The sequence below is a fragment of the Paracidobacterium acidisoli genome (assembly GCF_003428625.2).
GTDB classification, from domain to species: domain Bacteria; phylum Acidobacteriota; class Terriglobia; order Terriglobales; family Acidobacteriaceae; genus Paracidobacterium; species Paracidobacterium acidisoli.
In genome coordinates this window covers 113,449-171,119 of sequence record NZ_QVQT02000004.1, presented here as the reverse complement: position 1 = coordinate 171,119, position 57,671 = coordinate 113,449, and the positions used below count along the sequence as shown (strand labels likewise).

Annotated in this window: 46 protein-coding genes and 1 tRNA gene (2 of these 47 only partly in view); 32 read left to right on the top strand and 15 right to left on the bottom strand. The window is 61.0% G+C overall.

Annotated features, from left to right (window positions below; genetic code table 11):
* The 9 genes from D0Y96_RS11805 to D0Y96_RS11765 form a co-directional block, all read left to right on the top strand.
* On the top strand, nt 1–828 hold the 3' portion of the coding sequence (locus D0Y96_RS11805; RefSeq protein ID WP_117300108.1) for a DUF4432 family protein. It extends 114 nt beyond the left edge of the window; 828 of the gene's 942 nt are visible here — the last part of the coding sequence; its start codon lies beyond the left edge, outside the window; it ends in the stop codon at nt 826–828.
* A 55-nt stretch (nt 829–883) separates the two neighbouring features.
* Nucleotides 884–2,074: a galactokinase gene (gene galK / locus D0Y96_RS11800; RefSeq protein WP_117300106.1), complete on the top strand. Its 1,191-nt coding sequence runs from the start codon at nt 884–886 to the stop codon at nt 2,072–2,074.
* A 201-nt stretch (nt 2,075–2,275) separates the two neighbouring features.
* Nucleotides 2,276–4,054: an alpha-glucan family phosphorylase gene (glgP, locus tag D0Y96_RS11795; protein ID WP_117300104.1), complete on the top strand. Its 1,779-nt coding sequence runs from the start codon at nt 2,276–2,278 to the stop codon at nt 4,052–4,054.
* Nucleotides 4,055–4,269: 215 nt separating this feature from the next.
* On the top strand, nt 4,270–5,721 hold the full coding sequence (locus tag D0Y96_RS11790) for a UbiA family prenyltransferase (RefSeq protein ID WP_117301002.1): 1,452 nt from the start codon (nt 4,270–4,272) through the stop codon (nt 5,719–5,721).
* A gap of 80 nt (nt 5,722–5,801) precedes the next feature.
* The gene (locus tag D0Y96_RS11785) at nt 5,802–7,082 is read left to right on the top strand and encodes an FAD-binding oxidoreductase (RefSeq protein WP_350449046.1); all 1,281 of its coding nucleotides are present in this window, start codon (nt 5,802–5,804) and stop codon (nt 7,080–7,082) included.
* Nucleotides 7,075–7,833 (top strand): SDR family oxidoreductase, encoded by a 759-nt coding sequence (locus D0Y96_RS11780; RefSeq protein WP_117300100.1) that lies wholly within the window; start codon nt 7,075–7,077, stop codon nt 7,831–7,833. Before D0Y96_RS11785 ends, D0Y96_RS11780 begins: the two co-directional genes overlap by 8 nt.
* Before the next feature lie 416 nt (nt 7,834–8,249).
* Complete coding sequence (locus D0Y96_RS11775; protein WP_117300098.1) at nt 8,250–11,534, top strand: efflux RND transporter permease subunit; 3,285 nt, start codon at nt 8,250–8,252, stop codon at nt 11,532–11,534.
* 4 nt (nt 11,535–11,538) lie between these two features.
* The gene (locus D0Y96_RS11770) at nt 11,539–12,807 is read left to right on the top strand and encodes an efflux RND transporter periplasmic adaptor subunit (protein ID WP_117300096.1); all 1,269 of its coding nucleotides are present in this window, start codon (nt 11,539–11,541) and stop codon (nt 12,805–12,807) included.
* 2 nt (nt 12,808–12,809) lie between these two features.
* Nucleotides 12,810–14,303, top strand: coding sequence for an efflux transporter outer membrane subunit (locus tag D0Y96_RS11765; protein ID WP_117300093.1), 1,494 nt, complete (start codon nt 12,810–12,812; stop codon nt 14,301–14,303).
* Nucleotides 14,304–14,351: 48 nt separating this feature from the next.
* Here the strand turns inward: D0Y96_RS11765 and D0Y96_RS11760 are convergent, their stop codons facing one another.
* Nucleotides 14,352–15,788 carry a hypothetical protein gene (locus tag D0Y96_RS11760; RefSeq protein ID WP_117300091.1) on the bottom strand — a complete coding sequence of 479 codons (1,437 nt, stop codon included), beginning with the start codon at nt 15,786–15,788 and terminating at the stop codon, nt 14,352–14,354.
* A 73-nt stretch (nt 15,789–15,861) separates the two neighbouring features.
* On the opposite strand from D0Y96_RS11760, the gene bcp reads away from it, so the two are divergent.
* The 3 genes from bcp (at nt 15,862) to D0Y96_RS11745 (ending at nt 17,610) form a co-directional block, all read left to right on the top strand.
* Nucleotides 15,862–16,329 carry a thioredoxin-dependent thiol peroxidase gene (gene bcp, locus D0Y96_RS11755; protein WP_117300090.1) on the top strand — a complete coding sequence of 156 codons (468 nt, stop codon included), beginning with the start codon at nt 15,862–15,864 and terminating at the stop codon, nt 16,327–16,329.
* Between the two features lie 16 nt (nt 16,330–16,345).
* Nucleotides 16,346–16,948 (top strand): DNA-3-methyladenine glycosylase, encoded by a 603-nt coding sequence (locus D0Y96_RS11750; protein WP_117300088.1) that lies wholly within the window; start codon nt 16,346–16,348, stop codon nt 16,946–16,948.
* Nucleotides 16,949–17,220: 272 nt separating this feature from the next.
* On the top strand, nt 17,221–17,610 hold the full coding sequence (locus D0Y96_RS11745; protein WP_158562363.1) for a c-type cytochrome: 390 nt from the start codon (nt 17,221–17,223) through the stop codon (nt 17,608–17,610).
* Nucleotides 17,611–17,660: 50 nt separating this feature from the next.
* Here the strand turns inward: D0Y96_RS11745 and D0Y96_RS11740 are convergent, their stop codons facing one another.
* Nucleotides 17,661–18,308, bottom strand: coding sequence for a deoxynucleoside kinase (locus tag D0Y96_RS11740; protein ID WP_117300084.1), 648 nt, complete (start codon nt 18,306–18,308; stop codon nt 17,661–17,663).
* A 158-nt stretch (nt 18,309–18,466) separates the two neighbouring features.
* On the opposite strand from D0Y96_RS11740, the gene D0Y96_RS11735 reads away from it, so the two are divergent.
* Together D0Y96_RS11735 and D0Y96_RS11730 are read left to right on the top strand one after the other, a co-directional pair.
* Complete coding sequence (locus D0Y96_RS11735) at nt 18,467–19,225, top strand: polysaccharide deacetylase family protein (RefSeq protein ID WP_117300082.1); 759 nt, start codon at nt 18,467–18,469, stop codon at nt 19,223–19,225.
* Between the two features lie 130 nt (nt 19,226–19,355).
* Nucleotides 19,356–19,757: a DUF2541 family protein gene (locus D0Y96_RS11730; RefSeq protein WP_147325035.1), complete on the top strand. Its 402-nt coding sequence runs from the start codon at nt 19,356–19,358 to the stop codon at nt 19,755–19,757.
* A 57-nt stretch (nt 19,758–19,814) separates the two neighbouring features.
* On the opposite strand, the gene hemL is transcribed toward D0Y96_RS11730, so the two are convergent.
* Entirely contained in the window at nt 19,815–21,119 is a 1,305-nt protein-coding gene (hemL, locus tag D0Y96_RS11725) for a glutamate-1-semialdehyde 2,1-aminomutase (RefSeq protein ID WP_117300078.1), read from the bottom strand.
* 119 nt (nt 21,120–21,238) lie between these two features.
* Between hemL and D0Y96_RS11720 the strand changes: the two genes are divergently transcribed.
* From D0Y96_RS11720 to D0Y96_RS11710, 3 genes are all read left to right on the top strand, one after another.
* Nucleotides 21,239–22,957, top strand: a complete 1,719-nt coding sequence (locus D0Y96_RS11720) for a DUF885 domain-containing protein (RefSeq protein ID WP_117300076.1) — start codon at nt 21,239–21,241, stop codon at nt 22,955–22,957.
* 187 nt (nt 22,958–23,144) lie between these two features.
* A complete protein-coding gene (gene galU / locus D0Y96_RS11715) occupies nt 23,145–24,020 on the top strand; it encodes a UTP--glucose-1-phosphate uridylyltransferase GalU (RefSeq protein ID WP_117300074.1) in 876 nt (291 codons plus the stop codon).
* 12 nt (nt 24,021–24,032) lie between these two features.
* Nucleotides 24,033–24,602, top strand: a complete 570-nt coding sequence (locus tag D0Y96_RS11710) for a TMEM175 family protein (RefSeq protein WP_117300072.1) — start codon at nt 24,033–24,035, stop codon at nt 24,600–24,602.
* 35 nt (nt 24,603–24,637) lie between these two features.
* Here the strand turns inward: D0Y96_RS11710 and ruvB are convergent, their stop codons facing one another.
* Together ruvB and D0Y96_RS11700 are read right to left on the bottom strand one after the other, a co-directional pair.
* Nucleotides 24,638–25,672, bottom strand: a complete 1,035-nt coding sequence (gene ruvB / locus D0Y96_RS11705) for a Holliday junction branch migration DNA helicase RuvB (protein ID WP_117300070.1) — start codon at nt 25,670–25,672, stop codon at nt 24,638–24,640.
* Nucleotides 25,673–25,824: 152 nt separating this feature from the next.
* Complete coding sequence (locus tag D0Y96_RS11700; RefSeq protein ID WP_252263724.1) at nt 25,825–28,317, bottom strand: Orn/Lys/Arg family decarboxylase; 2,493 nt, start codon at nt 28,315–28,317, stop codon at nt 25,825–25,827.
* A gap of 157 nt (nt 28,318–28,474) precedes the next feature.
* Here D0Y96_RS11700 and D0Y96_RS11695 point away from each other — a divergent pair, with 157 nt between their 5' ends.
* The gene (locus tag D0Y96_RS11695; protein WP_117300066.1) at nt 28,475–29,863 is read left to right on the top strand and encodes a glycoside hydrolase family 47 protein; all 1,389 of its coding nucleotides are present in this window, start codon (nt 28,475–28,477) and stop codon (nt 29,861–29,863) included.
* A gap of 227 nt (nt 29,864–30,090) precedes the next feature.
* The gene (locus D0Y96_RS11690) at nt 30,091–30,597 is read left to right on the top strand and encodes a phage tail protein (protein WP_117301000.1); all 507 of its coding nucleotides are present in this window, start codon (nt 30,091–30,093) and stop codon (nt 30,595–30,597) included.
* Nucleotides 30,598–30,651: 54 nt separating this feature from the next.
* Here the strand turns inward: D0Y96_RS11690 and D0Y96_RS11685 are convergent, their stop codons facing one another.
* The 3 genes from D0Y96_RS11685 to D0Y96_RS11675 are packed head-to-tail and all read right to left on the bottom strand — an operon-like array spanning nt 30,652 to nt 33,204.
* A complete protein-coding gene (locus D0Y96_RS11685; protein ID WP_158562362.1) occupies nt 30,652–30,816 on the bottom strand; it encodes a hypothetical protein in 165 nt (54 codons plus the stop codon).
* A 3-nt stretch (nt 30,817–30,819) separates the two neighbouring features.
* Complete coding sequence (locus tag D0Y96_RS11680; RefSeq protein ID WP_117300064.1) at nt 30,820–31,992, bottom strand: ArnT family glycosyltransferase; 1,173 nt, start codon at nt 31,990–31,992, stop codon at nt 30,820–30,822.
* A gap of 51 nt (nt 31,993–32,043) precedes the next feature.
* Complete coding sequence (locus D0Y96_RS11675; RefSeq protein WP_117300062.1) at nt 32,044–33,204, bottom strand: Fic family protein; 1,161 nt, start codon at nt 33,202–33,204, stop codon at nt 32,044–32,046.
* Between the two features lie 249 nt (nt 33,205–33,453).
* Here D0Y96_RS11675 and gyrA point away from each other — a divergent pair, with 249 nt between their 5' ends.
* From gyrA to dnaJ, 5 genes are all read left to right on the top strand, one after another.
* Nucleotides 33,454–36,111 (top strand): DNA gyrase subunit A, encoded by a 2,658-nt coding sequence (gene gyrA / locus D0Y96_RS11670; protein ID WP_117300060.1) that lies wholly within the window; start codon nt 33,454–33,456, stop codon nt 36,109–36,111.
* Between the two features lie 172 nt (nt 36,112–36,283).
* Entirely contained in the window at nt 36,284–38,431 is a 2,148-nt protein-coding gene (locus tag D0Y96_RS11665) for a tetratricopeptide repeat protein (protein ID WP_158562361.1), read from the top strand.
* Nucleotides 38,432–38,567: 136 nt separating this feature from the next.
* A complete protein-coding gene (hrcA, locus tag D0Y96_RS11660) occupies nt 38,568–39,632 on the top strand; it encodes a heat-inducible transcriptional repressor HrcA (RefSeq protein ID WP_117300056.1) in 1,065 nt (354 codons plus the stop codon).
* 92 nt (nt 39,633–39,724) lie between these two features.
* Nucleotides 39,725–40,339 (top strand): nucleotide exchange factor GrpE, encoded by a 615-nt coding sequence (locus D0Y96_RS11655; protein WP_252263723.1) that lies wholly within the window; start codon nt 39,725–39,727, stop codon nt 40,337–40,339.
* Nucleotides 40,336–41,481 carry a molecular chaperone DnaJ gene (gene dnaJ, locus D0Y96_RS11650; protein WP_117300054.1) on the top strand — a complete coding sequence of 382 codons (1,146 nt, stop codon included), beginning with the start codon at nt 40,336–40,338 and terminating at the stop codon, nt 41,479–41,481. The genes D0Y96_RS11655 and dnaJ overlap by 4 nt, the downstream gene beginning before the upstream one ends.
* Nucleotides 41,482–41,592: 111 nt before the next feature.
* Here the strand turns inward: dnaJ and D0Y96_RS11645 are convergent, their stop codons facing one another.
* Complete coding sequence (locus D0Y96_RS11645) at nt 41,593–42,351, bottom strand: 16S rRNA (uracil(1498)-N(3))-methyltransferase (RefSeq protein WP_350449044.1); 759 nt, start codon at nt 42,349–42,351, stop codon at nt 41,593–41,595.
* Nucleotides 42,352–42,904: 553 nt separating this feature from the next.
* On the bottom strand, nt 42,905–43,669 hold the full coding sequence (locus D0Y96_RS11640) for a CPBP family intramembrane glutamic endopeptidase (protein WP_158562360.1): 765 nt from the start codon (nt 43,667–43,669) through the stop codon (nt 42,905–42,907).
* Nucleotides 43,670–43,764: 95 nt separating this feature from the next.
* Here D0Y96_RS11640 and D0Y96_RS11635 point away from each other — a divergent pair, with 95 nt between their 5' ends.
* Both D0Y96_RS11635 and D0Y96_RS11630 read left to right on the top strand, forming a co-directional pair.
* A complete protein-coding gene (locus tag D0Y96_RS11635; protein ID WP_117300050.1) occupies nt 43,765–44,949 on the top strand; it encodes an acetyl-CoA C-acetyltransferase in 1,185 nt (394 codons plus the stop codon).
* A 130-nt stretch (nt 44,950–45,079) separates the two neighbouring features.
* Nucleotides 45,080–45,844 carry a class I SAM-dependent methyltransferase gene (locus tag D0Y96_RS11630; protein WP_147325034.1) on the top strand — a complete coding sequence of 255 codons (765 nt, stop codon included), beginning with the start codon at nt 45,080–45,082 and terminating at the stop codon, nt 45,842–45,844.
* On the opposite strand, the gene D0Y96_RS11625 is transcribed toward D0Y96_RS11630, so the two are convergent.
* Together D0Y96_RS11625 and D0Y96_RS11620 are read right to left on the bottom strand one after the other, a co-directional pair.
* Entirely contained in the window at nt 45,831–47,213 is a 1,383-nt protein-coding gene (locus D0Y96_RS11625) for an L-serine ammonia-lyase (RefSeq protein WP_117300046.1), read from the bottom strand. The two genes, D0Y96_RS11630 and D0Y96_RS11625, sit on opposite strands and share 14 nt — an antisense overlap.
* Nucleotides 47,214–47,302: 89 nt before the next feature.
* A complete protein-coding gene (locus D0Y96_RS11620) occupies nt 47,303–48,313 on the bottom strand; it encodes a HEAT repeat domain-containing protein (protein ID WP_117300044.1) in 1,011 nt (336 codons plus the stop codon).
* A 161-nt stretch (nt 48,314–48,474) separates the two neighbouring features.
* Here D0Y96_RS11620 and D0Y96_RS11615 point away from each other — a divergent pair, with 161 nt between their 5' ends.
* The 4 genes from D0Y96_RS11615 (at nt 48,475) to D0Y96_RS11600 (ending at nt 52,819) form a co-directional block, all read left to right on the top strand.
* On the top strand, nt 48,475–50,034 hold the full coding sequence (locus D0Y96_RS11615) for a YifB family Mg chelatase-like AAA ATPase (RefSeq protein ID WP_117300042.1): 1,560 nt from the start codon (nt 48,475–48,477) through the stop codon (nt 50,032–50,034).
* Nucleotides 50,035–50,710: 676 nt separating this feature from the next.
* A complete protein-coding gene (locus D0Y96_RS11610) occupies nt 50,711–50,932 on the top strand; it encodes a DNA-directed RNA polymerase subunit omega (RefSeq protein ID WP_117300041.1) in 222 nt (73 codons plus the stop codon).
* Between the two features lie 119 nt (nt 50,933–51,051).
* Nucleotides 51,052–52,302, top strand: a complete 1,251-nt coding sequence (rho, locus tag D0Y96_RS11605) for a transcription termination factor Rho (protein ID WP_117300039.1) — start codon at nt 51,052–51,054, stop codon at nt 52,300–52,302.
* Between the two features lie 139 nt (nt 52,303–52,441).
* Nucleotides 52,442–52,819, top strand: coding sequence for a VOC family protein (locus D0Y96_RS11600; RefSeq protein WP_117300037.1), 378 nt, complete (start codon nt 52,442–52,444; stop codon nt 52,817–52,819).
* 4 nt (nt 52,820–52,823) lie between these two features.
* On the opposite strand, the gene D0Y96_RS11595 is transcribed toward D0Y96_RS11600, so the two are convergent.
* Entirely contained in the window at nt 52,824–53,876 is a 1,053-nt protein-coding gene (locus D0Y96_RS11595) for a hypothetical protein (protein WP_117300035.1), read from the bottom strand.
* Between the two features lie 230 nt (nt 53,877–54,106).
* Here D0Y96_RS11595 and D0Y96_RS11590 point away from each other — a divergent pair.
* Both D0Y96_RS11590 and D0Y96_RS11585 read left to right on the top strand, forming a co-directional pair.
* Nucleotides 54,107–54,183, top strand: a tRNA-Arg gene (locus D0Y96_RS11590).
* 204 nt (nt 54,184–54,387) lie between these two features.
* Nucleotides 54,388–57,186: a glycosyl hydrolase family 28-related protein gene (locus D0Y96_RS11585; protein WP_199480259.1), complete on the top strand. Its 2,799-nt coding sequence runs from the start codon at nt 54,388–54,390 to the stop codon at nt 57,184–57,186.
* Between the two features lie 7 nt (nt 57,187–57,193).
* On the opposite strand, the gene D0Y96_RS11580 is transcribed toward D0Y96_RS11585, so the two are convergent.
* Nucleotides 57,194–57,460, bottom strand: coding sequence for a hypothetical protein (locus D0Y96_RS11580; RefSeq protein WP_117300031.1), 267 nt, complete (start codon nt 57,458–57,460; stop codon nt 57,194–57,196).
* 2 nt (nt 57,461–57,462) lie between these two features.
* Nucleotides 57,463–57,671 carry the 3' end of an aminomethyl-transferring glycine dehydrogenase subunit GcvPB gene (gene gcvPB / locus D0Y96_RS11575; RefSeq protein WP_117300993.1) on the bottom strand. 1,339 nt of this gene lie beyond the right edge of the window, so only the last 209 of its 1,548 coding nucleotides appear in the window; its start codon lies off the right edge, out of view; the stop codon is at nt 57,463–57,465.

The following is a 57,671-nucleotide window of genomic DNA, read 5'->3' as shown; positions in this document are numbered from 1 at the left end:
CCGCTGCTTCCTTATGCGGCGCGCACCATGACGATGGGGTTCGAGGAAAGCGATGCCAGCGGCTTTGACGAGTGTCTGCCGTCGGTTTCGGCCTGCGAGGTGGAGACGCCGGGCGGAAGGGTAGCCATTCCGGATCATGGAGATTTCTGGCGGATTCCCTGGGCCTGGGAGAAAAACGGGGACGAATTGCGGCTTTGGGCGACGGGACGGAGCCTTCCGCTGCATTTCGAGAGGCTGCTGCGACTGGAAGACGATATACTCCACATCCATTACAGCGTGCGGAATGAGGGTGATTTTGCAGTGGAATATGCATGGTCCGCGCATCCTCTGTTTGCAGTGGATGAGGGAGACCGCATTTTGCTGCCCCCGTCGGTGAAGAAAGCAATCGTGGAGAATTCAGGCGGGAACCGGCTGGGCGCGCAGGGCGTAATGCATGACTGGCCACGTACACAACTGCGGGATGGTGCGCCCGTCGATCTGAGCCTTGCCGGAAGCATGGCCGATGGGGTGGGAGACAAGCTGTTTGCCACTGCTCCGGCGGAGGGATGGGCGGCGCTGGAACGTATGCGGCATGGAGTGCGTGTCGAGGTGCGATTCGATGCGGCACAGCTGCCGGTGCTGGGTTTGTGGCTGTGTTACGGCGGATGGCCGGAGGGCAGGGTGAACCGGCAGTATTGCGTTGCGATCGAGCCGTGTACGGCCGCCGCTGATTCACTGGCGGCAGCGGCGAAAAAGGGCCAGGCGAGGAAGCTGCTTCCGGGCGAGTCCGAGGAATGGGAGATGCAGATTTGTATCAGCGATGTATCGCGGACTTCGCGGCAGGTGTAGCTTCAAAGCAGATTCATTTCATTCAGGACGGGATTTCGTGCCAGCAGACGGATCGATGACAGCCCCGGGTGTAAGCGGTATCAGAAATCTCCACGCCGGGCGTTTCGCGAAGGAGCCGGAGGTGTTCACTGCTCCGGGGCGCGTAAACCTGATTGGCGAACACACGGATTATGCGGACGGATTCGTGATGCCGGCAGCGATCGATTTTGCCACGCTGGCGGCGGTGAGTGAGCGGGAGGATCACCGCATTCTCATCTGGTCGGAGAATTTTCAGGAGCAGGTGAAGCAGGATGTGGGGACGCTGCCGGAGCGGGGACGCCACCACTGGAGCGATTATCCGCTGGGAGTGGTGGAGATCCTGCGGCGGGAGGGCATAGCGGGCCGGGAATCCAGCCGGGGGTTCAGCATGACGCTGAACGGCAATGTGCCGCTGGGGGCAGGCCTGAGCTCTTCGGCGTCGCTCGAAGTCGCGTCGATGCTGGCTGTGCTGCATGTGGCGAAGGCGAGCCTGGCTCCGCAGGTGATGGCTCAGCTCTGCCAGAGGGTGGAGAACCAGTATGTGGGCGCGTCGACGGGGATTATGGACCCGTTCATCGCCTGCTGCGGGGCCGAGGATCATGCGCTGCTGCTCGACTGCCGGTCGCTGGAATACCGGCTGGCACCGATTCCGCGCCATCTGAGCCTGGTGATCGCCAACACGATGGTGAAGCATTCGCATGCGGGCGGGGAGTACAACACGCGGCGTGCCGAGGTAGAGGAGGGTACGGCGATTCTGCGGGAGCACCGGCCGGAGATTCGCCTGCTGCGCGATGCGACGATGGAAGATCTGGAGCGGTGGGGCGGGGAGATGCCGGAGAGCGTGCTGAAGCGCTGCCGCCATATCGTAACGGAGAATCTGCGGACCGTGGCCGCGGCCGATGCGCTGGAGTCGGGTGATCTGAAGAAGCTGGGACAGTTGATGGCAGAGGCCCACGCCAGCTATCGCGATGATTTCGAGGCGAGCTGTCCGGAGGCCGATGTGATGGTGGAGCTTGCGGGCAGACAGCAGGGATGCGTGGGAGCGCGGCTGACGGGCGGAGGATTTGGCGGCTGCACGGTCAATCTGGTCGAAACCACTCAATCGGCGATATTTGCCGAACGGCTGCACGAGGGATACCGCGAGGCGACGGGCATCGACGCGGAGATTTACCGCTGCCATGCGTCGGCCGCGGCGCACCGGGTGTGGCCGGAAGACAAGAGCTGCTAAGGGCTTTCGGCGATGCAAAGGCGATCCTGAGAATCCGGAAGGGTTCCTGTTTACAACGCGGGATCAAAGTTTCCACAGTCAGCGCAACCGAATTCCGCTCCGGATGTAAGAATCAGAGAAGCAGGCAGCTGGCGAAGCCCGGCAATTCTGCGTGTTGATCGAGCCTGCGGCACGAACACAAACGCCGGAGATGGATTTCGAATGCGATTTGAACATCGTTCGCAGTTTTCTTCCCAGGACGCTTCCGGGAATGCAGCTTTTGTCGCTTATTTTTCCATGGAAATTGCCGTTACGCCGGAGATGCCGACCTACAGCGGCGGTCTGGGCGTTCTGGCGGGAGACACGCTGCGTGCGGCAGCCGATATGGGCCTGCGGCTGGGTGCAGTGACGCTGGCCCATCGCAAGGGATATTTCCAGCAGCATCTGGATGCGAATGGAGTGCAGAGTGAAGAGACGCAGCCGTGGAATCCGGAGAAGACGCTGCATGGCGAAGAGCCAATCATCACGATCACCATCGAAGGGCGTCCGGTTGCCATTCGGGCGTGGCGATATGACCTGCAGGGAGTGACCGGCCACACCATTCCGGTCTATTTTCTGGACACGGATATGGAGCAGAACGATCCGGCGGATCGCGGGCTGACGGATTTTCTGTACGGCGGGGACACAAACTATCGTCTGCGCCAGGAAGCGGTTCTGGGTATCGGTGGCGCGCACATGCTTTATGCCCTGGGCTATGAGCCTGCCGTCTGCCATATGAATGAGGGCCACGCCGCGCTGCTGACGGTAGCGCTTCTGGAGCGGCGGATGGGCATTGCCGGTCTGGATGCGGCGACGGAGAGCGATCACGAGGCGGTGCGGCAGAGCTGCGTCTTTACCACGCATACACCGGTGCCGGCAGGCCACGACCGGTTCTCGACCGAGCAGGCGGAGCATATTCTTGGGCATGAACGGCTGGCTGTTCTGGAGAGATTCGGCTGTCTGCACGATGGACTGCTGAACATGACCTACGTCGCGCTGCGATTTTCCCGCTTCGTGAACGGGGTGGCGATGCAGCACGGGAAGGTATCGCGGGAGATGTTTCCCGAGTACACGATCGATGCGATTACCAATGGCGTGCATGCGGCAACCTGGACCTCACCGGCGGTGCTGGAGCTTTTCGATAAACACCTGCCGCGCTGGCGCCAGGACAATGTGACGCTGCGCTATGCGATCGATATTCCGGAGAACGAGATTGTCGAGGCGCATGCGGCCTCGAAGCGAGTGCTGATGGAGGCGGTGAGACAGCGGACCGGCGTCGAGCTGAATGCGGAGATTTTTACCATCGGATTTGCGCGGCGAGCGGCCACCTACAAGCGCGCGGATCTGCTCTTTACCGATGCGGAGCGGCTGGCGCGGATCGCGCGGGAAAAGGGCGGTCTGCAGATTCTGTACAGCGGCAAGGCGCACCCCGCAGATGAGCCGGGCAAGGCAAAGATTCGCCATGTGATCGAGCTGGCGCATGCGCTGAGCAACGAAACGCTGAAGATCGTCTATCTCGAAAATTATGAGTGGGCGCTGGGGGCGCTGCTGACGGGCGGTGTGGATCTGTGGCTGAATACGCCGAAGCGGCCTTATGAGGCCTCGGGTACGAGCGGCATGAAGGCGGCACTGAACGGGGTTCCGAGCCTGAGCGTGCTCGACGGATGGTGGATCGAGGGCTGGATCGAAGGCGTAACGGGCTGGGCGATCTACGACCACGATCTCGATACGGAAGAGGCGGCTTCGCTCTATGACCACCTGGAGAAGATTATTCTTCCGATTTACCACGAGCAGCCGGAACAATGGCAGCGCATTATGCGCTCAACGATCGCGCTGAACGGGTCGTTCTTCAACACGCAGCGCATGCTCGAGCAGTACATTATCGACGCGTACTATCCGGAGCAGGCGGTGAAGCAGGCCAGTGAGGCGCCGGAGGCGGTCCTGGCGGGTGACCGGCGGTAAGAATTTTGTATCGGTCATAAGCACATTTTGATCAGGAATTGCGGTGCTGCGAGTCACGCTGTGTTCAAACTCGCAGCGGGCTGCGATGGTATACTCCGGCTTAGTAACGCTGCTCCATCATCGGATGTGAAGCCCGGAATTTCTTTGCTGAACTGAATGTCTTTTGGCCCCACCTGGCGGCCTATCTGCGTACAGGAGACCGAGCTTTGGACCAGGTGCAACTCAGCAGTCTGACGCCGACCGCTTCGCAAAGACCTTTATGCGTCGATCTGGACGGTACGCTGGTAAAAAGCGACACGCTGCTTGATTCCATTCTGCTGCTGGTGCGCAGCCGCCCGCTTGCCGCGCTGCAGCTGCCGCTGTGGCTCCGTTTTGGAAAGGCAGGCTTCAAGGCGCGCATCACCTCGCTGGTGTCGCTCGATGTGTCCTGTCTGCCGTATAACCGGAATCTGCTGACGTATCTCGAAGAGCAACGCGGCGAGGGGCGCAGGATTTATCTGGCAACCGGAGCCGACGGACAGCTGGCGGAGCGTATTGCGGCGCATCTGGGCATCTTCGATGCGGTGCTGGCGAGTGACGGCGCGACCAATCTGACAGGGAAGAATAAGCTGGAGAGCCTGCAGCAGAGGTTTGCCGGGGAAGGCTTCGATTACGTAGGCAACGCAACGCCCGATCTGCCTTTGCTGGCCCATGCCGGAGAGGCGATGGTGGCGAATCCCCATGCGGCGCTGCGCGCAGGGCTTCGCAGCCAGCGGATCACGATCGGACGGGAGTTTCGCGACCGATCTCCTCGCCTGCGGGTCTTTCGCAAGGCGGTCCGGGTACATCAGTGGGCCAAAAACGTTCTTATCTTTGTCCCTTTGCTGCTGGCGCATGCTCTTCAGCTGCAGACGATTCTGAGCGCCATTTACGCATTTCTGGCGTTTTCGCTCTGCGCATCGGCCACCTATATTGTGAACGATCTGCTGGATATTGAAGCGGATCGCCGTCATCACAAAAAGCGCTTCCGCCCTTTTGCCTCCGGAGATCTGTCGCCGGTGGCAGGAATAGGGATCGTGGCACTGTTTCTGGCAGCGTCGCTGACGATTGCCGCTGTTTTGCTGCCGCCGGATTTTCTGGGCTGGCTGCTGCTGTATCTGGTTTCGACGCTGCTGTACTCGCTGTGGCTGAAGCGGGTGGGGCTGGTGGACGTGATCCTGCTTTCAGGGCTGTATACGCTGCGGCTGCTGGCAGGCGGTGCGGCGGCGCAGGTCTTCTTCTCCCCCTGGCTGGCGGGATTTTCGATCTTTCTGTTTCTCAGCCTGGCCATGGTCAAGCGATTCAGCGAGCTGCAGAATGCGCGGGCGCAGGGAAGCATTCTGTCGAATGGGCGAGGGTATCTGCTGGCCGATATCGAGCAGCTGCGCAGCTTTGGAACGGCCAGCGCGTATGCGTCGGTTGTGGTGTTTTCGCTGTATATCAGCAACGGCGACGTGATGGCGCTTTACAGGCATCCAGGACGCATGTGGCTGATGACTCCGCTGATGATTTTCTGGCTGAGCCGGGTATGGCTGCTGGCTTCTCGTGGTGAGATGGATGAAGATCCCGTTATTTTTGCCGTAACGGACCGCATGAGCCTACTGACCGGCGCCGCTGCGGTGCTGATCGCGGTGCTGGCAGCTTTTTGACAAGGAACAAGGACTCCGTATTTCGTATGGCTCGATCTGATTCCCGTCCCCGTTTTGAGTCGTGGGGCAGATATCCCGAAATGCAGGCGGAGGTTGTTCCGCTGCACTGGACCGCTGATTATCCACTGGCAAAGCCGCCTGCAGCCAAACAGCTGGTGGTGGGAGCCGGGCGCAGCTACGGCGATGTGTGCCTGCTGGAGAATGGCACGCTGATTCAGACGCTCGGCATGGATCGCCTGCTGCACTTTGATCGCGAAACGGGAGTTTTGCGCTGTGAGGCGGGAGTGACGCTGGCGCAGATTCTGGACTTCGCAGTGCCACGCGGGTTCTTTCTTCCCGTCACGCCAGGGACGAAATATGTCACTGTCGGCGGGGCGATTGCCAACGATATTCACGGGAAAAATCACCATGTGGCGGGCACGTTCGGCCATCATGTGCTGCAGTTTGAGCTGGTGCGCTCGGACGGCAACCGCATTCTGTGCAGTCCGACGGTCAACGCCAGCTGGTTTGCGGCGACGATCGGCGGGATGGGGCTTACCGGGATGATTGCATGGGCCGAGGTGAAGCTGCGGCCCATTGTGTCGCGCCAGATCGACTATCACGGAGAGAAGTTTGTCGGCATCGATGAATTTCTGACGCTGTCACGCAATGCAAAGGCTGAATATACCGTTGCGTGGATTGACTGCGTGGCGACAGGGAAGAACTTTGCGCGCGGCATTTTTATGCAGGGCGAACATACAAAGGAGCCGGGCGAGCTGAAGAAGAGCCCGCAGCCGTGGCTGAGCTTTCCGTTCGATCTTCCGGCCGTTGCGCTGAACCGCTTCAGCATGGCCGCATTTAACACGGTCTATTATCACAAGCAGTTTCCGAAGCAGAAGACAGCCAAAGTCGATTATGAGCCGTTCTTTTATCCGCTGGACAGCGTGCTGCACTGGAACCGGATGTATGGAAAGAATGGGCTGCTGCAGTTTCAGAATGTGCTGCCGCATGCCTCGGGCCGCGAAGGCATGATCGAAATTCTGAAGGCGATCACGCGCTCCGGGCTCGCGTCGTTTCTGGCTGTGATCAAGTTCTTTGGCGATATCCCGTCGCTGGGGATGATGTCGTTTCCGCAGCCCGGCATCATGCTGGCGCTTGATTTTCCGATCAGGGAAGAGGTCAGCTTCGATCTGCTGGAGCGCCTGGCGAAGATCACGCTGGAGCACGGAGGACGCATGTATTCGGCCAAGGACGCACGGATGACGGCTGCCCAGTACCAGACCTTTTATCCGCAATGGCAGGAGTTTGCGCGCTATATCGATCCCGGTTTCGATTCCGCTTTCTGGCAGCGGGTAACCGGGCGGAGGCCGATCGATGAGTAAAGGGAAGGGACTGCCCTCGCGGGTTCTGGCGCTGGGCGCCACGTCGGCGATTGCCGAAGCCACGCTGCGGCCGCTGGCTGAGTCAGGCGCGAGCTTTTTTCTGGTGGCACGGAATGCGCAGAAGCTCTCGGCGGTGAGCGATGACCTGCTGACGCGGGGCGCGAGCGCGGTGACGGCCTATGTCATGGACCTGGACGACACGGCAGCGCATCCGGCGATGCTGGAAAAGGCTGCGGAGTCGCTGGGCACCATCGACCTTGCGCTGCTGGCGCATGGAGTACTGGGTGAACAGGCGGACGCGGAGGCTAGCTATGCGGCGGCTGAGGCGATTCTGCGGACGAATTTCATGTCAGCAGTTTCACTGATCACCTGGCTGGCGAATTATTTCGAAGCGAGCCGGCAGGGCTGTCTGGCGGTGATCTCTTCGGTCGCGGGAGACCGCGGGCGGAAGAGCAACTATGTGTATGGAGCATCGAAAGGCGCACTGAACGTCTTCGTGGATGGAGTACGCAACCGCATCGACCGCTCGGGCGTGCATGTTCTGACCATCAAGCCGGGCTTTGTGGCGACGCCGATGACGGCGCACATCAAGCCGAATCCGCTTTTCGCTCAGCCGGAGCAGGTGGCAAAGGACATTCTGGGAGCGATCCGAAAACGCAAAGACGTGATCTACACGCCGCCGTTCTGGGCCATCATCATGCTGATTCTGCGGAGCGTCCCGCGGAGTATCTTCAAAAAGCTGAACGTCTGAAGACGGCAGCCAGCGATTTTTGAATCCGTCACGAGCTCTGAAACATCCATTTCAGCGTCTGCGTGCTCTTTGTTTTCCGGAGCGCTTTCAGCCTTACGAGTCCTTTTGCACGATCCAATCGTCTATGCAGGACATGCGCCGCAGAACCGGGGCCGTTCCGGGGCATGTTTCAATCGTCAAAGATCATAAAGTGTAACTGCAGATAATCCTGTTTCAGGTTCAGGCTGGCTGTGCATCTCGGCGACGGGGTACCATGGAAGGTGCGCCAGTCCTGAAGAGATGATTGTTTCGCCAATCATTCCTGGAAGTTGATCATTTAGAGAATCTGTCATTCCAAGCGCTGCCTTCCGGCTCGATCCGGCGTCGCTTCGGGAACACCCGGCGAGCAGCAATGCCGCAGGAGAAGCTGAAACGATATGTGGATTGTTCGTCTCGCACTGCGACGGCCTTATACCTTCGCAGTCTTTGCCTTACTGCTTCTCATACTGGGCCCTCTGGCCGTGCTCAACACGCCGACGGATATCTTTCCGAATATCGATATTCCTGTAGTCGCCATGGTGTGGCAGTACCAGGGTTTTTCACCGGAGGAGATGGCAAACCGCATCGTGTACTTTACCGAGCGGTCGCTGACGACCACGGTCAACGACATTCAGCACATCGAGTCGCAGTCGATCAATGGCGTGGGCATCGTCAAGATCTACTTTCAGCCGAAGGTGAACCTGGCGGACGCGGTGGCACAGGTGACGGCGATTGCGCAGACGCAGCTGCGGCAGCTTCCCGCAGGGACAACACCGCCGCTGGTTTTGCAGTACAACGCATCGAGCGTGCCGATTCTGCAGCTGGGTGTTTCCGGCGAGGGACTTTCCGAGTCGCAGCTCAACGACTTCAGTCTCAACTTTATCCGGACGCAGCTGGTAACGATTCCAGGCGCGGGCGTGCCCTATCCCTATGGCGGCAAGCAGCGTCAGGTGCAGGTCGATCTCAACCTGCAGGCGCTGCAGTCGAAGGGGCTGTCTCCCTCGGATGTGGTCAACGCGATTGCAGCGCAGAACCTGATTCTGCCTGCAGGCACGGCGAAGATTGGACGGTTCGAGTATCAGGTGGAGACGAACAGCGCGCCGCAGACGATTGCGGAGCTGAACGATCTTCCCATCCGCTCCGTGAACGGGGCGATGGTTTACATCCATGACGTGGCGCATGTCCGCGACGGCTTTCCGCCGCAGACGAATATTGTGCGCGTGGACGGCCAGCGCGCCACGCTGATCAGCGTGATCAAGACAGGCGATGCCTCGACGCTGGACATTGTGAAGGGCATACGCAATGTGCTGCCGCAGATCAGGGCGCAGCTTCCGCCACAGCTGAAGATCACGCCGCTGGCCGATCAGTCGCTGTTCGTGCGCGCCTCGATCGACGGGGTGGTACGAGAGGCGATCATCGCGGCCTGTCTGACGGCCATCATGATCCTGATCTTTCTGGGCAGCTGGCGAAGCACGCTGATCATCGCGGTCTCGATTCCGCTTTCGATTCTCACGTCGCTGCTGGTGCTGAGCGCAATCGGCGAGACGATCAACATCATGACGCTGGGCGGTATGGCGCTGGCGGTCGGCATCCTTGTGGACGATGCGACGGTGGAGATCGAAAACATCAATCGCAATCTCGAGGAAGGCAAGGCGATCGAGCAGGCGATTCTGGATGGCGCGGCGCAGATTGCGGTTCCGGCCTTCGTCTCCACGCTGTCCATCTGCATCGTGTTTGTGCCGATGTTCTTTCTGACCGGCGTGGCGCGGTATCTCTTCGTGCCGCTGGCGGAGGCCGTGGTCTTTGCCATGCTGGCCTCGTATCTGCTGTCGCGCACGGTCGTGCCGACAATGGCCAAGTATCTTCTGCAGGAACACAGCGAAGAAGCAGCTAAGCAAAAGCGGGTGAGCCGCAACCCGTTTATCCGTTTTCAGATGGGGTTCGAGCATTACTTCGAAAAGATGCGCAGCGGCTACCGGGATATTCTGGCGTTCTGTATTGAACACTCGACCGTGTTTTTGCTGGTTTTTCTGGGCTTCGCCGTGGTTTCAGCCGCGCTGCTTTATCCGTTTCTCGGGCAGGACTTCTTTCCTTCGGTAGACAGCGGGCAGTTCAAGATACACATGCGCGCGCGCACCGGAACACGCATCGAAGAGACGGCGCGGCTGTGCGACGATGTCGACAAAACGATCCGGGAGACGATTCCGAAGAGCGAGCTCGTCACCATCATCGACAATATCGGCCTGCCGTACAGCGGTATCAATACCACGTACAGCAACTCCGCACCGATCGGTCCGGCGGATGCCGACATTCAGGTGCTGCTCACGGAGAAGCATCATCCTACCGACGAGTATGTACAGAAGCTGCGCGCGACTCTGGCCAACCGGTTTCCGGGCACGATCTTTTATGAGCTGCCGGTGGATATGGTCACGCAGATTCTGAACTTCGGCTTGCCGGCCCCGATTGATATTCAGGTGGTGGGCCGCGATCTGCAGGGCGACCGGGCGTTTGCCGAGAAGCTGCTGAACAAAATCAAATACGTCGGCGGCACGGCGGATCTGCGCATTCAGCAGCCCTTCGATGATCCGGAGCTTTACGTCAACGTCGATCGCACGCGCGCCGAGCAGATTGGCCTCAAGCAGAGTAACGTGGCGCAAAGCCTGCTGGTGGCGACCAGCGGAAGCTTCCAGACGGCTCCTGCCTTCTGGCTCGATCCGCGCAATGGCGTAAGTTACGACATTGCGGTTCAGGCGCCGCAGTACTCGCTCGATTCGCTGCAGGATATTGCGAATATCCCGGTCACCAACGGCAGCTCCGCGGCCACGGTTCCACCGGCGAGCTCGATCAGCGGAGCGGCGGGGACGGCTCTTCCGGCTAATACGCCGATGGGAGGACAGCCGATTCAGGTGCTGGGGAATCTGGTCTCCGTGAAGCCGACGACCGAGATGGGCACGGTGTCGCATTATGACATCGCTCCGGTGATCGATATTTACGGGAACGTGGTGAACACCGATCTGGCGAGTGTGGACAAGCAGATCGAGAAGATCATTGCCGAGTCGAAGAGCGGCCTTCCGCGCGGATCGAGGATTGTAGTGCGCGGGCAGGTGGAGACGATGAGGTCTTCGTTCATCGGACTGCTGGGCGGTCTGGTGTTTTCGATTCTGCTGGTGTACCTGCTGATCGTCATCAACTTCCAGTCATGGCTCGATCCGTTCATCATTATCTCGGCGCTGCCGGCGGCGATTTCGGGAATTGTATGGTTCCTTTTCCTGACGCATACGCGCGTCAGCGTGCCCGCACTGACGGGAGCCATTATGTGCATGGGCGTGGCGACGGCCAACTCCATTCTGGTGGTCAGCTTTGCCCGTGAGCAGCTGGAGATCACCGTGGGCGATGCCGCCATGTCGGCGCTGAATGCGGGCTATGTGCGCTTCCGCCCGGTGCTGATGACGGCGCTGGCCATGATTATCGGCATGGTCCCGATGGCGCTTGGCCTGGGCGACGGCGGCGAGCAGAATGCTCCGCTGGGCCGGGCCGTGATCGGCGGATTGTTGTTTGCAACGGTCTCAACACTTTTCTTCGTCCCCACATTTTTCAGCGTACTGCACGGCCGGATCGAGCGCCGGCGCCGTGAACGCGAGGCTCGCCGCAGGCAGGGAAAACCTGCGCTGCAGGAGATCTGACATCATGTCACACGAATCGCAGACACCACATCATGACGCGCCGGAAGGCGCTGCTGCTTCCGGTTCCGGAGGTCAGGGGCATACCCCGATCTCCGTCGGGAAGGTTCTGTTGCTGCTCTTTCTGCTGCTGGTCGTAGCTGTTGCGCTTGCCGTGGCAGGCATTCTGCCGCGCCTGCGACAAAAAAGCACTCTGCAAAAGGAGACGGAGGCACTGGCCGTTCCCGCGGTCATGGTCGCCAATCCAAAGCCGGGCCAGCCGACGCAGGAGATTGTGCTGCCGGGCAATATCTATGCATGGACTGATTCACCGATCTATGCGCGAACCAGCGGCTATCTGAAGCAGTGGCATTTCGACATCGGCTCCCGTGTGAAAAAGGGGCAGCTGCTGGCGGTGATTGAAAGCCCGGAGGTGGATCAGCAACTGGCTCAGGCAAAGGCCGATCTGGCTACGGCCGAGGCCAACGCGCACAACGCGAAGATTCAGGCGGCCCGCTATCAGGATCTGCTGCAGCAGAACGCGGTGACCAAACAGGACACGGACAACTTCGTGACGCAGGAAGCGTCAACGTCCACACAGGTGAAGTCGGCCCTGGCGAATGTGCAGCGTCTTCAGGAACTGGTGTCGTTCGAAAATATCTACGCGCCGTTTGACGGCGTGATTACAGCCCGCGATGTGGATACAGGAACGCTGATCGACGCGGGAGCGAACAAAGAGATGTTTCACATGGCCGACGAACACGTGCTGCGCGTGTATGTAAATGTGCCGCAGGTGGAATCGGCCGGCTGCAGACCGGGCGTGGCCGCCGATCTGACGTTCGCCGAGCGGCCTGGCGTGCAGGTGCAGGGAAAGATCGTTCGCACCGCCGATTCGATTGATCCAACGTCGCGCACACTGCTGGTGGAAGTGGATGTCAACAACAGCAAGGGCGAGATTTTCCCCGGAGCATATACGGAAGTTCATTTCCACGTGAAGAGCTCACGGCCGGCGCTGATTCTTCCTGTTCCGGCGCTTATTTTCCGCTCAGAGGGGCTGCGGGTCGCGATTGTCGACAGCAACAACAAGGCGAAGCTGGTGCCGATCACGATCAGCCAGGATGACGGGCGCACCGTGCAGGTGGTGCAGGGGCTCGAGGCGGACGACCGCGTGATTCAGAATCCGCCGGACTCGATTGTCGACGGCGAACCGGTGCGGGTGGTGCAGCCGCAAAGCGAACACGAAGGCGGAGAGGGCGAGTCCGGCGCGCCGGGGCCAGGAACGGGCGGAGGCAGATAGCGATGCGATTGTTCCGTCCTTCGCACGCTGAACCGCGTGAGATCCGGCTGCCGGTTGTTTGCGCCGCCGCACTGCTTTGTTTGTCAGTTGCGGGTTGCGTCGCGGGGCCGAATTATCATCAGCCCGCAGCGCCGACGGCGCCGGAGTGGAAAGAGGCCGAGGTTCCTCCGCCGAATCCACCCAATGGCGCGTGGAAGCCGGCGCAGCCGAGCGATCAGGCGGTGCGCGGTAAGTGGTGGGAGGTTTACGGCGATCCGCAGCTGAATGCACTGGAAGAGAAGGTCGCGGTCTCGAATGAGACGCTGAAGGCGGCCATGGAGCAGTACCTCCAGGCGCGGGAGCAGGTGCGGGTGGCGCGGGCTGCTTATTATCCGACACTCAGCGCCGGGCCCTCGATCTCGCGTACCCGCGAGTCGTACAACCAGCCGAACACGGTCAGGGGAACGACCAATTATCAGTACAACACCTTTGCGCTGGAAGGGCAGGCATCGTGGATGCCCGATCTGTGGGGACGGGTGCGGCGCACGGTTGAATCGGCGCGAGCCAGTGCACAGGCCAGTGCCGCCGATGTCGCAAATGTGGAGCTGAGCCTGCAGAGTGAGCTGGCGACAGACTATTTTGAAATGCGCGGGCTCGACGCGCAGAAGCAGCTGCTGGATAACTCGGTGACGGCGTATGAATCGTATCTGCAACTGACACAGATACGATTTAAGGGCGGGGTGGCAACGGAGTCTGACGTTGCACTTGCGGATACGCAGCTGCAGACGACGAAGGCGCAGGACATCGATGTCAGTGTGGCGAGAGCACAGTTTGAGCATGCTGTCGCCACGCTGACGGGTCAGCCGGCATCGATGTTTAACCTTGGGCCGGAGCCGCTGAGCGGAACGCCTCCGATGATTCCGGATGGACTTCCTTCGCAGCTGCTGGAGCGGCGGCCGGATATTGCGGCTGCGGAGCGCAGGGTAGATGCGGCCAATGCGCAGATCGGCATTGCCGTCTCGGCCTACTATCCCACGGTGCAGCTGGGCGGTACGGGGGGCTTTGAAAGCCGCAATGCCGGTACATGGCTCCAGGGTCCGAGCGCGCTGTGGTCGCTGGGCGGATCGGCGGTCGAGCTTCTCTTCGACGCAGGGCAGCGTCATGCGCTGACGCAGCAGGCACGCGATGCCTACGAGCAGCAGGTGGCGAACTACCGGCAGAGCGTTCTGAATGCCTTTCAGGAAGTGGAAGACAATCTGTCGTCGCTGCGGATTCTCAGCCAGGAGTCTCAGGCACAGGTGCTTGCCGTGAACGCAGCGCGGCGGTCCCTTTCGATCAGTACGAACCGTTACAAAGGCGGAGTGACCACTTATCTGGAAGTGCTGACGGCGCAGACGGCGCAGCTGAGCAATGAACGGACCCAGGCGGATATTATGACCCGCCAGTATGCGGCCAGCGTGCAACTGATTGCAGCGCTGGGCGGAGGATGGGACCGGTCGCAACTGCCAACCCTGTAGAATCTGCGCGGAAAGGGCTGACAGCGGCCGGTTCGCGGGATTTCTGCTTTAGTGGAGGGATGCCGTGGTGAAGACGCTTTCGGCGCTTCCATATGCCACGCGATAGATGGCGAACTGGCGATCGCTTTTGCCGCGCAGCTCGAAGATCAGCTCGGCGCGATGATCGCCGTCGGCGTCCACGGCGTCGACCAGCTGCATGCGAGGGTTGAATTCGAGCTCTTTATCGCTGGTGATGTGCTGCAGCATGACCTGTGGATTGCCGGAAAAATCGGGTTTGGCGATGAGCGTGATGTACTTCATCGAGCCGTCCGGTGTCTTTTTCTCAGCGGAAAAAACGAAGGTTGCGCCGGCTCCGTAAGCGAGCTCGTAGGCGTGGAACTCCTCATTCGTCAGGCCGGGAGAAGCGGGTGGCGCGGCCGGACGATGCACGGTGCGCGCGCGGGTGGTGCTGCGTGGTGCGAGCTTCGTTTTTGGAGCCGGTGGCGCAGGCGGCGCGAGCGCTTTGGAGGCGATCGTCTCGAGCGCGGTCTGCGTCTTTGTTATGTCAGAAGGATCGGGCCAGCTATAGGCGAAGGGATGCGGCTCTCCGGGCTGTGGATCGGAGACGGCAACGATCTGCTCCATGCCGGAGGGAGTGCCGGTGAGGGCGTCGGGCTTGTCGATGGCCTCCGTGGTTTCCGGCCGTCCGTATGCAAGACGAGGGCGGGAGGGATCGACGGGAGGCGCATCGGCGCGGCTGGATGCCGCTGCGGAGCCGGCATCGCTGCGCTTGTGGAGCGTCGGGCGATCGGGGTCCACGTCGACCGGGACCTGCGGTGCGGGTGCGTTTCCGGATGCAGTGCTGGTGTCATCGCCGGAAGAGGAGCGTTTGTGGAGTGTGGGCCGGTCGGGATCGATGGGTGGAGCGCTGGCAGCCGAGCCGGAAGTACTCTTTCCTGAATTGCCGGCGCTGCCGCTGCTTCCGGCGCTGCCGGGACCTTCATCCGAGGGGAGATGGGCGAAGTGCGGCTTATCGGGGTCGTAGTCTTTGACGACCTGAGGAAGGTGTTTCGATGCGCGGAGCTTTGGCGGCTGCGGCGGCTTCTCCTTCTGGAAGACGCCGACGCCAATCCATGAACCGCCGACATCTTCGGCTTCCCTGATGTCGAAGAGGCCTTTTCGCTGGCCGGCGGTCTGGAGCTCATAGAGTGTTCCAGCCTCGACGGCCAGAGGCGCGGGCTGCGCGAGATAGAGGCCGCCGGGCTGGAAGCGGGTGCCGTCCCATACGGCGATGGGAATGAGGCGGCTGGCCTTTGGGCTGGTCAGATCGCCGGTGTATTCATAGACGCCGGTGGCGCGCAGGTGCGGCTGATTGTCCGTCTGAGTGGTATCGACGTGACCTGGATACTGAGCGCAGGCGGGGAGGGTGAGGCCGGCGGCGAGAGCGCAGGTACAGAGAAGCCGCCGGCGGGAGAGATGACGTTGACGCTCCGGAAACGATGACATAGTGCCTGAACCGCGAAACAATTTATGATGACGCAACGGCCTGATGCGCGCATCTGCCGCGAGGAAGAAGATGATGGAAGTCAATGACACAGTTGCCGATTTCACGCTTCAGACGGATGAGGACAAGACCGTCAGCCTGAGCGATTATGCCGGAAAACCCGTCGTGCTGTTTTTTTATCCCAGGGCGGATACTCCCGGCTGCACGATCGAGGCATGCGGCTTCCGCGACCAGTTCAGGAAGATTCAGAACACGGGCGCGGTGGTGCTGGGCATTTCACGCGACACGCCAAAGGCGCAGAAGAAGTTCCGCGAAAAATACGATCTGCCGTATACGCTCCTTGCAGATGTAGACGAAACTGTTTGCAAACAGTTTGGCGTGCTGAAGCAAAAGAATATGTACGGGAAGAAAGTGATGGGCATTGAGCGGACCACCTTTCTGATCGGTCCGGACCGCACGCTGCTGAAGATCTTTCCCAAAGTTCAGCCTGAAGGGCATGCCGAAGAGGTGCTGAAGGTTCTGAAAGAGATGAAAAAGGACTGAGCGGCAGTACTGGAAAATGAAGCAGGCGCGTACTCTTCCACGGACCTTTTATCTTCGTTCTCCGGATATTGTGGCGCGCGATCTGCTCGGCAAGCTTCTGGTGCGGCGGCTGGATGGAGAGCTGCTGACGGGACGAATTGTCGAAGTCGAAGCCTACTTTGGCCTGGGTGATCCGGCGGCCCATTCTGCGTCGGGAAAGACGGCACGGAACGAGGTGATCTTCGGCCCGCCCGGATTCGCCTATGTGTATTTCATTTACGGAATGCACTACTGCCTGAATATTTCCTGCGAGCCGGAGGGGCAGGCCGGATGCGTGCTGCTGCGCGCACTGGAGCCGGTGGGCGGGCTGGAGACGATGGCGAGGCTGCGCGGGCTGGCTCCGCATGCAAAGCCGCGGCTGCTGACCTCCGGGCCGGGACGGTTGTGCCAGGCGCTGGGAATCACGCGAGCCATACACAACGCTCTCGATGTGACCGATGCGGAGAGCGGTCTGCAGGTGGAGGAGGATGGCTTTTTCGCCGGGAGCATCATGGCGACACCGCGGATCGGAATTCGTAAAGCGGCAGAACGTCCGCTGCGGTTTCTGCTGGAAGGCAATCGCTTTGTTTCCGGTGGATGAATGCGTGGCGACTCCGTTGGCGATACGGAAGTCTTCTTTCAGGACGAAGGCGGTTTGCTGCGCTTTTGCATGTCCGTTATGTAAGATGACGGACAAGGCCCTGCTTCCACTTCAGCACTTCCCAGGAAAGTACATCGATGCAGAGAAGATTTTTTGTTGGCGGCTCTGTTGCGGCCGCATTGTTGCTGATTCTTGTGCCAGTTTGCAGCCACGCTGCTCCGCAGGAGAGTTCCAGAACAGGTTCATCCGCACCCGCAGAGGGTGGACCGGGCATGCATCGGCCGCTGCCCAAACCGGTCAACCTTCAGGTTCTGCCGAAGAATATGCCACCGGAAGACGTGATCAAGGTCATGCACGGGTTTGAGGGCGCGCTGGGGGTGAAGTGCGAGTTCTGCCATATGCGCAACGCGCAGACGCACCACCTGGATTTTGCCTCCGATGCAAAGGAAGACAAGCAGATTGCGCGCATCATGCTCAAGATGACGCACGACATCAATGAGAACTTTATGTCGCAGGTGAAAGATCCGGATGCGATGCCGGAGGACAAGCATGTGATGTGCGGCACCTGCCATCGCGGGCACAAGATGCCGGAGCACTTCATTCCGCCGAAGCAGGACGATAACCACGTACAGCATGGAGACGGCATGCCGGCGATGAAGTAGCCGGTATCGTCTGCCTGTTTATTCTGACACTCCGGTCGAGATCAGCGGCGTCAGGCTGCACCGTTACTGAGCGGCAGGAAGTACTGCGTTCCTTTGACGGGTTCGGAGAGACGCCTGAGCAACAACTGCAGATCGCGGTTGTTGTTCACGAAGTCGATGTCGCTGGTATTGACCACGAGCAGATCGCTGGCGGTGTAGTGGAAGAAGAAGTGCTCGTAGGCGTGGATGATCTGCTCGATGTACTTCTCGCTGACGGCGCGCTCTCCGGGAACACCCTTGCGCTTCATCCGCTGCCGGAGGACGTCCGGCGTGGCCTGCAGATAGATGACCAGGTCGGGTGCGGGCGACGTTTTTGAGAACATCTGATAGTAGCGGTTGTAGAGCGCGAGCTCGGCATCGTTGAGATTGACGTAGGCAAACAGCCGGTCCTTTTCAAAAAGGTAGTCGGAGACCACCGGTGTTTCCGAGTCTCCGACCAGGCTCATCTGCGCGCTGCGCTCCATCAGAAACCACATCTGCGTGGCAAAGGCCATGCCGGACTGCGCCTGATAGAAGCGGTCGAGGAAGGGATTGTCGTCGGGGTCGGTGAGGAGGCGGGCGTGCAGGGTCTCAGAGAGCAGCTGAGCGAGCGTCGACTTGCCCACGCGCAGGGGGCCTTCGACGGCGATGAAGTGAGGTAAATCGAAGAGATTGCCCATAATGACTGCCTGACGAGAGGAATTTCCTGCCGGAGATCTCGAAATGAAGCGAATGAAATACGAAGATACCACACCTGCTCTGACGGTGCGATGCATAGTATGAAAGGGTACCTGCGGGGCTACTCTCCGGCAGTTGCTGCGGGATTTTGATTCTACACATGGCGATTACGATCACTACGGTTCTGGCAGGAGCGGCGGTTGCGGGCCTTGCAGCGGGCGGCTATGCCTACGCGGGCATGTGGCCCTCCTCGCAGATTTTCGGCAGAGCCATCATTGCAGGGAACGATCCAGCCGAGTTTGCGCTGACATACGACGACGGACCGAACGATCCGTATACGTATCAGCTTCTCGATTTGCTGGCGCGGCATGAAGTGAGAGCCACATTTTTTGTGATCGGCCGATTTGTTCGCCAGCGCCCGGAGATTGTGCGGGCGATTCGGGCGGCGGGGCACCTGGTGGGCAATCACACGGTGACGCATCCGGTGTTGCTTTTCCAGCCGCCACGGCGCGTGCGCGAGGAACTGGCGGGGTGCAATGCGGCTATCGAGGATGCGATCGGCGAAGCGGTGCGATGGTTCCGTCCTCCGCATGGAGCGAGGCGGCCGGATGTGTTGCGATGCGCGCGGGAGCTGGGACTGACTCCGGTGTTGTGGAACGCGATGGGCTACGACTGGAAGGCGACTACTGCGGAACGAGTGCTGGCCAATCTGGATCGCGGCATCGCCCATAACCGGCGCGCGGAACGGGGCTCGAATCTGCTGCTGCATGATGGCGGGCAGGCTGGTATTGGCCAGGATCGCAGCCACAGCGTTGCAGCAACACGGATGCTGATCGAGAGAAGCGCGCTGCAGAAGGCGCGATTTGTAACGGTGGATGCATGGAATGAGAGATCATCCGGCGCCGAAAACCGCGGATGACCGCAACATGCGGGATATTGCCGGGTCAACGAAACAGAGAACGGATGAAAGCGAGAAACCGGAAAGGATCGCTCGCGACATTCCGGGAGGAAATCTACGTATACGATGCTGGAAACCTGTTTTGTCGACGATGGCCCTTGCACTGACCGTCAGCCTTGCTCTGCCGATGCTGGCACAGGGACCCCCGCCTCCGCCACCGATGCGCGCGCCTATGCTTTTTCTGGGCATGGCGCATGTGGATGGTCCGGTGGATCACGATGACATCAAAGTGGGCCGCTATGCCGGGCGCTATCACTCGATCGTGCTGCGCGTGCGGTATGCTCCGATTCGCTTCGATCATGTGGTGATTCATTATGGAGACGGCTATGCACAGCCGCTGCCGGTGAATGCGTTCATTCGCGCGGGCGGAAGCAGCCAGCGCATCGTGCTGCCGGGAGGACGGCGAGTGATCAACAGCCTGGAGCTGTGGTATGCACGGGCGAATCCGAATAACCCGAACAAGCCGGAGGTGCGGCTGTTCGGCGCTCCGTAAACAGTGTCAGTCTGCAGATGCCCCGCGGAAGCAGTGCTTTGCGCGGGGCTTTGTGTGTCAGGCTGTGGCGATGACGCCGAAGACTTCCTGGGCGGCGCGAATCGTTTCCTGAACGTGTCCTGCGGTATGCGCGGTGCTGAGAAAGGCAGCCTCAAACTGTGAGGGCGGCAGCCAGATGCCACGGTCAAGCATGCCGCGATGAAAGGCTGCGAAGCGCTGCGTGTCGGAAGCCGCGGCGGTGGTGAAGTCGGTGACAGGAGCCTGCGTGAAGAACCAGGTGAACATCGAGCCAATGCGATTCGTCACGATGGAGACGCCTGCCTTCGCCGCTTCGGCAGCGATTCCTTCGGCAACAGCGGCGCTTCGTTCTTCGAGCTGAGGATAGATCTGTTTCTGATTCTCCCGGAGATGCCCCACGGTCGCGATGCCGGCGGCCATGGCGAGCGGATTGCCGCTGAGCGTTCCGGCCTGATAGACAGGGCCGAGCGGCGCAAGCTGATTCATGATGTCGGCGCGGCCTCCGAAGGCTCCGCAGGGAAGGCCTCCGCCGATGATCTTGCCGAGAGTGGTCATATCGGGGCGGATGCCGTAAAGCTGCTGCGCGCCGCCGAAGGCAATGCGAAAGCCGGTCATCACTTCATCGAAGATGAGCAGCGCGCCGTCGCGGCTGGTTATTTCACGCAGCGCCTGAAGATATCCGGCCGCCGGAGGGATGCAGCCTGCGTTGCCGATGACTGGCTCGACGATGATGCAGGCGATTTCGCCGGGGTGCGCGGCGAAGGCGGCTTCGACGGCTGAAAGATCGTTGAACGGGAGCGCGAGCGTGAAGTGCGCGATCTCCTCGGGCACGCCGGCAGAGCCGGGAATGCCGAAGGTCGCGACACCGGAGCCGGCTTTTACCAGCAGGCCGTCGGCGTGGCCGTGATAGCAGCCTTCAAACTTGATAACGTATTTGCGGCCGGTAAAGCCACGGGCCAGACGGATGGCGGACATGGTGGCTTCGGTTCCGGAGCTGACGAAGCGCAGCTTTTCGATGGAGGGGAAGGCTTCGATGACCAGCTCGGCGAGGTCGGCTTCGGCGGGGGTAGAGGCGCCGAAGCTGGCGCTGTGCGCGGCGGCTTCGCGGACGGCTTCGACGGCGGCGGGGAAGGCGTGGCCGAGGATCATCGGTCCCCAGGAGCCGAAGTAGTCGAGATAGCGGTTGCCGTCCGCATCTTCGAGATATGCGCCTTCGCCGCGGACGACAAAGGGCGGATCGCCGCCGACGGCGCGAAAGGCGCGGACGGGCGAGTCGACTCCGCCGGGCAGGAACTTTTCAGCGCGCTGCTGCAGCGCACGGGAGCGGGCAAGCTGTCTGAGCATACAAAATTAGTATATGAGTGAGGGGTGGCAGGCGGCCCGGCGATGAAAGATACTGATGCTGTATGCAGGCAGCCATGAGAGTAAAAGGCATCGCTGTACTCCTGATATGCGGGAGCTTTATGACCACAGCATCGTTTGTTCACGCGCAGACGCAGGATGCGGCGGCACGGTTTCGCGCGCTGGTGGATCAGTATTTTGCGGATGTGGTCTTCCGGTATTCGCCGACGAATGGAACGCTTGCGGGTCTGCACCAGTATGACGCGAAGCTGGAAGATTACAGCCGCGCCGGAGTCGAGGCGCAGATTGCAACGCTGCATGCGTTCGAGAAGAAGTTCGACGCGGTAAGCGAAGCCGGGCTGGATGAGAGCACGCAGGGCGATCTGGCGATGGTCCGCAACAATATTCGCGGGACATTGCTGATGCTGGAGACGATTCGTCCGTGGGAGAAGAATCCGGATAATTATTCGAGCGGCATTACGAACAGCGCGTTTTCGCTGATGGAGCGGAGGTTCGCTCCACCCGATGACCGGCTGCGGTCGCTGATTGCACGCGAGAAACAGATGCCTGCCGTGTTTGACGCGGCGCGGAAGAACCTGAAGAATCCGCCGCAGATCTATACGGAGATTGCGCTGGAGCAGCTTCCGGATCTGATCAGCTTTTTTCAGCACGATGTGCCGGAGGCATTTGAGGACGCAAAGGACGCGGCGACCATTGCGGAGTTTCACCAAACCAATGCGGCCGTGATTGCCGCGCTCGAACAGTATCAGACGTGGCTGAAGACGGATCTGCTGCCGCAGTCGCACGGGGATTTCCGCATCGGCGCGGATACGTATCGCAAAAAGCTCGAATATGACGAGATGGTGGATACGCCGCTGGACAAGCTGCTGGAGATTGCTTACGCGGACATGCACAAGAACCAGGCGGAGTTCCAGCGTGTGGCCAAGGAGGTCGATCCGTCGAAGACACCGAAGGAGGTACTGGCGGAGCTGGCGGGAATTCATCCTGCGCCGGATCAGCTGCTGCAGAGCTTTCACAATACCTTTGAGAGCCTGATCTCGTTTATCCGTCAGAAGCAGATCATCACGATTCCTTCGACGGTGGAACCGGTGCTCGAAGAGACGCCGCCGTTTATGCGGGCGACGACACAGGCATCGATGGATTCGCCGGGACCGTTTGAGAAGCATTCGACGACGGCATACTTCAACGTCACGCTGCCGGAGAAGGACTGGACCGCAGCGCATATCGCGGAACATATGGCCGCCTTCAACGTGGGGACGATTATCAGCACGTCGGTGCACGAGGCGTACCCCGGTCATTACGTGCAGTTTCTCTGGGTGAACCAGACGCATCTGAGTACGGTGCGCAAGCTGATCACGTCGAATACCAATGTCGAGGGCTGGGCGCACTACTGCGAACAGATGATGCTCGATCAGGGTTACAACCAGCCGGGCGTGGGCGCGAAAGACGAGCGGGAGTCACGGCTGATCCGCCTGGGGCAGCTGCAGGACGCGCTGCTGCGCGATGCGCGGTTCGTGGTCGGCATCAAAATGCACACGCAGGAAATGACGCTTGATCAGGCGCGGGAGTTCTTCGTCGATGAGGGCTATCAGTCGCGCTCGATTGCCGATGTGGAGACCAAACGCGGCACATCCGATCCCACGTATTTGTATTACACTCTCGGGAAGCTGGAGATTATGAAGCTGCGCGCGGACGTTCAGAAGAAAGAGGGCGCGGCGTTTTCCCTGGAGAGGTTTCACGACGATTTCATGAAGCAGGGAGGCGCTCCGATCCGGATTGTTCGCAGAGCCATGCTGGGAGACGATTCACCGACGCTGTAGAAGAGTTCAGAGCTATTTAAAACTTCGACATTTCCCGGGATCTGTTCGATTCCTTCGCGTCCTGTGTGAAATGATTGGAGATGTGGTTCCCAGGACCGCCATCCGCGGCGAGAGCGCATCTTACTGCGGTGTTCCGCAATATTTCTGCCGTGAATCTCAAGGAAGGAATTCGTAACAGAAAAGCACAATGAAAACCAGGGTACGCAAAGCAGTCTTCCCCGCTGCGGGTTTTGGAACCCGCTTCCTGCCCGCGACCAAGTCCATCCCCAAAGAAATGCTGTCGCTGGTCGATAAGCCGATTATTCAGTATGGCGTCGAGGAGGCCCTTGCCGCCGGGTGCGACCAGATCATTATCGTCACAGGGCGCGGCAAGTCCGCGATTGAAGATCATTTCGATGTGAGCTTCGAACTGGAAACCACACTGGAGCGCCGCGGCAAGACGGAGCTGCTGGCACTGTCGCGGAATGTCTCGAATATGGTGCGGCTCTCGTATGTGCGCCAGAAGGAAGCGATGGGTCTGGGACACGCGGTGCTGATGGCGCGGGATCTGGTGGGCGACGAGCCGTTCGCGGTGATTCTGCCCGACGACGTGATCGACGCTCAGGTGCCCTGCCTGAAGCAGATGGTGGATCTCTTTGAACAGGTACAGGGATCGATCCTGGCGACGCAGGTGATCGAAGGGCCGGGAATATCAGCTTATGGCGTGCTCGATGGCTCACCCCATGCCGGCAACGCGCGGGTGATGGATGTGAAGGGGCTGGTGGAGAAGCCGAAGCCGGCAGAGGCGCCATCGAAGAATGCGATCATCGGCCGTTACATTCTTACGCCGAAGATCTTCGATCTGCTGGAGACCACGCCGCTTGGCGCGGGAGGCGAGCTGCAGCTGACCGATGGCATCAAGGGTCTGCTGCAGTCGGAGAAGGTCTACGGGTATACGTTCGAGGGCACACGCCACGATGCGGGCGACAAACTGGGCATGCTGAAGGCCACGGTCGACTTTACCCTCAAACGCGATGATCTTGGGCCGGCGTTCCGGGAGTATCTGAAGACGTTGTCGCTTTAGTTCGAAGGAGCGATGGATAAAGGGCGGCTGGAAGCTTTTACCGACGGCGTGATCGCGATTATCATCACGATCATGGTGCTGGAGATCAAACTGCCGCAGGGGGGAACCCTTGCGGCTTTGACTTCCGGGCTTCCGGTGTTTTTTGCGTACGCGCTGAGCTACGTCAACGTCGGCATCTTCTGGAATAACCACCATCACATGCTGCAGGCCACGGAGCAGGTGGATGGAAAGGTGCTGTGGGCGAATCTTCTTCTGCTCTTCTGGATTTCGCTGATGCCCTTCACCATTCGCTGGATGGATGAGACGCATTTTGCAGCCACGCCGACGGCATCGTACGGAGTGGACCTGGTGATGTCCGCGCTGAGCTATCTGCTGCTGGAAAAGGCCATTATGGCCTGCAACGGATACGATTCGAAACTGGCGCGCGCGGTGGGGAACGACAGGAAGGCGACGATCTCACTCGTTGTCTATGCGGTGGCGATTCCGCTGGCGTATTACCGGCCGTGGATCGCGATTGCGTTGTATCTGCTGAACGCGATGGTGTGGTTCGTTCCCGACCAGAGGATCGAAAAGATCATCTGAGAGCCGCGGCATGTTTCATTTCCATGCAGGCGATTTCAGAATAGCGGCGTCTGCTTCCGCGGCAGGGGCAGGCCGAAGTGCTCATACGCGAGACGTGTGGCAACGCGACCACGCGGAGTGCGGTCGAGGAAGCCGATCTGGATTAAAAAGGGCTCGTAAACCTCTTCGAGGGCGTCCTGCTCTTCGGCAAGCGTGGCGGCAAGGGTGTTCAGCCCGACTGGCCCGCCGTCGTACTTCTCGATGATGGTGAGCAGAAGACGGCGGTCGAGCTCGTCGAAGCCGTGGGCATCGACTTCTAGAATCTTCAGCGCCTGCTCGGCAGTTGCCCGGTCGATGCGGCCCGAGCCGCGCACCTGCGCGTAATCGCGCACGCGGCGCAGCAGACGGTTGGCGATACGCGGCGTGCCGCGGGAGCGCATGGCGATCTCCGCCGCGCCGTCCTGGTCGATGGGGATCTGCAGAACCTCAGCGGAGCGCTCGACGACATAGCGCAGCTGGTCGTCGGTGTAGAACTCGAGGCGCAGGAGAATACCAAAACGCGAGCGCAGCGGCGACGAGAGCAGGCCGGGGCGCGTGGTGGCGGCGACGAAGGTGAAGGGCCTGATGTCCATGACGTGCGTGCGCGCCGCCGGACCCTGACCGATGATGATGTCGAGCTTGTAGTCTTCGAGCGCGGTGTACAGCTTTTCCTCAAGCACCGGCTGCAGACGGTGGATTTCGTCGAGGAAGAGCACCTGGCGGTCGCGCAGGTTGGTGAGGATGGCGGTGAGGTCGCCCTGGATCTGCAGCGCAGGGCCGGAGGTCTGCTGGAAGCCGACATCGAGCTCATTGGCGATGATGGTCGCGAGGGTGGTTTTGCCGAGGCCGGGAGGGCCGAAGAGCAAAACATGGTCGAGGGCCTCGCCACGCGATCTGGCGGCCTCGAGGGCGATGGCGAGCTGCTCCTTCGCCTTCTCCTGGCCGATGAACTCTTTCAGGCGGCGCGGGCGCAGCTTGAGCTCGAAGGAGTTTTCGTCTTCGGAGCGCGCGGCACTTACCAGCCGGTCGGGATCATCGTGTGTGCGAGGCATTTCCTTCGGAGTCTAACAGCGGACAGGGCGCTGCGGACAGGGCGCAGGTCACAGGGTTCAGATCTCAGGGATGCAGCCTTTATGGCACGGCTGCCGCTGTTTCCCGCTCAGGCCAGAAGATGGCTTGAGCGGGGAACCCGACCGAGCCCTGCTTATTCCCCGTGGGGCGCAGGCGGCAATGGTGACTCGTGATCCGCGGCCGGGTCCGGGATCGAATCCGGGTCCGTCGCCGGGGCCGGAGCGTGCGGCGCATCGGCTGCGGGCGCGGTCTGCGCCAGGGCAGCCCGCCTGCGGCGCTTGACCGGCGGCGCGGAGTTGGGCGGCTTTGTCTTGCCGTTGCCCGGCTTCGAGGATGCCGGGGTTTCGATGACGGCGCGCATCCAGTAATCCCCCTGCGCGTCGACTTCGATGCCGTGGACCTCGCGCTCGAAGCCGGGGAAGCGCTTGCCGAACTCCTCGAGTGCCAGAATGAGGCGGATGACCGGACTGTCGGGACCGCCGAGGCGCTCGCCGGGCATGCCGACGGGGATGCCGGGAGGGTAAGGCACGAGCATGACGCCGCTGATGCGGTTGGCCATCTCACTGAATTTGACCTTGTCGGTGCCGTTGCGGAGCAGCTTCTGATAGGTCTGCGAAGGCGTGAGGACCACATCGGGATCGACGTCGCAGGCTTGGCCGGCGAGCGCGGCCAGGCGCAGGGCGGTCATCGCGGCGTGCATTTCATCGCTCAGCTCGCGGAGGGTGACGTTGCGATAGCGGCTGGGATATTTCGCGACCAGGTCGGGCAGAGCCTCATCGAGCGTGGCTTCATTGTCGTAGAGGCGCTTGAACTCGAAGAGGTTTTCGAGCAGGCTTCCCCATTTGCCTTTACTGGTGCCGACGGAGAAGAGCACGAGCACGGTGTAGTCGCCGTTGCGGGCGATCTCGACACGGCGCGCGTCGAGGAATTCAGTGAGGATGGCGGCGGGAATGCCCCACTCGCCCACGTTTCCCTGCGCATCGACACCCGGCATGAGGATGGTGACCTTGGTGGGGTCGAGCATGCAGTATTCGTCGGCGATATCTTCGTCCTGATAGCCGTGCCAGGTCTCGCCGGGCTTGAGGGTCCAGCAGCTCGATGAGGTGGCGAGCAGCTCGTCGTCGGCTTCCTCGAAGACATAGCGCCGGCCATCCTCGGGATCGGTGACCATCTCGGGCTGGAAGAGGCGGAAGAACCAGCCGTTGTTGCCGTCTTCGGCGGTGCGCAGACGGTGAGCGACCGAGGACATAGCTTTGCGGAAGTTGATGGCGTCCTGAATGGTCTCTTCCATCAGCGTGGGGCCGGCGGGCTCGTCCATCATGGCGGCGGCGACGTCGAGCGAGGCGATGAGCGGATAGAAGGGCGAGGTGGTTCCGTGCATCATGAACGACTCGTTGAACTGATCGAAGTCGAGCGGCGCGCGCGGGCTGAGCTTGACGTGAACCATCGAGGCCATGGAAAACGCCGCCAGCATTTTGTGCGTGGACTGGGTGGCGAAAAGCGCAGGACGGTCGGGCATTTCGTCGGGCACGTCCATGGCGAAGCGGCCGCGATAGATCTGATGGAACTTCGCGTAGGCGTACCAGGCCTCGTCGAAGTGAACGCGCGGAACAGACTTCGCCAGCTCCGTGACGACGCGGTTCACGTCGTAGCAGAGGCCGTCGTAGGTGGAGTTGGTGACGACGGCGTAGGTCGCGTCGGGCGATGCGGCCTTCGCGGTCAGCGGATTTTTCGCGATCAGCCCGCGGATATAGTCGGGGTGGAATCGCTTGAGCGGCACCAGGCCGATCATGCCGTAGCCGTTGCGCGTGGGCGTGAAGTAAACAGGCCGCGCGCCGGTGATGGTAAGGGCGTGGCAGATGGACTTGTGACAGTTGGCGTCGGCGAGAACGATGTCGTCCTGCCCAATGACGCCGTGGCCGACGATCTGATTCGAGGTGGAAGAGCCGCCGAGAACGTAGAAGGTCCAGTCGGCGCCGAAGATGCGGGCGGCGTTCCGCTCCGACTCGCCCGGAGGGCCGATGTGATCGAGCCAGGAGCCGAGCGGCGAGGTGGAGATGCCGAGGTCCGAGCGCAGGATGTTCTCGCCGAAAAACTTGTGAAACTCCATGCCGACGGGATGCTTCAGAAACGCCACGCCGCCCATGTGGCCGGGTGCGTCCCAGGAGTAAGCGCCCTGGTCGGTGTACTTCTTCAGCACGCGAAAATACGGCGGCAGCAACTGCTCGTTATAGCGGTCGACGGCGAAGTCGACGCGGTTGGCGATGAAGGCGGGTGTGTCGCCGAAGAGGTGGATGTATTCGTGCACCTGCTTGACGACTTCAAGGGGCAGCTCGCTGACGAGGGTGCGGTCGGCGATGAGGAAGATCGGCACCTTTTTGTTGCGATGACGGACGGCGCGGATGATGCGCAGCGCAGCGCGCTCGTCGAACTCGCGGTCGCCGGTCAGATCCCAGTCGAGCAGAATGGCGGAGTGGGATGGGTCGGACTTGACCAGCGCCAGACCGTCTTCAGGCGTGGAGGTGCGGACGACCTCGTAGCCTTCCTGACCGATGGCCTCGACCAGACGCTCCATGGCGCGATCGGACACGGAGTCCGTTCCGCCGACCTCACTTGCAATCAACAAAACCCACCGACCTTCGCTCACTGCTCCTCGCTTCCTCAACTATGGTACAGGGCATTGGCTGTGGAGTTTGAATGCAGAATCAAAGTGGCTGGAAGATGACAGGGCTGTGTGAATGGAATGTTTCACCTTCTGCGCGGTTTGCTCTAGAGTGGTGGGCATGAAAATGCGTTTTTGGGTTCTGTTTGCCGCGTTGGCTGTGCCGGTCTGCTTTGCGCAGAGCGCTTCTGTTTCCACCGTGCCGATGACCGATGCGCAGAAGGCGGAGATGGCGCAGAAGGTGCGCGCGGAGTGCCTGCGCGCATGGGAGGGCTACAAAAAATATGCGTGGGGGCATGACGCGCTGAAGCCGCTGAGCCATGCGCCGTATGACTGGTACGGCAGCGGGCACTCGCTGCTGATGACGCCGGTGGACGCTCTGGACACGCTGACGCTGATGGGGCTGAAGCCGCAGGCGGATGAGGCGCGGAAGCTGATCGACACGCAGCTGAACCTCGATCAGGACATTTATGTGAAGGACTTCGAGATCACGATCCGGCTGCTGGGCGCGCTGCAGTCGAATTACGAACTGACCGGAGACAAGCGGCTGCTGGAACTGGCCGATGATCTGGGGCGGCGCATGCTGCCGATGTTCGACTCGCCGACGGGTATGCCGTATGAGTACGTGAACCTGAAGACGGGCGCGGTGCGGGGCGTGAACAGCAATCCGGCGGAGGTGGGCAGCCTGCTGATCGAGTACGGCATGCTGGCGCGGCTGACGGGCAAACAGGAGTACTACGACAAGGCGAAGAAGGCGATGGTGGCGCTGTACGACCGGCGCTCCGCGAAGACAGGGCTGGTGGGGCTGGGGATCAATGTGGAGACCGGGCAGTGGACCGATACGGCGGCAGGAATCATGGGCGGGATCGATTCGTATTACGAGTACCTGCTGAAGGCGGCGATTCTCTTCGGCGATAAGGACTGCGAGCGCATGTGGCAGACGAGCCTGGTGGCGATCAACCGCTATCTGGCGGACGAGCGTCCGGACGGGCTGTGGTATGGGCAGGCCGACATGAATACGGGAAAGCGCACGACCACGTACTACGGAGCGCTGGATGCGTTTTTTCCGGCACTGCTGGCGCTGGGCGGTGACGTGAACCGTGCGGCGCGGCTGGAGGATTCGAGCAATCGGATGTGGCACGTCGCGGGGATCGAGCCGGATCAGTACAACTACGCAACCGGGCAGATCACGGCGGCGGATTATCCGCTGCGGCCGGAGATTATCGAGTCGGCGTATTACCTGTATCACTACACGCACGATGCGAAGTATCTGGAGATGGGCAAGGGCTTCTTCGATGCGATCGAGAAGTACTGCCGCACGGACGACGGCTTTGCCGCGCTTAAAAATGTGCAGACCAAAGAGAAAGCCGATGATATGGAGAGCTTCTTCTTTGCAGAGACGATGAAGTATCTGTATCTGCTCTTTGCGCCTCCCTCGACGCTGGATTTCAATGCGGTGATTCTGAATACGGAGGCGCACCCGATGAAGCGGGCACTGGGGCTGAAGTAGTCCGGCACTGGCCGAAGAGGCGGCTACGATTCACTGGGGTATTGCTGCAGCGAGACATTGGTGTCGGCCGATCAGGCGCTGACGGCGTTCACGAAAGGCCAGGGCTGCCATCCGTCGTGGCCGCGGGGGTAGAGACATAAGCGGGGCACACGGCCAGGAAGAGCCGGCGCGTGTGCCCTGAAATTTGTCTGGTTGCAGGTGCAGACTTCGGTGGTATGCTTCCGCGCATGGCGGAATTTCCTGTAAATCCGACTCGCTACGACCCCTACAAAAACTTCAAATTTCGCGTGAAGTGGGACGGCAAATATGTTGCCGGCGTCTCGAAAGTCACCGGGCTCAAACGCACCACGGAGGTGGTGGCGCATCGCGAGGGCGGCGATCCGAGCACCAGCCGGAAGTCGCCGGGACTGACGGAGTTCGAGCCAATCACTCTGGAGCGCGGGCTGACGCAGGATCGGGCTTTCGAAGAATGGGCCAACCTTGTGTGGCAACTGGGCGCTGCCCTGGGCGCGGAGGTCGCGCTGAAGGAGTTTCGCAAGGATATTCGGATTGAGCTGTACAACGAAGCAGGCCAGCTGGTGTATGCGTACAACGTGTTGCGCTGCTGGCCTTCGGAATATGAGGCTCTGCCGGATCTGAGCTCGGATGCGAACGCCGTCGCCATCGAACATATCAGGCTGGAGAACGAAGGCTGGGAGCGCGACACCTCTGTGACAGAGTCGGTCGAGCCTTAGTGCAAACCAGCGGCTGATGCGCGAACATGACCGGGCCGATCGGGCAAACAGGCTTCAGTGGGTTGCCGGTGCGGTGGCAGCGGCGTCGGCAACCCTGGCGGCGTCGAGCGAAAGCGGGCTCTCGAGCGCCATCTGGAACTGCCAGCCGTTATCGAACAGAACATAATCGGCGTTTCCATAGTGGTGCCTGAGACGCGGAGGAGAGCTTTCGGGTTTCAAAACCTACTGCGTCAGCAGCGGCAGGGTAGCGAGGCAAAGCGCGGCCTGAGCGAGCAGGATACCTCCGGTGACGAAGAGGAAGAGGCGGCGATGGCGGGTCTCAAGAACATCGGCAAAGATGCCGGCGATGAAGGTGATGAAGAAGGGGAGCGCCCAGAGCCAGGGTTCGGAGTGAACGCCGGTGGTGATGACGAGGAAGAGCACAACGGCGACGATGAGCGGCGCGGTGTTGCCGAAGTAGCGGGAGCGGCGCTGCGCGGCGTAAAGGGCGAGCGAGCCGGCGATGGCTATGGTGAAGATGACGCTGGTGAGGCGTGTGAAGAACCAGCGGGCGGGCTCGAGCGATATCCAGAGCATGCCGGCGGCGCTGCGGAAGATGTAGCTGAAGGCGTCAAGCCGGAAGGAGTAGGCGGCGAAGAGGAGCAGAAAGGCCGAGACGATCCAGAAGATGAGCAGAGTGGGGATGAGCGCGCGTTTGCCTTCCGCGACCCAGGCCATGAAAGCGATGCAGAAGAGCAGCGCCAGCGCGAAGGCGGAGATGTGCGCGGCGGCGGTGAAGCCGAGGATGACGGCGAGGAGGATGATGCGCGGTCTCCATTTGCGGCGCGGACCCTGGAGAGCGTGCGAAACGCCGATGGCGGTGTACACGGCAGAGAAGATGCCGAAGGCGGCGAGGATCTCACTGTTGGGCACGGTAGAGGCGCGGAGGATGGGCGGCGAGAAGCAGTAGAGCGCGAGCGCGATGTAGCCGCCGGTGTTTCCGAAGAGGCGCCGGGTGACCCACCAGAGGCAGGCGCCGAGGGCGAGGCCGGCGAGCATGAAGGGCAGGCGGACGAGCAGACGGATGGACCAGATCTCGTGGCGCATCTCCCATGTGGAGGTGGAAGCGGATTCGCCGGAGAGGATGCGATCGATGGTGAGCGGGAGACCGGCGGCGCGCCAGGCGAGGATGCCGTCGGGGATGTTGCCGCAGGTGGTGAAGTAGCCGGTGAGGAGCGCGGGCTTTTCCCAGGTTTCGCGGCCGCAGCGGGCATACTGATAGTCGGTTTCGGAGAGAGTGCGATGGGCGCTGATCCAGAGACACTGGCCAAAGAAGAGGAGCAGCAGAAGGGCTGCGATCTGCTGGGGACGCTCGAAACGGAACTTGCGCAGGCGGTGGACTGAGGGTCTGGACATCGCTGGCCGGGGTATGAATTTCGGGTTCTCAGCCAGTGTATCGAAGTGAGGTCAGAGTTCGGTGCCTTCGTTCAGCATCGCGACGTATTTCGTGTATCGATAGATGCGATTCCGTTCGCGCCCGGTGATTTCGTCGAGTATTCCCAGCTCACGTAACTTCTCAAGGGCCTTCAGCACTGTCGGCGTGCTCAGTTTGGTGTGACGAACCACCTGAGCTACAAGAGCAACTGGGGAACTCTGCATGGAGCGATAGACCGAAGGCAACCGGGAGCGGGCTCGACCGTTGTGAACTGTTTCTTCGTCGGCTCGAAAGAGTTGAAGGATGCGTTGCGATAACTGCACTGCCTGTTCGGCAGTCACAGCGATTGCCTCCAGGAAGAATTCGATCCAGTCTTCCCATATGCCTTCAAATCGAACCTGCTGCAAAAGCTCATAGTAGCGAGACCGGTTCTGCTTCAGGAACAGAGATGGATACAGGATCGGTTCCACAAGTACATTGCGATCCATCAGCAGAAGTGGAATCAGCAACCGACCCAGGCGACCATTGCCATCGAGGAAGGGATGGATAGATTCGAACTGAACATGCAGCATGGCAGCCTGCACCAGCACCGGGAACTCATTTGCGCCTTTATGGAGAAATCGCTCAAATGCGTTGAGACAATCCTTCATTTCCTGGACAGGCGGTGGAACATAAGCTGCATTGCCTGGGCGTGTGCCGCCAATCCAGTTTTGGGAGACTCGAAACTCTCCGGGGTTCTGATGCTTCCCCCGCCCGCTGCGGACAAGGATCTCGTGCATCTCCCGAATCAGACGCAGGGAAAGAGGAAAGCCACTGGCCAGACGCGAAAGGCCGTGACGCATGGCTGCAACATAATTCGAAACATCGAGAAGGTCTTCTTTGTGTGAAGGAAAGAGTTCGCTGGCTTCAAATAACAGTAGCTCTGACAGAGTGGACTGGGTGCCCTCGATCTGAGAAGAGAGAACAGCCTCTTTGCGGCTGTAAAAGTAAATAAACAAATTAGTGTCGGGCAGGACGCGACTGATTCCATCGAGGCGCCCCAGCATCAGATCGGCACGCGAGAGGGCCTGATACAGTGCCGGAGTCCATTGCAGAGCCGGATCAGGCGGCAGATTTGCAGGAATGAAAGACTGAAATGGTTCCGGTGAGTCGCTGATCTGCTTTTTGAACGTTCCCTGCAATCCGCGTTTCATCTGCCGTAAAGTCTAAAACAATTAAAGTTTATGGCTTTAATTTAAATTAAGAAGAGAGTAAATAAAGCTTCTTTTCTTATGGCCGTAGAAGTGTCAGAAAGTGGACGCCGCAAGCTGCTGAATCCATTGAGCCAGAAGGCATTGTGCGGAACTAAATCCCGCGATATCATAGAGATAAGCCTTTGCGGCGCTGCTTGTCTGTGATCCTTCCCGGATTTCCCTCCGCAGTGCAACGGCCCTCCTTAACTTATGGCAGACGAACAGAATCCTCAGCTTCCTCTTGGCAACGGCGGTGACGGCACGGGTGGTCCCACGGGCGCGGCCAGCATTGTTCCCATCAACATTGAAGAGGAGATGCGCCGGTCGTATCTCGACTATTCGATGTCGGTCATTATCGGCCGGGCGCTGCCGGATGTGCGCGACGGCTTCAAGCCGGTGCATCGGCGCATTTTGTACACGATGCACGAGATGGGGCTGCAGCACAACAAGAAGTACACGAAGTGCGCCAAGGTGGTGGGGCAGGCGATGGGCGTGTACCATCCGCACGGCGACTCGGCCATCTACGACACCATGGTACGTCTGGCGCAGCCCTTCAGCCTGCGTTATCCGATGATCGACGGCCAGGGAAACTTCGGCTCGGTCGACGGCGATCCGCCGGCGGCCATGCGCTACACCGAATGCCGCATGATGCGGATTGCGGGCGAGATGCTGGCCGACATCGACATGGAGACGGTGGACTTTACGCCGAACTATGACGAGTCGACGCTCGAACCGGCGGTTCTGCCGACGCGCATTCCCAATCTGATCGTGAATGGCTCGAGCGGCATCGCCGTAGGCATGGCGACCAACATTCCGCCGCACAATCTGACCGAGGTCATCAGCGCTGCCATCGAGATGGTGAACAACCCGCATGCGGGCCTGGCAGAAGTGCTGAAGCACGTTCAGGGGCCGGACTTTCCCACCGGCGGCTTCATCTACGGACGCAGCGGCATCGCTCAGGCGTACAAGACCGGCCGCGGCCGCTTCCTCATGCGCGCCAAAGCCGCCGTCGAGAACATGGCGCAGGGACGCCAGTCGATCATCGTCAGCGAGATTCCCTACCAGGTCAATAAATCGAAGCTCATCGAGCGTATTGCCGAGCTGGTGAACGACAAGGTGATCGACGAAATCTCCGACGTGCGTGACGAGAGCGACCGTGACGGCATGCGCATCGTCATCGAGCTGAAGCGCGGCGCCGAAGCGCAGATTGTGCTCAACCAGCTGCACAAGCACACGCAGATGCAGGAGAGCTTCTCCATGATCTTCCTGGCCGTCGTCAATGGCCAGCCGCGTGAGCTGCCGCTGCCGGATGCGATCCGTCACTTCATCGACCATCGTGTCGATGTGGTGCGCCGGCGGACGGCCTTCCTGCTGCGCAAGGCGCGGGAGCGCGAGCACATTCTGCTCGGCTACCAGATTGCGCTCGACCATCTCGACAGCGTCATCAAAATCATTCGCGGATCGTCTTCGCGCGCCGATGCGAGAGAGAACCTCTTCCAGTTCTTCTCGGGGCGCACGATCACCGTTCGCGATCAGGCGCTGGCGGGCGTGACGCTCGATCCGGCAAAGTACGGCATCGATCCTGCGACCGTCATCACGGCCACGCTGACGCTCAGCTACCGCCAGATCGATGCGATCCTGGAATTGCAACTCTATCGCCTCACTCAGCTCTCGATTGACGAGCTGCTGAAGGAGTTGGCCGAGGTTCGCGGCAACATCGCGGAGTACGAATCGATTCTCGCGTCGGAAAAGAAGCTCCGCGCTGTCATCGTGAAGGAACTTGAAGCCATCCGCAAGGATTATGGCGATGAGCGGCGCACGCAGATTCTGGATGAGACGGCCGAGCTGCAGCTCGAAGATCTGATTGCCGATGAGCAGGTGGCGGTGACGGTGTCGCATTCGGGCTATCTGAAGCGCACGCCGATCTCGACCTATCGCCAGCAGCGGCGCGGCGGAACGGGCCGTCTGGGCATGAAGACGCGCGAAGAGGATTTCGTCTCGCAGCTCATCATCGACTCGACGCACGCGTATCTGCTGTGCTTCACCAATACGGGCCGCGTTTACTGGCTCAAAGTGTATGAGATTCCTGATGTGGGCGCGGCGGGCAAGGGCAAATCGATGGCCAGCCTGCTGAACCTGCAGCCGGGCGAAACGGTGCGCAACATTCTGCCGGTGCGCAATCTCGAAGAAGAAGGCCGCTTTATCTTCTTTGTGACGCGCAAAGGCACGGTGAAGAAGACGCCGCTTAAGGACTTCTCGAATGTAATGGCGCGCGGCATCATCGCCATCGGCATCGACGAAGACGATGAGCTGGTCGGCGTTCGTCTCACCGACGGCAGCCAGGTGGTCTTCATCGCCACGTATGAAGGCATGGCGATCCGCTTCGACGAGAACGACGTTCGCTCGATGGGGCGTCCGGCTTACGGCGTGCGCGGCATCGATCTGGTGAAGAACGATTACGTTGTCGGCATGGCGGTCACGCCGAAGGAGCGTAAAACCGGGGACGACGGCGGCGCATGCGCCTGTCTGATCCTGAGCGTGACCACGCAGGGCTTCGGCAAGCGGACGGATGTGGATGAGTATCGTCTGCAGACGCGCGGCGGCAAGGGCGTCATCAACCTGAAGACGACGACTCGGAACGGCAAGGTGACGGCGATCAACCTGGTGGATGAGACGTCGGAGCTGATGGTGATCAGCCAGTACGGGAAGATCATCCGCATCGATACGAAGACGATTCGTGCCGCGGGGCGCTCGACGCAGGGCGTGAAGCTGCTGAATCTGGAAGAAGACGACAAGGTCGCGGCGGCGGTGGTGATTCCTCCGGAGGAGGCGAAGATCGAACCGGAGAACGGAACGCTGCTGCAGTAAGCAGGAAGTCAGAAAGCGAAAAGGGCATCCGTTGAGGATGCCTTTTCGCTTTGGAGCACTCTCCTGCCATCGAGTGAGCCTGAGCGGAGATGGCGGCAAGCGCAGTCATGAAGATTTTCCAGGATTGCAAAGCTCATTTCGGCAGGCCGGGTGCGGAGGAGATTTCCGCATCATGCATGAGACAGAAGCACTTTCATTGCCCTTATCCGATCGCTTTGCGCCCGCGCTGCGGGAGGGCCTGCTGCACCAGGCGGATGGACGATTGCCGGAAGCCGCCGAGTGTTACCGGCGCGCCTGGATAGAGAATCGCGAGGACGCCGATGCGTTGCTGCTGCTGGGAATTCTGGCGCGGCAGGCAGGACAGCCGGCGGCGTCGGTCCGGCTGACGGCGCTGGCGGCGGAGCGAAGGCCACAGGCGGCGCACATGCATCTGAACCTGGCGCTGGCGCATCTGGCGGCAGGCGATATGGAACGGGCGGCGGTGTGCTGCCGAGGGTCGCTGGCGCTCGATGCGGACAACGATCGAGCGTGGCGGGTGATGGGAGAGATCGAGGCGAAGCGCGGTCATGAAGAGGCTGCGCAGGCGGCCTATGAGCACGCGATGCGGAGGCCGGCGGGCGTGGAGCGCGCTGCCCTGGCGCTGGGGCATCTGCTGTGCCGGCAGGGAAAGTATGAAGAGTCGCTGGCCGTGTATGCGGAGGGGATTCGCCGGTCGCCGGAGAACGCGGATCTGTACTTTGCCCTGGGTGCGGCTCTGGTATCGACAGACCGGAGAAGAGAAGCGAAGAAGGCCTACCGCGAAGCCTTGAGAAGGCGGCCGGATTTTCCGGAGGTGTATCTGAACCTCGGCAACGTGTTGTACGACGAGGGAAATTTCACCGGAGCGGCGCGTGCTTACCGGCGGGCGGTGGCGCTGCGTCCGCAATATGGGAAGGCGCACTGCAACCTGGGCAATGCGCTTTCGGCTCTGGGGCGGTATGTGGAGGCGGTGGCCTGCTACGAGCGCGCGATCGAGCTGAAGCCGGAGCTGGCAGCCGCGCAGCACAACCTCGGCAACGCTCTGCTGCACCGGCGCGATTATCCGGGAGCGGAAGTGTGCTTCCGGCAGGCGCTGGCGATGGAAGATGGCCGCGCCGAGCACCATAACAGCCTGGGCAATGCGCTGATGCAGCAGCGGCGCACGGACGAAGCGAGGCAGTGCTACAGCCGGGCGATCGAGCTCGATCCCGATTACGCCGCGGCGCATACCAATCTGGCCAACGTGCTGCTGAAGCTGGGGCGGCGCTCAGAGATGGAAGGCCACTACCGGCGCGGTGTGGAGCTTGATCCGGAGAGCGCGGGCGCGCACTACAACCTGGCGCTGAGCTGTCTGCGGGCGGGAGATTTTCGCGAAGGGTGGCAGCGGCACGAGTGGCGGTGGGAGTTTCGCGAGCTGGGTCTGCGGCGCAGACGCTTTGCCCAGCCGCAGTGGAAGGGTGAGGCGCTCGATGGTGCGGGGATTCTGCTGCATGCCGAGCAGGGGCTGGGCGATACGCTGCAGTTTGTGCGGTATCTTCCGCTGGTGGCAGAGCGCGGCGGGCGGGTGGTGCTGGAGGTGCAGCCGCGTCTGAAATGCTTGCTGCAGGGCATGGCCGGAGCGGCGTGTGTGGTGGCGCGCGGAGAAGTGCTGCCGGAGTTTACGTGGCATTGTCCGCTGATGAGCCTGCCGCTGGCCTTCGGCACGGAGATCGAGAGCATTCCGGCGGTGGTTCCGTATATCAAAGCAGACGCGGATGCAGTAACGGCGGCGTGGCGGAGGTATCCGCGGGATGAGGCGAGGCTGCGCGTGGGCCTGGTGTGGGCGGGGAATCCTCAGTACCGGAGCGATGAGCAGCGCTCGACGACGCTCGATGCGCTGCAGCCGCTGCTGGATGTGGATGGGGTGACGTTCTTCTCGCTGCAGTTTGGTCCGGCGGCGGCGCAGATTCGAACGATGCAGAGAGTGCACGAAGCCGGGGCACGTCTGATCGACGCATCTTCCCGGCATAAGGATTTTGCGGAGACGGCGGCGCTGGCGGCGACGCTCGATCTGGTGATCAGCGTGGATACGTCGGTGGCGCACCTGGCGGGGGCGATGGGGCTTCCGGTATGGGTGCTGCTGCCGCATCTGGCCGACTGGAGGTGGATGGACGGACGCGGAGAGAGTCCGTGGTATCCGACGGCGAGGCTTTTCCGGCAGGCAGAGCCGGGGGAGTGGGGCGCACTGGCTGAACGGGTGCGGGAGGAGCTGCAGCTCTGGTGTGAGGGACAATCAAAGGAGAACGGGGCAGACGGCAGGTGACCATGTTGATGGGCGAAAAGCAGTTAAGATGCCCCGTCCGTGTGATGGCACCCTGTACCTGAGAATGCCGTAAAATTAAAGAGGAGTCATCTCCCCGGCACGCCGAAGGGCTGCAGGGGCAGCAACGGTGGGATTCATGTCTTCCGATCTGCGGCTCAGCCCGCGCGAGCGGCTGGTGCTGACAACCATGATCGAGAGCTACATCGCGACCGGCGAGCCGGTGGCGTCGCAGGCGATTGCGCGCCAGTTTGCGAACAAGGACGGGATGAGTCCGGCGACGATTCGCAATGTGATGGCGGCGCTGGGCGATGCGGGACTGGTGGATCAGCCCCATACGTCTGCGGGACGGATTCCGACGGCGCGGGCGTTCCGGTTTTATGTGGAGCATCTGAACGGGCCGGCGCGGCGGACGGCGCTGACGCAGGAGCGTCGCGATCAGATTGACGACAGCTTTTCCGGAATCAGCACGAGCCAGCAGTTTCTGGAACGCACCTCGCATGTGCTGGCGCTGATCTCGTGCGGAGTGGGTGTGGCGCTGGCGGCGACGCAGGAGTCACATGCGCTGGAGCATATCCACTTTTCGCGGCTGGCTCCGGGGCGGGTGCTGGCGGTGATGGTGACGATCGGCGGCGCGGTGCTCGACCGGGTGCTGACGCTGGACCACGATCTGCCGGCCATGGAGTTGGAGGCGTCGGCGCGGTTTCTGAATGAGAATTTTCATGGCTGGCCGATGGAGCGGATTCGCGTGGAGATCGCGCGGCGTCTGGAGACGGAGCGCAGCGAATACGATCGGCTGATGCGATCGCTTGAAGAGCTGTACCGGAAGGGAGCGCTGGCGGGAGAGACGAACGCGACTCCGGTGATCTTTATTGAGGGTGTGGCGAATCTGCTGGCGGGCGAGGCGGACCGTGACCGGCTGCGCGCGATGCTGACGGCGCTTGAGGCCAGAGAGCGCTTGATCGAGCTGCTGAATGCGTATGTGGACGCGCGGCAGCAGACGGTGCGCGTGGTGGTAGGGCTGGAGGATTCGATTCCGGCGATGCAGAACTTTGTGCTGATCGGCGCGCCGGCGCGTTTCGGCTCCGAGCAGGTGGGAACGGTGGCGGTGATCGGCCCGACACGCATCCAGTATCAGGAGACGATGAACGCAGTTTCCTATATCGCACAGCTTTCCGACAGATTGTTTCAGCCGCCGCAGTAGGAGTTTTTGCAAAAGGGCGGCTGAGCCAGGAGAGGCCTGCGTGCAGAGCAGGCGCAGAGAGATATCAGAAAGAGACCAGAGATCAGAAATTTATGAGCAAAGCCACGGAAGCGATGAAAGAAGAGAAAAAGATCAGGGACGAGCAGCGCGAGTCTGCTGAAAACGATGGCATGACGGACGCGGCGGAGACGGAGCAGGAAGCCGCTGCCGGAAAGACGGCACAGCGAGCCGATGCGGGCGTATCGAAGGAAGAGTACGACCGGCTGAAGGCGGAGCGGGACAATCTGGTCGAGCGGCTGGCGCGGACGCAGGCCGAGTTTGAGAATGCGCGCAAGCGCGAGGCCCGGGAGCGGAACGAGTTTCGCGATTATGCGGTAGCCGGAGCGGTGGAGCAGATTCTGCCGGTGCTGGATAACTTTCAGCTGGCGCTGAAATCGACGGGGTCAGCGGAGCAGCTGCGCACGGGCGTGGAACTGATTGTGAAGCAGATGGAAGAGGCGCTGCGCTCTCTGAACGTGCAGCCGGTGGAGACGGTGGGAGCCGTCTTCGATCCGCGGGTGCATGAGGCGCTGGAGATGGTGGAACGAAACGACCTGCCGGATCATCAGGTATTTGATGAAGTGCGGCGCGGTTACCGGATCCGGGAGCGTCTGTTGCGCCCGGCGCTGGTTCGCGTTGCAAGCAATTCGCAGCAGAAGGAAGCATGAGCAGAACCGGAAACGTGATTAAAGCCGATTACTATGAAGTTCTGGGTGTTAGCCGCACGGCCTCCGATCAGGAGCTGAAGGCCGCCTATCGCAGACTGGCACTGCAGTATCATCCGGATCGCAATCCGGATAACGCCGAGGCGGAGGAAAAGTTCAAGCAGTGCAGCGAAGCCTATCAGATTCTGAGTGATGCGCAGAAGCGCGCCGCATATGACCGCTACGGCCATGCGGGCGTGAGCGGAGCGGGCGGCTTTGACGGCAGCCCGTTTGCCGGAGTGCAGGATATTGGCGATATCTTCGGAGACTTCTTCGGGGAGATGTTCAATATGGGCGGCAGCGGCGGAGGCAATCGCCGCGGATCGCGCGTGCAGAAGGGACAGGATGCACGCCATGATCTGACGATCGAGTTCGAAGACGCGGTCTTCGGCAAAGAGGTCCAGGTCAGCATTCACAGACGGGAGGCCTGCAGGGACTGCCGCGGCACGGGAACGGCGAGCGGACGTGGACCGACGACATGCGCGCAGTGCCAGGGACGCGGACAGGTGCGGTACCAGCAGGGGTTCTTCTCGATTGCGCGGACGTGCAACCACTGCGGAGGAACAGGGACGGTGATTACCGATCCGTGCCTGGGATGCCGCGGAGACGGACGCGTGGAGCGGCAGCATGCGATTACGGTGCATATTCCGGCGGGCGTCGAGGACGGCACGCGCATTCGCTATCAGGGTGAAGGCGACGCGGGGCGGTTTGGCGGACCGTCGGGCGATCTGTACATCGTGCTGCAGGTGAAGCCGCACAAGTTCTTCGAGCGCGACGGGAACGATCTGCACTGCGTGGTGCCGGTTTCGTTTCCGCAGGTGGCGCTTGGTACAGAGATCGTGATTCCGACGATCGACGGAGAGACGAAGCTGAAGGTTCCGGAAGGCACGCAGAGCGGGAAGGAATTTCGCATCCGCGCAAAGGGCGTGCCGTATCTGAACGAACATGGCCGCGGCGATCTGATTGTGCAGATTGTGGTGCAGACGCCGACGAAGCTGACCAGGGTACAGAGAGAGCTGCTGCGCCAGCTGAGCGAAACGGTCTCGGTGGAGAACACTCCTACGTCGCGGAGCCTGTTCGGCAAGGTGAAGGAGATGTTTTCGTAGAAACAGGGATCAACCGATGAAAAAAATCAGGGGCTGAGGTCCCTGATTTTTTTTGATATCTTCCCATCTCCGAAAATCCGGACATGGGCGTCCGGCATGAAATGAGCGGATCTATTCGAGTAGAGCGGCGGTGACGGCCATCGCGGTCATGGCTGCGGTTTCGGCGCGGAGAATGCGCGGGCCGAGGCTGACCGGCTTCCATCCTTCGGCATCGAAGAGCGCTTCTTCTTCGGCGGTCCATCCGCCTTCGGGCCCGACGGCCATGGAGATGAGCGGCATCTGATCGCCGGAGGCGGCGAGAGCTTCGGTGAGCGCGTGACGGAGTGTGGTGGAGCGCTCCTGCTCGGCGAGCAGAAGGCGGGCGCCCTGCTTCTCCTGCTGCAGGGCGGTTTTAAGCGGAAGAGGATCGTCGATGACGGGGACGTCGGAGCGGCGCGACTGCTTTGCAGCTTCACGCGCGATGCGGCGCCAGCGCTCGGCGCGCGTCTTCGCGGATTGCGCGAGGTGCTTTTCGCTGCGGCGGGCGATGACGGGCAGGACGCGCTCGACGCCGAGCTCGGTGGCTTTCTCGATGGCCCACTCCATACGCTCAAAGCGGAAGACAGAGAGCAGCAGCGTGACGGGAAGTGCGGGATCGGCTTTTTCTTCAGCGAGGAGGTTGAAGCGCACAGAGTCACCGGAGATGCCGGCGATGACGGCGTGCCAGACGCGATCGCCGGCGACGATGTCGAACTCCATGCCGGGCTGCGCGCGCAGGACGCGGATGAGATGCGAGGCCTGCTCGCCGGTAAGCGAAGCGGTGGCTTCATCCCATGAGTCGGCGATCCAGCGGCGGCGTGTCATAAGAACAGGGTACAGAAGACAGAACACAGGGCACAGGTGATTCTCCAGCGAAAGCCGTGGCCGTCCGGAGAGCGAGAGGCGTGTATTCAGCACAGGGAGGCGGAACGCGCAGAGGGCGCAGAAGGATTTCACCACAGAGGACACAGAGAGCACGGAGCCTGCAACATTGTGTCCTCTTCGCAATACAGGCCGATGCGCGGCGCGCTCGCGTCAACAGGAGCGCATTTTGCCTCTGCGCATTTCGCAGGCATACGCCGGGTAACGAGGATGTTTTCCGCGCAGCGCATGCAGAAACACGAAGGGGACGCTTTCGCGTCCCCCTTCTGTGTTGCCTGTTGACCGCTTACTTCTTTTTCGCGGCCTTCTTTGCTGCCTTCTTCGCTGGTTTCTTAGCTGCCTTTTTGGTTGCCATTGTTTTCTATTCTCCCTTTTCGATGTGACATCGAAGCTGCAGCACGAATGCTGCAGTTAACGAATGTATAGAGTCCTGAAAAAGGTGTGTCAAGAAAAAAATAGCGAAATTTGTGAAGCTGGTCCTCTTCCGGAAATCATGCGCGTCCATTTTATGGATCGAGCCGCATCACAACAGACGAAGATGACGGGCAAGCGCGAGCATGATTCCGCTGAAGGAATCGTGCCAGGCATGCGCGATGATGCCGGGGCGCAGAGAGCGGCGACTGAGAGTCAGAGCGCAGAACATCGCTCCATACGCGGTGATGGCGATCATGCCGGCAGCGCCTTCGTATCCGTGACTGAGGCCGAAGAGGATCGATGAAATGAGAATGCCGGCCCAGAGACGATGGGTGAGGGCGGTGAACTGCTGCAGCATATAGCCGCGGAAGACGAACTCTTCGCAGATGCCGGCGCTGATGCTGAGCGCGATCCAGAGAATGATTTCGAGCAGCGACTGCGGGGCGATGGTCTTTGCGGGAGCGGAGAGATGGACGAGCCGCAGCAGAGAGCCGATGAGGACGAGCAGGATGGAGGCGGCGATCCAGAAGACGGCAGCGGCAGCGATATCGTCGCGCCATGCCTCGAATCCGCGGCGGCGTTCACCGATGAGCTGCGTGATGGGCGTGCGGCGCAGGCGAATGCCCCACCAGGCGATGGCGGCGATGATCCATTCAAAGCCGAGGGTAATGAGGTACTGGATGATGCGGTGCTGCGCTGCGGAGGGTTTCGTCGCATGCAGCGCGCCGGAGACAGAGATGCCGATGAAGAGCAGAACCAGAAGGCAGGTGTGCCACAGAGGCGCGATCAGGCGCGGCGGGACGGGGGATGGATTGCCGCCGCTGACGGAGGGCTCGGACGGATGCGGGAGAGCGTCATTCTCTGGTATGTTCATCGGTTCGCATCTCTGAGTGTAATGAGTGCGGGCAGGCATCGAAGAGTAACAGGGAACGGCGATGCGCGGAAGCGGGAGTGAGAAACGGGGCAGCTATGGAAGAGATTGTGATTGTGTCGGCGGTGCGGACGCCGGTGGGGAAGTTTCAGGGATCGCTGTCGGATATCTCTGCGACAAAGCTGGGCGCGATTGCGGTGCGTGAAGCGGTGACGCGTGCAGGCGTGAAGCCGGAGCAGGTGGACGAGTGCATCATGGGCAACGTGGTGTCGGCAGGGCTGGGGCAGAATCCGGCACGGCAGGCGGCGCTGTTCGGAGGGCTGACTCCGGAAGTGAGCGCGATGACGATTAACAAAGTCTGCGGATCGGGGCTGAAGGCGGTGGCACTGGCGGCGCAGTCGATTCAGACAGGCAATGCGGAGATTGTGGTGGCCGGGGGAATGGAGTCGATGACGAATGCGCCGTATCTGCTGCCGCAGGCGCGAAGCGGCTTTCGCCTGGGGAATGCGGTGGCGGTGGATTCGATGGTGCATGACGGCCTGTGGGATGTGTACAACGACTACCACATGGGCATGACGGCGGAGAACGTTGCGGAGAAGTACGGCATCTCGCGCGAGGAGCAGGATGAATATGCGCTGCGCTCGCATCAGAAGGCGGCGGCGGCATGGAGGGAAGGGCGGTTCGATTCGCAGGTAGTGCCGGTGGAGATTCCGGCGAAGAAGAAGGGACCGGCTGTGATCTTTGATCGGGATGAGTCGGTGCGGGAGGATGCGACGATCGAAGCGCTGCGCGCGCTGAAGCCGGCGTTCAAAAAAGATGGAACGGTGACGGCGGGGAATGCTCCGGGGGTGAACGATGCGGGCGCGGCGCTGGTGGTGATGTCGGCGGCGAAGGCAAAAGCGCTGGGACTGAAGCCGATGGTTACGATTCGCGCGCAGGCAACGAGCGGAGTCGAGCCGAAGTGGGTGATGATGGCCCCGGTGAGCGGCGTGCGGAAGGTGATGTCGCGGGCCGGATGGACGATGGAGAGTGTGGACCTGTTTGAGCTGAACGAGGCGTTTGCGGTGCAGGCGATGGCGGTGACACGCGAGCTGGGGATTCCCTTCGACAAAGTGAACGTGAACGGCGGAGCGGTGGCGATCGGGCATCCGATCGGAGCGAGCGGCGCGCGGGTGCTGGTGACACTGATTCATGAGATGATCCGGCGCGATGTAAAGCGCGGTGTGGCGGCGCTGTGTCTGGGCGGCGGGAATTCAGTGGCGCTGGCCGTGGAGAAGGACTAGCTGTCCAGGCAAACGCAGTGCTCGCCGCACGGCGTACGCGCCTGCGCGCGAGTGAAAATTTTCACCACAGAGAGCACAGAGGAGTACGTCATGGACGTGCTTCCAGCGATATAGAGTGCATGGAATCGATATGAAACCAACGGAGCGGTTTTCGACGCGGGTTGAGGTGTATCGGCGTTACCGGCCGGGATATCCGGAAGAGATTGCCGGTCTGCTGGAGCGGGAGTGCGGGCTGACGCAGACGGTAATGATTGCCGATGTGGCGGCGGGAACGGGGCTGCTGTCGGAGATCTTTTTAGAGCGCGGCTATGCGGTCGATGCGATCGAGCCGAATGCATCGATGCGGGCGGCATGTGAGACGCTGTGCGAGCGGTGGCCGCGGCTGCGATGCAGCGATGGGACGGCGGAGGCGACGGGACTGCCGGACAGGTCGGCCGATCTGATTACGGTGGCGCAGGCGATGCACTGGTTCGATCTGGCGAGAACGCGAAAAGAGTTTGCGCGGGTGCTCAGGCCAGGCGGATGGTGCGCGGTGATCTATAACCACCGGCGGATGGGCGGCGATGGGTTTCACGATGGATATGAGCAGATCCTGCGGGAGTTCGGAGGCGATTATCTGGCTGTGCAGGAAAGGCATATGACGCCGGAGAAGCTGGCTGCGTTTTTTGCACCGTCGGTGGCGAAGGAAGCTGTGTTTCCGAATGCGCAGAGGCTGACGCTCGAAGGGCTGGAGGGGCGGATCGTGTCGTCGTCGTATATGCCGCAGGCGGGTGAGGTGCGCTATGTGACGATGCGCGAGGCGATTGAACGGCTGTTTGAAAAGAACGAACGAGACGGCGTGGTGACGATCGAGTATGAGTGCTCAGTGGTGTACGGGCAACTCAGCACTCGATGATATTGAGGGCCAGACCGGCGAGTGAGGTTTCCTTGTAGCGGGACTGCATGTCGAGGCCGGTCTGGTACATGGTGTGGATCACCTGATCGAGCGAAACCTTGTGTCCTTCGGTCTCGTTCATCGCAATGCGGCAGGCCTGCACGGCTTTGACCGCACCCATGGCGTTGCGCTCGATGCAGGGGATCTGCACGAGGCCGCCGATGGGATCGCAGGTCATGCCGAGGTTGTGTTCCATGGCGATTTCGGCGGCGTGTTCGATCTGGCCGCTGCTGCCGCCGACTGCGGCGGCGAGACCTCCGGCGGCCATGGAGCAGGCGACGCCGACTTCTCCCTGACAGCCGACTTCGGCTCCGCTGATGGAGGCGTTCTCCTTATACAGAATGCCGATGGTGGCGGCGGTGAGGAAGAAGCGAAGGATACCTTCGTTGTCTGCGCCGGGGATGAAGCCGCTGTAGTAACGGGCGACGGCGGGGATGACTCCGGCGGCTCCGTTGGTGGGCGCGGTGACGACACGGCCTCCGGCGGCGTTTTCTTCGTTGACGGCGATGGCGTATATGGTGATCCAGTCGAGCGGGGACAGGGGGTCTACGGAACCTTTCTCACGCAGGCGTGCAGCGAGACGCGGCGCGCGGCGGCGGACACTGAGGCCGCCGGGAAGAATGCCTTCGGTCGCGATACCGCGCTCGATGCAGCTCTGCATGATGCTCCAGAGATGAAGGATGCCGGAGCGGACTTCGTCTGCGGGGCGGAGCGCGGACTCGTTGGCAAGCATGAGCTGCCAGATGGAGATGTTGTGCGATGCGGCCATATCGAGGAGCTGGGCGGCACTGCGGAAGGGATAAGGCAGAGCGGTGGTGGTGAGGCCGGGCGCGGCGGAGTCGTGTCCGTCGGCGACGATGAAGCCTCCGCCGATGGAGAAGTAAGTCTGCTGCAGGAGCGTATGGCCGGAGACGTCGAGGGCGGTGAAGCGGAGACCGTTGGGATGCTGCGTGACGGCGCCGGGTGGAAACATCTGATCGCGATGAAAGAGAAGATGGTCGGGCTCGCGAAACGCGATGGCGTGCATGCCGAGCAGCGAGAGCGAGCCGGAGGCGCGGATGGCTGCGAGTTTGCTGTCGATGGTGCCGGGGTCGATAGTGGCGGCCTCTTCTCCGCTGAGGCCGAGGAGAATGGCGCGATCGGTGCCGTGTCCGTGTCCGGTGAGGGCGAGCGAGCCGTAGAGCTCGGCGCGCAGCTCGTGGATGCGATCGAGCAGGTGATGCCGTTCGAGCGCGAGAGCAAAGGCGCGAGCGGCACGCATGGGGCCCATGGTGTGTGAACTGGAGGGCCCGATTCCGACTTTAAAAAGATCGAAGAGGCTGGTCTTCACGACCGATTATTTTAGTCTTCCGCGAAGGCGTGCGATTGCTTCCATGTCCTGACAGACGGACAGGGCACCGTCCCGGAGGATACTCTGCGCTATTTCCCTTTTGCGACGGATGCGGCTGGAGCCGGATGAACGGGGTGCGCCGCAGGGTGCTTTCCAGGACCGGCGCTGAGCAGATACGATGCCGCGGCCATGTCGCGCACGGAAGGCTTCCTGTCGCCGAAGGTGTCGATGAGGGCGTCGGAGGTCTGACGGCTGTGAAATTTGCCCAGAGCGCGTGCAGAGGCGAGGCGCACGAAGTAGTCCTTGTCGCGAAGCGCGTCGAGGAAGTTTCGCTCAGTGGTGGCGCTGTGATTCTCAGAGAGCAGGCTGGCAGTGAGCACGCGCGCCGAGTTTCCGTTGCTGGATTTGCGCATCATTCGCGCAACGTCGAGGCCGATGCCGAAGGGGCCGAGCAGAGCGTAGGCTCCCTGTTCGGCGCCGATCTCAGCCAGAGTCGATGGGCTGTGCATGTCTTTATTCGCTTCGTGCAGCTCGCTGGTGACGAAACCGGAGTGGGCTTTGCGCTCGCCGGTGAGCACGCCATAGAGCAGGTCGATGCCGGTGTGGTCATGCATCTTCCAGAGGGTGACGGCGGCGGCGAATTCGACTTCGGGACGGGGATCGTCGAGAGCGGTGCGCAGCTGGGGGATCATACGGCGATTGAGGGTCGCGGCCATGGCGGCAACGGCAGCGATGCGCACGTCGACATCCTTGTCCTGCATGGCGGCGGTGATGAAGTGTTCGGCCTGGCGGTCGGCGCCGAGTGTGCCGAGGGCGTTGAGGGCATCGATGCGAGGCTGCGGTTTGGGTGAATCGATGCCGGTCTCGAGCATCTTCCAGGCGGCGGCTCGTGCCTCTGCCGGCTGCCGTTTCAGCTCCTCGGGCGGAGTGGCGACGGGCTCATCGGCTTCACCTTCTTCATCGGTAGCGGCCGGCTTTGCCTGCGAGGATTTGTCGGCAGGCTGGGGCTGTTGTGTCTGAGCGCTGAAGGCAAGCGGCCAGGCTGCGGCGGGGAGAAGGACCAGACAGACGGTGAGGGAAAGACTACGAAAACGATTCATCGTGCTCTCTCTTTTCAGGTTTGATTTCGACGAGCGAGAAACCGGCTGCGCAGACGCGAAGTTACGGAGGTTTTGCCTGCGGGGCGATGCGCGGCGGTTTCACGGCCGTAGTGAAAAATACCGATGCTATACTCCAGCAACCATCCTGAAAATGATTGCGTATGCTCTTTAAGGCTCTGAGTGCCGCAGTGTACGGCATTGACGCCAGCATTATCGATGTCGAAGTGGATTATTCCGGTCTGAAGACGCAGGAAGACCGCTTCCACACTGTGGGTCTGCCGGATGCCGCGGTGCGCGAGAGCCGGGACCGCGTGCGTGCCGCGATCAAGAATTCCGGGTTCGATCTGCCGCCGACACACATTACGATCAATCTGGCTCCGGCGGATATCAAGAAGGAGGGGTCGGGTTTCGATCTGCCCATGGCGATCGGGATTCTCGGCGCATACGGCGCGCTGCACCTGCGCGATCTGAGCGATTTTCTGCTGATCGGCGAGCTGGGGCTGGATGGCGGAATCCGGCCGGTCTCCGGCATGCTGCCGGTCGCGGTTGCGGCGCGTGCTCGCGGCATCCGGAATCTGGTTATCCCGAAGGCCAATGCTCGGGAGGCGGCGGTCGTCGATGGGGTGAACGTCTATCCGGTGGATTCGCTGATCGAGGTGCGCGAGCTGCTGAACGAGGCCGGGAATGGCGGCATCCACACCGAGCCTTACCGGGTAGAGGCGGCTCAGGTGCTGGGCGAGCGGCAGGCGTTCCATCTGGATTTTGCCGATGTGCGGGGTCAGCAGACGGCGAAGCGAGCTCTGGAGGTGTCCGCAGCCGGCGGCCATAACATTCTGATGATCGGGCCGCCGGGATCGGGCAAGACTATGCTGGCTAAACGGCTGCCCTCGATCCTGGCTCCGCTGAGCTTTGAAGAGGCTCTGGAGACGACGAAGATCCACTCGGTCGCCGGAGTGCTCGATTCCGAGGCCGGACTGGTCGCGCAGAGGCCGTTCCGCTCGCCGCATCACACGATCTCAGATGCGGGATTGATCGGAGGCGGTGTGATTCCGCGACCGGGCGAGGTTTCGCTGGCGCATAACGGGGTTCTGTTTCTGGACGAGCTGCCGGAGTTTCCGCGCAATGTGCTGGAGGTGATGCGGCAGCCGCTGGAGGACAGGAACGTGGTGATCGCGCGGGCGTCGATGTCGCTGAGTTTTCCGGCGGCCTTTATGCTGGCGGCGGCGATGAATCCGTGCCCGTGCGGGTACTTTAATGACCGGTCGAGGGAATGCCACTGCACGCCGCCGATTATTCAGCGGTATGTGGCCAAGGTCTCCGGGCCGCTGCTGGACCGGATCGATATCCATATAGAGGTCCCGGCGGTGCAGTACCGGGAGCTGCGGGGCGGAGCAGCGAGCGAGAGCTCGGCGGTGATCCGGGAGCGGGTGCTGACGGCGCGGGAGCGGCAGAAGGAGCGTTTTGCGGGCGCGAAGGAGAAGATTTTTTCGAATGCGCAGATGGGAACGCGGCAGATTCGCGCCTTCTGCGAGCTGGGAGCCGATGCGGAGCGGCTGCTGGAGCGGGCGATGCAGCAGCAGGGGCTGACGGCCAGGGCGCACGACCGCATTCTGAAGGTGGCGCGGACGATCGCCGATCTGGAGAGTGCTGTGTCCATTACCGTGCCGCATATTGCGGAAGCGATTCAGTACCGGACCCTGGACCGCAGCTACTGGAATTAACCTGGAGGCTGAGGATTATTCAGGGGGTTCGCGGAGCATCCTGAGTGGGCAGAAATGGGGCGTTTTGTGGATTCGATGCCATTGTTTCTATGATATTTGGTATTTTATGGACCTTAAAATGGCATGAAGATGTCAAAAAGGGAATCTAACCCCGGCTGCACCTGATTGAAAAGGAATGGGATCGCCGATCTTCCATTCGTGGAATCAAATCAGGCATCTTCTATGAAAAAAAGGGTTGACCTCAGTCCCGATGAGGTTTAACTTCTACATTGCCGAGAGCATCCACGGCTGATGTTTAGTACTGAAAGGCGGCGCCGCCGCCCCGGGTCGTTCACCGTTTCGGTTGAAATCCCAGGCAAGGCAAGAGGCTTAAGACAATCCCCAGTGGATGTCTGAAGCCGTGCGTGTCCTGACAATCGAGACCGGAAGCCATCGGGCGATGTGCCGTTAAGGATGCAGAAAGACCACAGTGCAGATTTGACCTGTGGATGAAAAACTGGACCGGAAGGCCCTGATCGCGCGTCAAAGAGAGTGAGCCGAGAGAATTCAGAACAGATTGACCGTTACTGAGACGTTTTGCAGCTCTCCTCCCGTCCGCTGCAGCCCGCGACGGGATTTGTTGAGAGGCGTGATCGCAGCAAATCATCCTGTTTTTTTGGAGTAAGGAGAAACAATTATGCGTTCTGATTTGATATTTGGGGCATTGACCCACGTGACTAACCGCTACCAGCTCTGCCAGCTTGCCTCGAAGGCGACCCGCAAGCTGCATAAGCCGAATACCCGTCTGCAGGACACGACCAATGAGGTCCTGGTGCGGTTCCGTCATGCGAATCCCTTTGCTTTTCCTCCGGTACTGGAGCAGAAGACTTCTTCCGTTGAACAGCGTCGCGCAGCCTGAGCGCGGCGCTGTCTGCGCCCTTTCCTGCAGCTCTCTCCTGAAAAGTTAACGAAATACCGCCGAATCCCTCACATCCTTCCGCATAACCCCCTCCATACAGACTCCCACCGCAGGTGATCATGACCATCTCAGAACTGAAAGAAAAGAACATCACGGAATTAAGCCGCATCGCGCGCAGCCTGGAGATTCCCGGCGCCAGCGGTCTTCGGAAGCAGGATCTTATTTTCAAGATTCTTCAGGCCCAGAGCGAAAAGGAAGGACATATCTTCGCTGAGGGCGTGCTGGAAATCCTGCCGGACGGTTACGGTTTTCTGCGGTCTCCGGATTACAACTACCTGCCGGGGCCGGACGATATTTATGTATCCCCATCCCAGATTCGCAAATTCGATCTGAAGACGGGCGACACGATCAGCGGCAATGTGCGGCCGCCGCATGAAGGCGAGAAGTACTTCGCACTGGTGAAGATCGAGGCGATCAACTTCGAGTCGCCGGAAGAGACGCGGAACAAGATTCTCTTCGACAATCTGACGCCGCTGTATCCGCAGGAACGGATCAGGGAAGAGACGGTTCGTGACAATATCAGCGGACGCGTGATGGATCTGCTGACGCCGATCGGCAAGGGACAGCGCGGACTGATCGTCGCGCCGCCGCGCACCGGCAAGACGATGCTGCTGCAGTCGATCGCGAACTCGATTACGTCGAATCATCCGGAAGTGGTGCTGATTGTTCTGCTGATCGATGAGCGTCCGGAAGAAGTAACGGATATGCAGCGGTCGGTGAAGGGCGAAGTGATCAGCTCGACCTTCGATGAGCCGGCGGCGCGCCATGTACAGGTGGCGGAGATGGTGATCGAGAAGGCGAAGCGGCTGGTGGAGCACAAGCGCGATGTGGTGATCCTGCTGGATTCGATCACGCGACTGGCGCGCGCTTACAACACGATCGTTCCTCCGTCGGGCAAAGTGCTTTCGGGCGGCGTGGATTCGAATGCACTGCAGCGGCCGAAGCGGTTCTTCGGCGCGGCGCGCAATATCGAAGAAGGCGGCTCGCTGACGATCATTGCGACAGCGCTGGTGGATACAGGCTCGCGCATGGATGAGGTGATCTTCGAGGAGTTCAAGGGCACGGGCAACATGGAAGTGATTCTCGACCGGAAGCTGGTCGACAAGCGCGTCTTCCCGGCCATCGACATTCAGCGCTCGGGTACGCGTAAGGAGGAGCTGCTGATTCCGAAGGAAGATCTGAATCGCATCTGGGTGCTGCGCAAGATCCTCAATCCGCTGTCTCCGGTGGAAGCGATGGAGTTGCTGGTGGACAAGCTGAACAAGACGAGGAATAACGCGGAGTTTCTGCTGAATATGAGCTCGCTGTAAACGGCGGCTCTCTTAATTGAAGCCCGGCAGCCACTGGCCGCCGGGCTTTTGCTTTTGCGCAGAGGTGACCCCGTATCGCCGCGGCGAAAGCTGTTTTAGAGTGAGAGCGTGCCGGTGAGGCCGGCGAGGAGGGGGTCCGATGACACCAACGCTCGGAGATGGCAAGATCTGCTACGTTCAGATACCGGCCAGCGATATTGCACGGTCGGCTGAGTTTTACCGGCAGTCCTTCGGATGGAATATCCGGCAGCGCGGCGACGGCAGCACGTCCTTCGACGACGGTGTTGGGCAGATGAGCGGCGTGTGGACCACGAAGTATCCGCCGGCGGACAAGCCTGGACTGCTGATCTACATCATGGTGGATGACATGGACGCGACGCTGGAGCGGGTAGCTGCGCATGGCGGAGAGATTGTGCAGCCGGTGGGCGCAGACGCGCCCGAGATCACGGCGCTGTTCCGTGATCCCGGGGGTAATGTGATGGGGTTGTATCAGGAGCCCACGCTGCGGCGGCCCTGAACGATCAGAAGTGATGCGAGACGCTGGCGACGATGGTGTAGTCGGCGAAGAAGGCGTCGCCGTTGTAGATATGGTTCTGCAGCTCCGGAACGCTGGGCTCGCGGTTGCGAGCCAGAGCCCAGGGGCCGTTGATGGAGATGACGTCGCGGTGATAGCTGTACATCACGCCGGGGTCGAGCGAAATGATGTAGCCAGGGCGGCGGAAGCCGTCGTTGCCGCCGATGAGGTCGTGCGCCGGTACGCCTTCATCACGAATGCCAAGGCTGACGGCGAGATGACGGATTTTGGGAACGCCCTGGGAGAGTCCGGCACGCCAGAGGTACTGATCGGTGATGGACATGACACCCTGGCCAGGCTGGGTGCGGAAGGTTTTGACGCCGTTTGTGTCCATGGGGTTGGAGAGGTACTGCCCCTGAAGATAACCGAATGAGGTGCGCCAGAAGGATTTGTAGGCCTGCGTGGCGAGAAGAGCGCCCCAGCCGCCGTCGCCGGGCTGCATGGACTGGTCGGCGGTGGCCTTGATGATCTGTCCCTGATAGAGAGCTGAGCCGGTGGCGTTGTCGATGCCGGTGGGAATCTTCAGCGACATGCTGACGGCGATATTGCCGCCGTTTTCTGTAGGTGGACGGAAGATCCAGCTCTGCACGCCGACGGTGAGATCGCCTACCCCACTGACCTGATAGACGCCGGAGGGTGGATAGATCTGGTCGCGGGTGCCGTTGAAGACGGGCACGTCGGCGACGAGGCTGAAGCGCGGGCTGAGACGGTATTCGACGCCGATGTCGAAGATGTTCTGGTGATTGCGAACGGCGGTGGGGCGGGCGATCTCGTCGGTTCCGACGAAGTACTTGTTCGAATTGAAGACGCGGTAACCGATGTTGAGGATGAGGTTGTGGATGTTGAATCCACCGGAAGCACCGTCGTTGAGATCGGTGACGAGCTCATCCATGGTGTGCTGGCTGGAGTGGGCGGCGACGCATCCCTGTGCGAAAGCTCTGCCCGATGCTGCGGCAGCTGCGGCGAGCAGCAGCGCGACGGCATATTTCCCTGTTTTCATGATGTACCCCTTTCATGTGGCCTCGGAAGAAGAACAGTCTGGCCAATGTAGCCGAGGGAAAGCAGAGGCGTCGTGATAGAGGAGATGGATTTGTGCCTCCATCGAAAGATGGAGAAGTTCATATGGGGGAAATTCTGGACAGCAAAGGCCGTGAATGTGACGCGCAGGCGTGACGATGCGGATGTGAAGCGGTTTCCCTGGCCGGAAGCGCCGTAGTATGCTGGAAGTGCGCGCCCGTAGCTCAGCTGGATAGAGCGGATGCCTCCGGAGCATCAGGTCGGGAGTTCGAATCTCTCCGGGCGCACCATCCTTCCCTATGGTGTCTGTCTCCGCACTCCGCAGCGAGTTCACGGATAGATTGGCACCGTTTCCTGCACAATATACCCGCTTCCGGGCGTCGTATGGCACGTTCTGCCGGATTTCTGCCACGCGGCTTCCTACATGGGTCGATGGAGTCTGATCGATGAAATTCAGGATGAGCAGATATTTTCTTCTTTCGGTGTGCCTGTGTGTGTTGATTTGCGAAGCGGGCAGAGCACAGCAGGCAGCCAGTGCTCAGGCAGCGCCGCAAGCTGCAGAGCCGAATGCGATCCAGGCGCATGGCGTCGAGGGGAACTGGCGGGTGAACGGCCTGCAGACCGCGGGCAATACGATTTCCAAGCTGCCGCGCGTCGATGTGCGGCATCCGGACTTCGGGCAGGCGGCCGGCTGCCCAAATGCCGCAGACGCGAAGGGCGTGAACGATTCGACATGCGCGATTCGGGCGGCGATCGCTTTTGCGAATACGGCAGGCGTTTCGGGGTCGAGCTATCCGGTGGTGTATCTTCCGGCGGGTACGTACCGCGTGAGTGATTTCCTCCACGTCTCGTGCAACCTGACGGTCGAGGGGGATGGGGAGTCGGCTACGGTGATCGAGCTGACGAATGATACCGGGAGCGGCCTGATCGCGTTCAGCCGCAACAACCCGGATGGCCTGAACGATGGCGGGCAATGCTATGGAGGACTGCGCGATCTGACAGTGCGCGCGAAAGACGGGCACCTGTTTACCGGAGCGCTGGTGGAGATTGCCAATGCGGCGGGGTACTCGTTTCATCGCGTGCGCCTGGACAACAGCGGCGGGTACGGCCTGAAGGCGATGGCGGCGGAGCGGGTATTTGCCGATCAGCTGACGATCGACAACACGCGATGGCCGCTGGTAGGTCCGGGCAACGAAGGGCATTTTATCAAGCTGAATATCAACGGTCCGGGCAGGACATCGGACGGATATTGCTGGGGCGCCAACTGCGTGGACGGGAGAGACATTGCGGCTTATGCGGGGAGGATGATGCTGCGAAGCGCGTCGGGCAACGGAACGACGGCGACGTTTGTCGTTTCGTGCGAGCCGGCGGCGCAGTGTCCAGGTGGAGGGGCGGGGATCTCTCCGGTGGTGGCGGGGCATCACTTTCGCGTGTCGGGCATATCAGACATGGCTGCGCTGAACGGGTATTACACGGTGGCATCGGTGAAGAACAACACGCCGGCGGGCGCCTTTACGGTCACGGCTGCGTCACGCGCGTCAGGCAAGGCGAACGGACTGAGCGCAGCCAAATGGCAGCCGGCGGCGCTGCCGGAGACGCATGCGGCGGTGACGGCTGAAGGTTTCGATGTGGCGTTCTATGGAGGGTCGATCAAAGCGACGCGCAATGCGGGATGCTTTCAGGTAGTGGGGTCGCAGGTAGTGACAGTACAGAATTTTTACTGCGAGGCGGCGCCCTATAACGGAATCGCCGCGGTGTCACCGGATGTGATTCTGAACGGGCAACTGCCGTATACGCTGCTGACGTCGGCGTTCACCGGCACGGCGTGTGTGTCGAATGCGTCGGATACCTGCACGGCGGGCGTTGCGGGCGGCTCGGCCAACGGGACGATGTGGATGGAGAATGTTGCGGGCATGGAGCAGGATATTGCCGGGTATGGCGTCAATCTGATTCTTTATCCGCCGGACTATGACCCGACGCAGGCGACGGAGAGCAGCATGGGACAAGGCGTGCTGCGCAATCAGTATGAGCGGCTGGTGGGGGCGTTTTTCGAAGGCAGACTCTACGGATGGTATCGGCAGGGGATCAGTGAGTCAGGCAGAAAGGTGTTTCCGGCGTGGCCGGCGCATTCGTATCTGCAGAGGGACAATACGCTCAGCTTCGGGCCGCAGTTTACCTCGATTGCCAACCACTTCGAGAGCGACGATGGGCCAGGTGCGAACTGGGCGGCGTACTGCAATGACAACACGGATATCGACGGCAACCGGAACAGCTCGCTCGATACCTGCGCGTCGGTGATTGCGGGTGTACAGCCGGATGGGGTGCTGGTGTTTCCTCCTGGTTATGCGGCGGGCATGCCGAAGCGGGGATCGGTGAATGCAGAATTTATCAATACGGAGCTGAATGGCGCGGCACCTGCGTCGGTGTACGAAAGCACAGGAGTGGGATATATCAAGGTGCATACAGCGGGGAGCATCGTCATCTCGGGGCAGTTTAGTCAGCAGAAAGCGGAGACGAACGAAGTCAGCTCAGGCCAGGTGACGACGGCGTCGACACCGGTGGTGGCAGTGCAGTACAACAACGGCCATGCAGCCTCGATCAACTACGTGAATACGACAACGGGGACGAGGCTGATCGGAACCAACTTTTCGAACACGCAGTATGACAAATGGTATGAGTCGAACCTCTTTTACGATCTGTCGCTGGACCCCGTCCTGTCGGGCGGCAATCCCGGGCTGGGTTTTCCTGCGGGACATCAGTTCAGCACATCGGACTGCTGGTATGACGTACCCGCGGGATCGGAGCCAACGGCGCATGCGGAGAACAGCTGGTGCGCGATGGGAGGACCGGGGCTGACGGGAACTAAGGCCGGATGGACGTACCGGATCTGGAATGCGTCGGCAAAGCGATGGGTGGATGCGTTCAGAATCTCAAACAATGGGAATAATGCGGCCGATGTGGAGATTACGGGAACGCTGAAGGTGAATGGCGGCGCGGCTTCTGCGGCGCAGACCAGCGTTGCCGGCAGCAACGGCGGCGATTCTCCGGCATGGAATAATGGCGGCGCTCCAATTGCCCCACATTCGTGCGTGGCGGGGCCATCGGCGAGCGTGGGAAGTGCTGCGGCGGGGATGGAGATCAGCGTGACACCGGCGGCGAATCCGGGGCTGGGGCTGACGTGGAACAATGCGTGGCCGGAGAATGGCAGGACGGTGCAGGCTGAGGTGTGCAATGTGACGGCTGCGCCGATTGTACCGAGAGCGGCGGCGTATCACTTCCGCGTTTCGCGGTGAGGCGCGATCAGACGGCGGCCTCGCGCTCGCGGCGCAGGTCTTCCATGACGGACTGGATGAGCTCCTTCGCGTTGTTGATCTCGCCGAGAACGGTCTCGAGATCGAGAGCAGGTTTCGAAGGATTGCGGTTCGAGACGCAGTAGACACCATGCTGACCGATGAGCACGAGCGCGTCGGTCAGGACGTCGAGCGAAACGGCAAGACGTCCGCGAGCGGTGCCCATCATGAATTCGTACTTCTCGAGCTCGTCGCGGCGTTCGTGAAAAATGGACACGGCTACCACTCCTTTGCGGGAGAGTTGTCGGGCGCGAGCGGTGTCGAGGCGGCGGGAGCCTTCCAGCGCAGGACGGGTTTGCGGGCGGCTGTGGTCTCGTCGAGGCGCGAGACGCGCGTGGAGTGCGGCGCGTCGAGAATAAGCTGCGGATTCTCATCGGCTTCGCGGGCGATCTGACGCATAGCGTCGATGAAGAGGTCGAGCTCTTCGC

What these genes read in the sequence shown, in the direction of transcription:
- galK (WP_117300106.1), top strand. Translation starts at nt 884, where the DNA reads ATGACAGCCCCGGGTGTAAGCGGTATCAGAAATCTCCACGCCGGGCGT.
- glgP (WP_117300104.1), top strand. Translation starts at nt 2,276, where the DNA reads ATGCGATTTGAACATCGTTCGCAGTTTTCTTCCCAGGACGCTTCCGGG.
- D0Y96_RS11785 (WP_350449046.1), top strand. Translation starts at nt 5,802, where the DNA reads ATGCAGGCGGAGGTTGTTCCGCTGCACTGGACCGCTGATTATCCACTG.
- D0Y96_RS11780 (WP_117300100.1), top strand. Translation starts at nt 7,075, where the DNA reads ATGAGTAAAGGGAAGGGACTGCCCTCGCGGGTTCTGGCGCTGGGCGCC.
- D0Y96_RS11775 (WP_117300098.1), top strand. Translation starts at nt 8,250, where the DNA reads ATGTGGATTGTTCGTCTCGCACTGCGACGGCCTTATACCTTCGCAGTC.
- D0Y96_RS11770 (WP_117300096.1), top strand. Translation starts at nt 11,539, where the DNA reads ATGTCACACGAATCGCAGACACCACATCATGACGCGCCGGAAGGCGCT.
- D0Y96_RS11765 (WP_117300093.1), top strand. Translation starts at nt 12,810, where the DNA reads ATGCGATTGTTCCGTCCTTCGCACGCTGAACCGCGTGAGATCCGGCTG.
- D0Y96_RS11760 (WP_117300091.1), bottom strand. Translation starts at nt 15,788, where the DNA reads ATGTCATCGTTTCCGGAGCGTCAACGTCATCTCTCCCGCCGGCGGCTT.
- bcp (WP_117300090.1), top strand. Translation starts at nt 15,862, where the DNA reads ATGGAAGTCAATGACACAGTTGCCGATTTCACGCTTCAGACGGATGAG.
- D0Y96_RS11750 (WP_117300088.1), top strand. Translation starts at nt 16,346, where the DNA reads ATGAAGCAGGCGCGTACTCTTCCACGGACCTTTTATCTTCGTTCTCCG.
- D0Y96_RS11745 (WP_158562363.1), top strand. Translation starts at nt 17,221, where the DNA reads ATGCATCGGCCGCTGCCCAAACCGGTCAACCTTCAGGTTCTGCCGAAG.
- D0Y96_RS11740 (WP_117300084.1), bottom strand. Translation starts at nt 18,308, where the DNA reads ATGGGCAATCTCTTCGATTTACCTCACTTCATCGCCGTCGAAGGCCCC.
- D0Y96_RS11735 (WP_117300082.1), top strand. Translation starts at nt 18,467, where the DNA reads ATGGCGATTACGATCACTACGGTTCTGGCAGGAGCGGCGGTTGCGGGC.
- D0Y96_RS11730 (WP_147325035.1), top strand. Translation starts at nt 19,356, where the DNA reads ATGGCCCTTGCACTGACCGTCAGCCTTGCTCTGCCGATGCTGGCACAG.
- hemL (WP_117300078.1), bottom strand. Translation starts at nt 21,119, where the DNA reads ATGCTCAGACAGCTTGCCCGCTCCCGTGCGCTGCAGCAGCGCGCTGAA.
- D0Y96_RS11720 (WP_117300076.1), top strand. Translation starts at nt 21,239, where the DNA reads ATGACCACAGCATCGTTTGTTCACGCGCAGACGCAGGATGCGGCGGCA.
- galU (WP_117300074.1), top strand. Translation starts at nt 23,145, where the DNA reads ATGAAAACCAGGGTACGCAAAGCAGTCTTCCCCGCTGCGGGTTTTGGA.
- D0Y96_RS11710 (WP_117300072.1), top strand. Translation starts at nt 24,033, where the DNA reads ATGGATAAAGGGCGGCTGGAAGCTTTTACCGACGGCGTGATCGCGATT.
- ruvB (WP_117300070.1), bottom strand. Translation starts at nt 25,672, where the DNA reads ATGCCTCGCACACACGATGATCCCGACCGGCTGGTAAGTGCCGCGCGC.
- D0Y96_RS11695 (WP_117300066.1), top strand. Translation starts at nt 28,475, where the DNA reads ATGAAAATGCGTTTTTGGGTTCTGTTTGCCGCGTTGGCTGTGCCGGTC.
- D0Y96_RS11690 (WP_117301000.1), top strand. Translation starts at nt 30,091, where the DNA reads ATGGCGGAATTTCCTGTAAATCCGACTCGCTACGACCCCTACAAAAAC.
- D0Y96_RS11680 (WP_117300064.1), bottom strand. Translation starts at nt 31,992, where the DNA reads ATGTCCAGACCCTCAGTCCACCGCCTGCGCAAGTTCCGTTTCGAGCGT.
- D0Y96_RS11675 (WP_117300062.1), bottom strand. Translation starts at nt 33,204, where the DNA reads ATGAAACGCGGATTGCAGGGAACGTTCAAAAAGCAGATCAGCGACTCA.
- gyrA (WP_117300060.1), top strand. Translation starts at nt 33,454, where the DNA reads ATGGCAGACGAACAGAATCCTCAGCTTCCTCTTGGCAACGGCGGTGAC.
- D0Y96_RS11665 (WP_158562361.1), top strand. Translation starts at nt 36,284, where the DNA reads ATGCATGAGACAGAAGCACTTTCATTGCCCTTATCCGATCGCTTTGCG.
- hrcA (WP_117300056.1), top strand. Translation starts at nt 38,568, where the DNA reads ATGTCTTCCGATCTGCGGCTCAGCCCGCGCGAGCGGCTGGTGCTGACA.
- D0Y96_RS11655 (WP_252263723.1), top strand. Translation starts at nt 39,725, where the DNA reads ATGAGCAAAGCCACGGAAGCGATGAAAGAAGAGAAAAAGATCAGGGAC.
- dnaJ (WP_117300054.1), top strand. Translation starts at nt 40,336, where the DNA reads ATGAGCAGAACCGGAAACGTGATTAAAGCCGATTACTATGAAGTTCTG.
- D0Y96_RS11640 (WP_158562360.1), bottom strand. Translation starts at nt 43,669, where the DNA reads ATGAACATACCAGAGAATGACGCTCTCCCGCATCCGTCCGAGCCCTCC.
- D0Y96_RS11635 (WP_117300050.1), top strand. Translation starts at nt 43,765, where the DNA reads ATGGAAGAGATTGTGATTGTGTCGGCGGTGCGGACGCCGGTGGGGAAG.
- D0Y96_RS11630 (WP_147325034.1), top strand. Translation starts at nt 45,080, where the DNA reads ATGAAACCAACGGAGCGGTTTTCGACGCGGGTTGAGGTGTATCGGCGT.
- D0Y96_RS11620 (WP_117300044.1), bottom strand. Translation starts at nt 48,313, where the DNA reads ATGAATCGTTTTCGTAGTCTTTCCCTCACCGTCTGTCTGGTCCTTCTC.
- D0Y96_RS11615 (WP_117300042.1), top strand. Translation starts at nt 48,475, where the DNA reads ATGCTCTTTAAGGCTCTGAGTGCCGCAGTGTACGGCATTGACGCCAGC.
- D0Y96_RS11610 (WP_117300041.1), top strand. Translation starts at nt 50,711, where the DNA reads ATGCGTTCTGATTTGATATTTGGGGCATTGACCCACGTGACTAACCGC.
- rho (WP_117300039.1), top strand. Translation starts at nt 51,052, where the DNA reads ATGACCATCTCAGAACTGAAAGAAAAGAACATCACGGAATTAAGCCGC.
- D0Y96_RS11600 (WP_117300037.1), top strand. Translation starts at nt 52,442, where the DNA reads ATGACACCAACGCTCGGAGATGGCAAGATCTGCTACGTTCAGATACCG.
- D0Y96_RS11595 (WP_117300035.1), bottom strand. Translation starts at nt 53,876, where the DNA reads ATGAAAACAGGGAAATATGCCGTCGCGCTGCTGCTCGCCGCAGCTGCC.